Origin of the sequence: Zobellella iuensis, from assembly GCF_016746085.1 — a bacterium.
GTDB lineage: Bacteria > Pseudomonadota > Gammaproteobacteria > Enterobacterales > Aeromonadaceae > Oceanimonas > Oceanimonas iuensis.
Genome location: NZ_JAERTZ010000028.1, coordinates 1 through 56,027 on the forward strand (window position 1 = coordinate 1; position 56,027 = coordinate 56,027).

The window sequence follows — 56,027 nt, forward strand, 5'->3', positions numbered from 1 at the left end:
CTTGCAGGTCGAGAACGAGAATTTCATCAGGCAGAAAATTGCTCCTGCATTTTCTGCATGCCCGCCCTCCCTGGCGGTCAGCTTTTCCGGATACCAGTTTATGCCTGGCGGCGATAGCGTTGTGGTCCCACCTGACCCCATGCCGAACTCAGAAGTGAAACGCACCCGCGCCGATGATAGTGTGGCAGCTGCCATGTGAAAGTAGGTCACTGCCAGGCACCCAATTAGTTACTGACTAAGACGCTTTTGCGGAGCGGTAGTTCAGTTGGTTAGAATACCGGCCTGTCACGCCGGGGGTCGCGGGTTCGAGCCCCGTCCGCTCCGCCATTACACAAAACCCCAGCAGAGATGCTGGGGTTTTTTCGTATGGGCTGCGCTACTCTTCACAATCCCGGGATGGCTGCCGGGGTTTTGCGACCATATCAAATTTCTGCCGACAGGCCGGGGAGCAAACATCCCCGGGCCAATCAGTCCCAGAACTCCCTTCCTTCGAAATTTTCCGACATGGTCTGGCTTTGATATCAATAACGCCGTGCACAGCCGTTATAAAATTCCGTACAATGCCTGCCTTATTACAAGGGGGGCTTATGCCGATTCAATGCAATAAACTGATCCTATGGAACCTGCTGGCGGTGGCTGTTTTCGCCAGTTGGTACTGGTTGCCGGGTCATGGTTTCTGGTTCCATATCGACAGTGCGGTTTTTTATTATTTCAATGACAAGCTGGGCGAAAGTCAGGCCTGGGTCAATGTCGTGGCCGTTGCCAATAACAGGGCATTCGATGGCGTCGCCCTGCTGGCCATGGGACTGGTGTATTACAGCTATTACCGGAAAGCGGGGGCGGAGCAAAGGCGACAGCTGCTGATTATCGGCTTTCTGATGTTGTTGACCGCCGTGGGGCTGAACCAGTTGGGTCGAGCCATCCCCGTCGACCGACCCAGCCCGACCCTGACCTTCGACAACATTCACCGGCTGACCGAGCTGGCCGGCTTCAAGACCAAGGACTCTTCCGGCGACAGTTTTCCCGGTGATCATGGCCTGATGCTGATGATCTACACCGCCTTTGTCTGGCGCTATCTGTCCTGGAAGGCGGGCCTCTGGGGCTGCCTGTTCGTGGTGGTGTTTTCCGCCCCCAGGGTGATGGGTGGTGCCCACTGGTGGACCGATATCTATGTCGGTGCCTTGGCGGTGGCGGCCTTCGGCCTGGCCTGGCTGCTGCAGACCGGCCTGATGGATGCGGCCATCGCCTGGCTGGACCGAAAACTCCCCCGCCTCAAGCGCGCCTGAACTACTGCTGTTGAAACAGGGCCGGGATCTGGCGGATGAGCCAGCTCTTGGCCTTGCCCATGGCATCCCGCCGCCAGGCCAGCACCACGTCCGTGGTTTCCCGGCAACTGGTCGAGACTTCCTTCAACTCGCCCTTTTCCAGCATGTCGCCCAGCCAGGACAGGGGGACCGACGAGATCCCGAGCCCGGCCTTGACCGCGGTGATCTTGTCCTGCATGGTGCTGACGGTCAGCCGAGACTGCTTGTCGAACAGGCGGAAGGTCAGCGGTGGCTTGAAACGGGCGGTGTCGGCGACGGCGATGGCCCGGTAGCGGCTGAGCACTTCCTCGGTCAGTGGACCGGTTTCCTGATGAATGGGGTGATCCGGATGGGCCACATAGACGAAGGTTTCCTGATAGAGAAACTGGGTCTTGATGCCCGGGCTCATCACCGCGTCTTCGCGCAGGGGAGTGATGGCCAGATCGGCACGGCCGGTTTCCAGGGCTTCCCAGGTACCGGCCAGTACCTCGTGGGCCAGTTTGATGTCGGTCTCGGTCTGGCGGGAGAGGGCATCCAGCACCGGAAACAGCCGCTCGCTGGGCATGATGGCGTCCACGGCCAGGGTGATGCGGGTTTCCCAGCCCCGCTCCAGGGCCCGGGCATCCTCCACCAATTGGGTGGCGGCATGCAGCAACTGGCGGCCGCGCTCCAGCAGCAGCCGGCCTACCGGGGTGAACTGGGTTTTATGGCCGGATCTATCGAACAGCGCCAGATCCAGCTCGTCTTCCAGCTTCTGGATGGTGTAACTGAGCGCGGAGGGAACCTTGCCCAGCTCGTCGGCGGCGGCGGCAAAGCTGCCCCGGCGCTCGATGGCATCCAGCACCCGCAGGGCCTCCAGGGTCAGGGCTTTTTCTCTAGACATAACTCGTTATCAGGCAATTGAGATTCGTCCACAATAACGCAGCCGCCTGGCGGTTGCACCCATCCGCCGCTAAAACCAGCCCAGCCCCTTCAACAGGGCGGCCCCCAGGCTGGTACTCAGCAGGGAGCCGAGCGTGGTGACGGCGATAATGTTGGCTGCCAGCACGGCGTTGCCCCCCATGGCACGTACCATGACATAGCTGGCGGCGGCGGTGGGGGAGGCGTTGATCAGAAACAGCATGGTCAGCTCGGCCCCACGAAAACCGACCAGGTAACCGCCCAGGGTGATCAGGCCGGGAATGGCCAGCAACCGCAGCAATGCTACGGGGGGAAGCAGGCCGGTTTCTTCCTGTCCCCGCTTCAGGCTCAGGGTGGCCCCGGTGCAGAGCAGTGCCACCGGTAGTGTCATCTGGGCCAGATAGTGGCCGGTTTTCATCAGTACTGCCGGCACCTGCCAGTCACTGGCGGCGAAGGGCAGGGCCGCGACTATGCCGATAATCAGCGGATTTTTGGCGATGTCCTTGAGGATTTTGCCCGGTTGCAGGCCTTTGTCCTGACTCAGGCTGCGGTTCAGGGTAACCACCGCCAGGATATTGAAGAGGATGGTGAGGCAGGCCACATACATGGCGACGGACGCCACCCCTTGGGAGCCGTAGGCGTTGTTGACATAGGCCAGGCCGATAATGCCCATGTTGGCGCGAAAGGCACCCTGCACCAGTATGCCGCGCAGCCGTTTGTCGGGTGTCAGGCGGCTGGCCAGCAGCTCCAGCAGCACAAAGGCCACCAGGGTGGCGCCGATGCCGTAGAGGATAAGCGAAGGGCTGGCCATCTGGCTGAAGTCGGTCTGGGCGATGCTGGTGAACAGCAGCATGGGCAGGGCGACATTGAATACCAGCTTACTGGCACCGTCGATAAAGCCTTCGTTCATCATCTGGGTGCGGCGCAGGCCGATGCCGAGCAGCAGCATCAGGCAGATGGGGCCGGTAATGGAAAGGGAAAACAGCAGACTGTTGATTAGCTCGTTCATGGATATCGGAATTGGCAGGGGGAATTCAAGCATGCCGTGAGCAGGGGAACAGAGCAATAGCTCAGTGTGCTGGCGGCAGTCTATAAATGGAAAAAGGCGCCATGATGCGCCTTTTTCCATTTATGACTGATAATCGCCCGCCCGCTCCGGCTGGTAGTCGACGGCGGTGATGGTGACCTGCAGCGTCTTGCCGTTGGGTCCGGGCCATTCGATGCTCTGGCCAACGGCCAACCCCAGCAAGGCGCTGCCGATGGGGGCCAGTACCGAAATTTTATCCTTGGCGCCGTCCATATCGCGCGGATAGGACAGGGTCTTGGTAAAGGTGTCATTCGTGTTATCCATGGTGAACCGTATGGTGGAGTTCATGGTCACGATATTGTCCGGTACTGCGTTCGGTTCGACCACATGGGCGCGATCCAGTTCGTCTTCCAACCGTCTCAGGGCCGGAGAGTCGGGCTGGTTTTCGAGCAGGGCTTCAAGCCGGGCCAGATCCAGGGTGGAAATAGTAATAGGCGGCAACTGGGCCATATCAACCTCCATAAAAAAGCAGGCAACGCCAAAAGCGCTGCCTGAACCGATGCTTAAGATATACCCCAAGCCGGTTACTTAAGCCAGCCTTGTAGTTAGCAATTTGTTGGGAACGGCACGAAATTGCCATCCATCGGTTAATTTTGCTGGCGACTTTGCGTTAAATCAAAAAAGCCCTGTGCTTTGTAGGGCAAACTGCCCGCCAGATATCCTACATACCTCGAAAGAAATAAGGACAGAGCATGAAAAAACTTTCCCTGCTGGTTGCCGCTGCATTAATGGTCCCTGTCGCCCATGCCCACCAGGCCGGTGATATCCTGGTACGGGGCGGTGCCGCCACCGTCAGCCCCAACAGCAGTGGTGATGATGTTTTGAATACCGGCCACCTCGATGCCGATACCAACACTCAGCTCGGTCTGACCCTGTCCTATATGCTCACCGATAACTGGGGTGTTGAGCTGCTGGCTGCCACTCCGTTCTCTCATTCCGTCAGTACCGCCGGGCTGGGTGAGGTCGCCAAGATAAAACACCTGCCGCCGACCCTGATGGGTCAGTATTATTTCGGCAATGCCCAGAGCAAGCTACGTCCCTACGTCGGTGCCGGTATCAACTACACGACGTTCTTTGATGAAAAAGGCCGTGGTGCCCTGGACGGGACCAGTGTAAAGCTCGACGATTCCTGGGGCCTGGCGGTTCAGGCCGGCTTGGATGTGAAGGTTGCTGAAAACTGGTTTGTCAATGCGTCCGCCTGGTATATCGATATCGATACCGATGTGGAAACTGCGGTCGGAACCTTTAAAACCGATATCGATCCCATGGTGCTGATGGTGGGCGTGGGTTACCGTTTCTAGTTGTTTTGCAATGTGGGTTGAGAGGTTTTAAACCTCGGCAGTGTTTGGGCAGACTAAGTCTGCCCTTTTTTTATGGCTGGAAAAGATCAGGCGATGGCGGCGGGCAGTGCCACCTGCTCTTTCACCTTGTCGACGATATAGCCGCCGATGGGAATGGCGGAGGTGGCCGCCGGCGAGGGGGCGTTGCAGACGTTGATGGTGCGCTTGGTGTTGACGAACAGGAAGTCGTCCACCAGCCGGCCGTCCTTCGACACCGCCTGGGCGCGGATGCCGGCCGGGTAGGGCAGCAGATCGCTCACCTGCAGGCCGGGGCAGTACTTGCGCACCAGCTCCAGGTAGCCGGCCTTGTTGAGCGAGTTCTTCATTTCCATCAGCCCCGGCTTCAGGTTTTTCAGCAGTACCTTGAGGATGCCCGGATAGGTGAACATCTCCAGAGTGTCTTTCAGGGAGATGTCGCTCTTGTTGTAGCCCTCCCGCTTGAACGCCAGTACCGCATTGGGGCCCACGGTGACGGTGCCGTCGATCATCCGGGTCAGGTGCACCCCGAGGAAGGGCATGTCGGGATCCGGGATGGGGTAGATCAGGTGGTTCACTATCTGGTTGTGTTCGGGCTTGAGCAGGTAGTATTCACCGCGGAAGGGGCAGATCTTGAACTCGGGCTCGACGCCTAGCATGCGCACCACCCGATCCGCCATCAGGCCGGAGCAGGATACCAGGTACTTGCCCTGGAACTCGCCCTGGCTGGTTTGCACCACCACCCGGGTGGTTTCCTCCTGCAGTCCGGTCACCTCGGCGTGGTAGCGGATCTCTCCGCCCAGACGCTCGAATTCCCGCCCCATGGCGGCGGTCACCTGCTTGTAGTTGACGATGCCGCTGGAGGGGACGAAGATGCCGCCCAGGCCGGTGATATTGGGCTCGCGTTCCTTCAGCTCGGCGGCATTCAGCCAGTAGCGCTCCAGGCCGTTGGCTTCGCTCCTGTCCCACAGCGCCTTCATCCGCTCCATTTCCAGTTCGTTGGTGGCTACCAGCAGCTTGCCGCATTCGTCATAGGGAATGGCGTGCTCCTGGCAGAATGCCTTGGTGGCGATATTGCCCTCCAGGCAGAATTTGGCCTTGAGGCTGCCCGGGGTATAGTAGACCCCGGCGTGGATCACGCCGCTGTTGTGGCCGGTCTGGTGTTGGGCCGGGCCGGATTCCTTCTCCAGCAACAGCATCCTGCTGTCCGGATAGGCTTTTTTCAGCTGCCAGGCGGTCGACATGCCGACGATGCCGCCGCCGATAATGATGAAATCAAACACTGCTCTGTTCACCTGTATGTTAGAGAGGCGAAAGCCGGAGTCTGGCCCCGGCGTCTCTTGTTCTTATGACTTAAAGGTGCCGCGCCCGGCGATGCCCTGTCAAAGTCTTTAGCCCTGGTTGGGGTTTTTCAGGGTCTTGGCGTGGGTAAAGTAGCCACGTTGGCGCATCAGCTCCCGGCGCAGGCCTTCATGGGCGATGAATTTGTCACGGCCATGCAGCCAGAAGTGGTTGTTGATCAGCAGGAAGGAGCCGGTGGGCACTCGCACCGACAGTTTGCGGGCGCTGCGCTCCAGGGCCTCGGACAGATCCGCCAGCCAGACCCCTTCCTCGAAGTTCTTAGGCTGCACGAACTGGTCGATATAGGCCATGATCGGCTGGCCGCTGCAGTCGGTGTCGAACACCGCGTGGTACACGTCCTTGGTGGTGTTCTTGCTGGGCGGCGCCGCCCAGCGCATCACCCGGCGGGCCATGGGGTTGGCGTAGAAGCGCTCCAGGTGCTCCCAGTCGTCCAGGTGCAGCAGCAGGGAGTTGCCGCCTTCCATGTTCTGCTCGTCGATCTTCAGCATCAGCACATAATCGGTGTCCTGCTCGACGAAGGTACCGTCGTTGTGCAGCTCCATCACCCGGTGGGCCTGACGCAGGTAGCTGTCGGAGTTGTCCTGGTTCTGCACCACGAAACGGGCGTAGTACTGGCCGCTCATGGCATCGTAGTTGGAGCGGCCGAACAGGTGGGCCACGGCGGTGGTGAACTTGACCATGTCTTCCGCCTGCGCAACCTGGTCCAGCCCTTCCGGGGTGATCAGCAGGGCGCCGGTGTCGCGATCCACCAGGGTATTGACCAGCAGGGGCTGCAGCGCCTGACCACAGAGGTCGTTCAGCAGCTTGGCCACGCGAAAGCGCAGGAAGGACTTGTACTCCAGCGCCTGTACCGGCCATTCGGCGGTGGCGTCGAGGAAGGCCTTGACGGTCTGCGCATCGAAGCGCAGTTCCAGCAGGCGCTCGGACTGGGCGGAAGGGGCCAGGCTGAAGCCCTGGTATTTGTGATTGACGAAATCGGCGGTGGCAACGTTGGACATGATGGCTTCCTTGTTATTTCACGTGGTGTAGGTCAAAGCGGCTTAATGTCGCCGTATATTTAAAATGTCGACATTTTTGATTTTTGTCAATAAATGGTGCTGATTTTATGATCACCGTTGCAATTTCGTTATAATGGCGGGACGAAACTATGCAGGAACTGAGCATGAACAACCTCGATGCACCCCGGGAGAACCTGGCGCGGACGGCCTACCAGCAACTGAAGCAGGACATCATCCGCAGTCACTTCGGCCCCGGCGAAAAGCTGCTGATGAGCACCCTCAAGAACCGCTACGGCCTGGGCGTGAGCCCGTTGCGGGAGGCGCTGTCGCAACTGGTGTCGGAACGGCTGGTCACCGCCGAGAGCCAGCGCGGCTTTCGGGTCAGCCCCATGTCGGTGGCGGAACTGAAGGATATCTACGACGCCCGCGGCCAGCTCGAGGGGCTGGTGGTGGAGCTGGCCATGGCCCGGGGCGACGATCTCTGGGAGGCGGGGGTGGTGGCGGCCCACCATGCCCTGGCCAAGGTGACCCACCTCGAATCGGTGGAGGAGCAGCTCAACCAGTGGGACAGCCGCCACCAGGCCTTTCACAACGCTGTGGCCGCCGGCTGCCGTTCACCCCAGTTGTTGGTGGTGCGCCAGACCCTGATGGATCAGGCGGCCCGTTATCGCTACCTGTGGCTGAAGCGTACCGTGTTCAGCGAGCAGGCGCTGGCGGAAAAGCAGCGGGAGCACCAGGCCCTGCTCGAAGCCATACTGGCGCGCAAGCCCCAGGCTGTGGCCATGATGCGCGAACACCTGCACAGCCCCATCGCCATCATCACCCAGGTGCTGGCCGAACAGGGCGTGCGCTGAGTTTTTCGGGATCGGGCTGCCCGATCCCGCCTTTTCCTGTCTGACCTTATCCTCGCTTCTCATCGCCTTGCTGCAGTCATAAAGCCCGCCAAAAAGGACCTCGATCTTCCATATATGCTTTTAAGTGATAATAAAGTAGTTCTTATCACTTTTTTAAAAGAAGCCCTTGTATCTAGAAGTTTAGCCGTGTAACTATAAAGCCATTCGGACGTCTAAACGTCTTTATAGCCGAAGAGAGCACGGAGATAACAATAATGGCTTTGTCACACAACCTGGGGTTTCCCCGCATCGGTAACCGCCGCCAACTGAAGTTCGCCCTCGAGTCCTACTGGAAAGGCCAGTCCGACGCCGGCGAACTCGACACCATAGCCCGGCAGACCCGCAAGGCGGTACGCCAGTACCAGCAGGGCCTGGATCTGCAGCCGGCGGGCGATTTTTCCTTCTACGACCAGGTGCTGGACACCAGCGCCCTGCTGGGAGTCATTCCCGCCCGTTTTGGCCAGGACGACAAGGAGCCGGTAAGCCTGGACACCTATTTCCGCGTGGCTCGCGGCCGGGCGCCGACCGGTGAAGACACCTTCGCCAGCGAGATGACCAAGTGGTTCGACACCAACTACCATTACCTGGTACCGGAAATCACCGCCGATCAGGCCTTCCGTCTGGCCAGCACCAAGCTGTTCGATGAAGTGCAGGAAGCCAGGGAAGAGGGCATTGCCGTCAAGCCGGTGCTGCTGGGGCCGGTGACCTGGTTGTACCTGGCCAAGGTCAAGGGCGAGGAATTCGACCGCCTGAGTCTGCTGCCCCGCCTGCTGGACGCCTACCGGCAGATACTGGCCAAGCTGGCCGCCCAGGGCGTGGAATGGCTGCAGATCGACGAGCCGCTGCTGGTGCTGGATCTGGCCCCCGAGTGGCAGCAGGCGGTGACCCAAGCCTACGCCGAACTGGCCCAGGCCGAGCTCAAGCTGCTGCTGACCACCTACTTCGCCCCCCTGGCCGACAACCTGGCGCTGGTCAGTGCTCTGCCGGTGGCCGGCCTGCACGTGGACGCGGTGCTGGGCGACAGCCTCGACACCATCGCCGCCGCCTGGCCCCAGGGCAAGGTGCTGTCGGTCGGTATCGTCAACGGCCGCAACGTCTGGGCCAACGATCTGCGCGCCTCGCTGAATAAGCTCAAGCCCCTGGCCGAGCGCTACGGTGACAAGCTGTGGATAGCGCCCTCTTGTTCGCTGCTACACTCGCCGGTGGATCTGGACTCGGAAGACCAGCTCGATCAGGAGCTGACATCCTGGCTGGCCTTCGCCGCCCAGAAGGTGCAGGAAGTGATCATCCTGACCCGGGGCATCAACCAGGGCGAGCAAGCCATCGCCGCCGAGCTGGCCGCCTCCGACGCCAGAGTGGCGTCACGCCAGACCTCCAGGCGCATCCACAACGAGGCGGTCAAGGCGCGGGTGGCGGCCATCAAGGCCGGTGACGACCGGCGCGGCGCGCCCTACGCGGAGCGGGCCAGGGCGCAGGCGGCCAGGCTGCAACTGCCGCTGTTCCCCACCACCACCATCGGCTCCTTCCCCCAGACCGCCGACATCCGTGGCCTGCGCCGGGATCACAAGGCGGGCAGCCTCGACGAGCAGGCCTACGAAGCAGGCATCCAGCAGCATATCCGCCAGGCCATCGACGAACAGCAAGCCCTGGGACTGGACGTGTTCGTGCACGGCGAGGCCGAGCGCAACGACATGGTGGAATATTTCGGCGAACTGCTGGAAGGCTTTGCCTTCACCCGCTTCGGCTGGGTGCAGAGCTACGGCTCCCGCTGCGTCAAGCCGCCCATCATCTTCGGTGACGTCTGGCGCGCCAAGCCGATGACCGTGAGCTGGACCCGGTACGCCCAGAGCCTGACCGACAAGCCGGTCAAGGGCATGCTCACCGGCCCGGTGACCATTTTGTCCTGGTCCTTCCCGCGGGAAGACGAGAGCGACCTCAACTCCGCCTACCAGATAGCCCTGGCCCTGCGTGACGAGGTGGCGGATCTGGAGGCGGCCGGGGTCGGCATCATCCAGATCGACGAGCCGGCGTTCCGCGAACTGATGCCGCTGCGCAAGGCACCCCAGGCGGCCTACCTGGCCTGGGCCGAGAAGGCCTTCCGCCTGAGCGCCGCTGTGGTGGAGAACACTACTCAGATCCACACCCACATGTGTTATTCTGAGTTCAACGAAATCATCGAATCCATCGCCCGCCTGGATGCGGACGTGATCACCATCGAAACCTCCCGCTCCGACATGGAGTTGCTGGATGTGTTCCGGGACTTCGCCTATCCCAACGAGATAGGCCCGGGGGTGTACGACATTCACTCACCGCGCATTCCGTCGGTGCAGGAGATGGTCAAACTGATTGAAAAAGCCGTGGAGCGTCTGCCCAAAGAGCGTATCTGGGTCAACCCCGACTGCGGTCTCAAGACCCGCAACTGGGAGGAAACCCGTGCCGCCCTGGCCAACATGGTGGCGGCCTCCGAGGCGCTGCGCCGGGCTTACGCCGAGACCCGGGTATAAAGGAATCGTTTTAATTTAAGTTGTTAGGAGATAAACATGGCTTTTCACAGCGCGCGTCATGTCGAGGCGCTCAACCAATCGCTGGCCGAACTGAACGGCGATATCAATGTGTCATTCGAGTTCTTTCCGCCCAACAGCGAGCAGATGGAGCAGACCCTGTGGCACTCCATAGAGCGGTTGAAGACGCTGGCGCCCAAGTTTGTCTCCGTGACTTACGGCGCCAACTCCGGCACCCGGGATCGCACCCACAAGGTGATCAAGGACATCCAGGACAAGACCGGCCTGGTGGCCGCACCGCACCTGACCTGTATCGATGCCAGCCGGGATGAACTGCGCGGCATCGCCCGGGACTACTGGAACAACGGCATTCGCCAGATAGTGGCGCTGCGCGGCGATCTGCCCCAGGGCGTGGAGAAGCCGGACATGTACGCCGTCGATCTGGTGAGCCTGCTGAAGGAAGAGGCCGACTTCGACATTTCGGTGGCTGCCTACCCCGAGGTGCACCCGGAGGCGAAAAGTGCCCAGGCCGATCTGCTCAGCCTGAAGCGCAAGGTCGACGCCGGCGCCAACCGGGCCATCACCCAGTTCTTCTTCGACGTCGAGTCCTACCTGCGGTTTCGCGATCGCTGCGTGACCATCGGCATCGACGTGGAGATAGTGCCGGGCATACTGCCGGTGTCCAACTACCAGACCCTGCTCAAGTTTGCCGGTTTCTCCAACGTCAAGATCCCGGGCTGGATGCACCAGCGTTACCAGGGGCTGGAGGACGATCAGAACACCCGCAACCTGGTGGGCGCCAGCATCGCCATGGATCAGGTGCGGGTACTGAGCCGGGAAGGGGTGAAGGATTTCCACTTCTACACCCTGAACCGCTCCGAGCTGACCTACGCCATCTGCCACACCCTGGGCGTGCGACCCCAGGCGGCCAAGTAATCACCCACCGATGAACAAAGCCCCCGCCGGTTTTTGCCGGCGGGGGCTTTTTATTGGTTGTGCCTCAGCCGCCCCTGAACCTCAGCAACCGCAGGGCGTTGAGGGTAACCAGGGCGGTGGCGCCGGTGTCGGCCAGCACCGCCAGCCAGAGTCCGGTGAGGCCGGTCAGGCTGGTGACCAGGAAGATGGCCTTGAGCCCTAGCGCCAGGGTGACGTTCTGACGAATATTGGCGTGGGTGGCGCGGGACAACCGGATGGCGTCCGCCAGCCCGGTCAGTCGGTTGTGGCCGAGGGCGACGTCGGCGCTGTCCAGGGCCACGTCGGTGCCCTGGCCCATGGCGATGCCCACGCTGGCCCGGCGCAGGGCCGGGGCGTCGTTGATGCCGTCCCCCACCATGGCCAGGCTGCGGGTCCGGCCGAGCCGTTCCACTTCCGCCAGCTTGTCCTCCGGTTTCAATCCGGCCCGGTAGCCGATGCCGAGCTCGCCGGCGATGCGAGCCGCCGCCTGTTCGTGATCCCCGGTCAGCATCAGGCAGTCGACGTTCAGGGCCCGTAGCGCGGCGATGCCGTCTTCGGCATCGTCCCGTAGCCGGTCGTTCAGGGCGAACAGGGCCAGCACTTTTTGCTCCAGCGCCAGCGCCACCAGGGTATGGCCGCCGGCCCGCAGCGACTCCAGCTCCCGGCGTTGGGCCGGGGTGAGCCAGGCGTCCGGCAGCCGGGTTGGGCTGCACAGCCGTACCCTTTGCTCCTGCCAGCGGCCTTGGATGCCGGCCCCGGCCAGGGTGCGCTTGTCGTCGACGAGGGCGGGGGCCAGTTCCTCCGCTTCGGCGGCGGCCACCAGGGCCTTGGCCAGGGGGTGGTGGGAGCCCGCTTCCAGACCGGCGGCCAGGGCCAGGACCTGGCTGCGATCCGCGGGCGGATAGACCTTCAGCTCGCTCAGGGCCGGCCGGCCCAGGGTCAGGGTGCCGGTCTTGTCGAAGGCCAGGGTGTCGACCCGGCCGAGCTGCTCCAGGGCGGCACCGCCCTTGATCAGCACCCCCAGGCGGGTGGCGGCGGCGAGGGCCGAGGCCACCGCCGCCGGTGTGCTGATCACCAGGGCGCAGGGGCAGCCGATCAGCAGCAGCGCCAGGCCCCGGTAGATCCAGGTCTGCCAGTCGGCGCCGAACGCCAGGGGCGGCAGCAGCATCACCAGCAGGGCGGCCAGCATCATGGCCGGGGTATACCAGCGGCTGAAGCGCTCGATAAAGCGGGCGATGGGTGCCCGGTTGGCCTCGGCCTGCTCCATCAGGTGCAGGATGCGATCCACGGTGTTGTGGCCCGGCGCCGAGGTCACCTGGAGTTGCACCGGCACGTCCACCACCAGGCTGCCGGCGGCCAGCCGTTCACCCCGGCGGCGTTCCACCGGCAGCGACTCGCCGGTGACGGCGCTCTCGTCGAAGGCGGCGAGCGGGGTCAGCAGCTGGCCGTCCGCCGGCAGCCGCCCCCCCGGGTGCACCTCGATGCGATCCCCCGGCGCCAGTTCGGCGGCGTCCACTTCCACCGGACCATCGGCGGTGAGCCGCCGGGCCTGTTCCGGCACCAGGGCCATCAGCGCCTTCACCCCCTTGCGGGCCCGGCTGGCGGCCAGGCTCTCCAGTTTTTCTCCCACCATAAACAACAGCAGCACCATGGCCGCCTCGGCGGTCTCACCCAGGAAGAGAGCACCGGTGGCGGCCACCGTCATCAGGGTCTCGATGGAGAAGGGGGAGCCGCTGCGGGCCAGGCGCCAGGCCTGGCGGGCGATGGGCACCAGCCCCCAGAGGGTGGCCAGAGTAAAGAGCGCCTGACCCAGCGCCGGCGCCAGCAGGCCGGCCAGGGCCGCGGCCAGCATCAATGCCAGCAGGGTCAGGATGTCCAGCTGGCTGCGCCACCAGGGAGTCGGAGTCGGGAGGGGGGCCTTGGATTCCGTCAGGGGGGTAAAGCCGGCGGCGGTGATGGCTTGCTCCACGGTGGCGGGGGCGGCCTCCGGGGCCAGCCGCACCTGCAATCGCTCGGTGGCGAAGCGCACCTCGGCGCTCAGCACCCCGGGCAGGCGGCGCACCGCGGTTTCTATCTTGGCGGCGCAGCTGGGGCAGTCCATACCGCCGATGCGCCAGTGATGGGTACTTTCCCGCCTGTCGTCCTCCTCGTCGGGTGGCGGGCCGTCCGGCCCTTGTGCAGTCTCGGCGGCGGCCGGGACCGCGCCGCAGGGGGCCGGTTCGCTACGGGGGGCGCAGCCCGCATCGTGGCGATGTCCGGCGGCATTTTCCTTGGAATGATGGTGGTGACAGCAGTGTCCCATGGTGATCTCCTGATGGTGGCTTTTACCCGTCATGCGGTTCAGTCAAGGCGTCTCGGGGCAGGCCGCCGCCACGCCAACACGCAGCAGAAAGTGTCGCCCTCACTTCTTGCCTGCTGCGAACTTCCCCCGGAAGTTCGGTCAGGCAAAAAGCTCGGGACTAGCGAGCAAGCTCGCCCCTGTATGCTCGGCGATGGCAATAAAGGGAAACCACCGTATCATCGCTTCGCGATGCTGGCGGCGGTGCTAGGCGCTTCGCGCCCCCTGCCATCGACGGTTGGCTTAGGCGGTGGCCAGCCCCTCTTGGCAGACAAGCACCGGGCTTTTACCCGAAGTTTAAACCCTGGAGATACCTCCAGAGTCAATAGCCGGCAGTACGGCGCGGGCATGGTCGATCAGCCGGCGCGACAGCAGCTTGTGCACCCCCCGCTCCAGCAGCCAGCGGTGCCAGTACAGGGGCTGGATCAGGCGGCCTTGCGGGTGCAGTTCGAGCAGCCGAGCGGCCGCCAGATCCTCGGCGATCATCAGCCGGGGGATCAGGCAGTAGGCGGCACCGGCCCGGGCGATGGCCACGAAGGCCTCGGAAGAGCGCACCGCGTGGCAGGGATAGCTGCCGGCGGTCAGGCCGAAGTGGCGCGCTATATAGCGCTCGTGCATGTCGTCCCTCTGGTCGAAGGCCACCGCCGGCGCCCGGCGCAGGGCGTCCTGGGTCAGGCCGTCGGCAAAGTAGCGCGCCCGGAAGCCGGGGGTGGCCACCAGCAGGTAGTCCATCTGGCCCAGGGGATCGCAGCGGCAGCCGGGCAGGGGGTCGGCACTGATGCTGATGGCGCCGAAGGCTTCACCGCTCCTGAGCCGGTCCAGGGTGCGGGACTCGTCCTCGATCAGCAGGTTGAGCTCGATGGGATGGCCGTGCAACAGGGGAGTGAGCGCCGGGATCAGCCAGGTGGCCAGGCTGTCGGCGTTGGTGGCGATGGTCACCCCCAGGGGTTTTTGCGGTGCGTCCGGCAGCAGATCCGCCATTACGGCGCTTTCCAGCTGGCTGACCTGGCGGTAATGGGCCAGCAGCCGGCGGCCCGCTTCGGTGGGGCGCGGCGGTTGGCCGCGCACCAGCAGGGGCTGGGCCAGGCGCTGCTCCAGCTGCTTGATGCGCTGGGATACCGCCGACTGGGTCAGGTGCAGCTGGCGCGCGGCACCCTCGAAGCTTTGTTCGCTCACCACCTGGTCGAGGGCGGCCAGCAGTTTATAGTCCAGTGTGTTCATTAAATTTTCTTATCAGGCTCAATTTTTATTAGTTTTACTTAATTCTAGGGGCGCTCTAGTCTGGCCGCCAGTCGGTAAAGCGAAACGGAGCGAGATCATGTACTGGTTACCCTGGATACAAGGCTTCACCCTGGGGGCGGGGTTGATCATTCCCATCGGCGCGCAGAACGCCTTCGTGCTCAATCAGGGCATACGGCGCCAGCACCACCTGCTGGTGGCGGCCATCTGCGGCCTGTTCGACGTGCTGCTGATAAGCCTGGGGGTGTTCGGCGGCGGTGCCGCCCTGCAGGCCCACGGCCTGCTGTACTGGGGCATCAGCCTGGCGGGCATGGCCTTTTTGCTGTTGTACGGCGCCCATTGCTGGCGCCGGGTGTTCCGCCACGGGCAGCAACTGGCGCTGGATGGCCGGGAGCGGGGGCTGAGGGCGGTGCTTATCGGCGTGCTGGCGGTGACCCTGCTCAATCCCCAGGTCTATATCGAGACGGTGATGATACTGGGATCTGTGGGCGGGGGCTTCGCCGAGGAGCACAAGTGGGCCTTCGCCCTGGGTTGCATCAGCGCTTCGCTGATCTGGTTCTTCACCCTGGCGTTGGCGGCGGCGCGGATGAGCACCTGGCTCGGCCGGCCTGTGGTGCAGAAGGTGATGGACGCCGCCATCGGCACCCTGATGTGGCTGCTGGCCGGCAAGTTGGCGCTGGGGTTGATGGCCGCCGGGGCGCCGCTATAACAACTCCGCCAGCCGGGTTTGTTGCGCCAGCCGGGCCCGGTGGATATCCAGGGTGAGCTGTTCCACCAGGGTATCCACCTCGGCCGGGGCCATAAAGCCCTGGCTGAAGCCGGGGCTGACCGGATCCAGGTGGCGGCGGGACGCCAGCACCAGGTGGGCGATCAGCTCCCGCACCGGCTCTATGCCCACCGCCACCCGGATGCTGGTGGAGTGGATACCGGCGGCGGCCAGGGCGGCCGCGTCCAGTTCCGAGTGGGAGGTCAGGGCCGGGCAGAGTACCAGGGTGTTGGTCTGGCCCAGGCTCACCATATGGCCGAAGGCCGGCTCCAGGGCGTCGAAGAAGCGCACGAAGGCGTCCCGGGGCAGGCTGGCGCCTTCCAGATCGAAGGTGAACAGGGGGCAGGGCAGGCCATACCGGAGCAGGCGCTGGCGCAGGGGCGCGTTGGGGTGCTGGTCCAGGGCGTGGGAGACGACCCGAAGATCCGGGTGGGCGGCGAGAAAGCGGGCCAGCACCAGGGTGTTGATGCCCTTGGCCAGCATGCGCAGCTCCAGGGTCTTGAGCCCGGTCAGCACCTCGTAGGCCTTGTCCGCATCGAGGAAGGCGCCCTTGATGTAGTAGCACTGCCAGAACAGGGTCTGCTGCCAGCCCGGCTCGCCCTTGGGCAGGAACATCAGCGGCTGGGGGCCGATGACGGCGCCGGCGGTGGTGCTGCCGGTGCCGGCCATGTCCTTGGTGCAGGAGTGCACCACGAAGTCGGGGCGCTCCGCCGACTCCGCCTGCTGCAGGGGGCGGAACAGCACCGGGGTGGCCAGGGTGGCGTCCAGCATCACCTGGGCGCCGGCCTGGTGGGCCAGGCGGCAGATACCGGGCACGTCCAGCACCAGGCCGTGGGGGTTGCAGGGCGACTCCAGATACACGCGCAACCGGGCTCCCGCCGCCAGCGCCTCGTGGTGCTCCGCCCGCACCCGGTCGAGGGCCTGGCGGAAATCCCGGGCCTCGGTACCGTCGATCCATTCCAGCCGGATGCCGAGCTTCTCCGGCCGGGCGTAGTAGTCCTGCAGCAACTGGTGCACGCCGCCGTAGAGGTTGCGGCTGGCCAGCAGGATGTCGCCCCGCTCCAGCAGGGTGCCGAGCAGGGCGTCGATGGCCGCCATGCCGGAGTTGAAGGTCAGGGCCAGGTAGTCGGCGCTGTCGGGGCCGGCCTCCAGCTCCACCAGGGTGTTGGCCAGGGCCAGGGCGGTGGGGTTGAGCAGCCGGCTGTAGATGGGGTGGGTGCTCTCCCGGCCGTGGAAGGCGTCGTCTATCCATTCGGTGCAGGCGTAGACATAGGTGGCGGTGCGCACTATGGGCGGGTTGGCGCCGAACAGCATGGGCACCCGGTCGAACAGGGGGTAGGCGCCCTTGGCCAGGCGGGAGGCCTGCTCCAGCCCTAGGCCGCGCCACTGGGCGCGGAAGGGCGCCTGCAGGTTGTCCAGCACCTTGGCCAGCTGGAAGGCGAGGAACTTCTTGGCGTTGAAGCGGCTGATGCGCTCCTCCGCCGGCAGGCTGTCCAGGCTGTCCCGGGTCGTCTGCCAGAGGGCGTGGATGTCCTGGTTGGTACGATAGAGGTTGAGCGCCGCCCCGGCCAGATGCCGGCCGAAGGGGCTGGCGGGATCGATGCCGAAGTGGCGCAACTGCTCCCGGACCAGGGCGTCTTCGTTGTCGCCCTGGTGGCTGTGGCGCAGGGGCGAGAGTTCCGGATTGACATCCATGTAGGCTCCTTGACGAGGGCGGGACCAGCAAGGTTAAGCATAGGTGAAGAACGCCGGGCCGCACCTGGCGGCGGCCGAGAGTCACAGCAGGGGGGCGCCGAGGTAGGCGGCGCGGGAGGCGACCCGGAACCACCAGGGTTTGTCGGCGACTTCGTCCCCGGTCATCCGGCGCGAGCGGGCAAAGTCCCGTTCGAACATGGCGGCCATCTGATCGGCGAAGCCCTCGTCCATTACCCAGGAGGTGACCTCGAAGTTCAGGCGGAAGGATCTGTTGTCGAAGTTGACGGTGCCCACGGCCGAGGCCTGGCGGTCGATCAGCATGGTCTTGGCGTGCAGAAAGCCTTCCTGGTAGCGGTGGATCTGCACCCCGGCCTCGAGCAGGGGGGCGACGAAGGCATAGGCGGCGAAATAGGTGAGGATGTTGTCCGGCCGCTCGGGGATCAGCACCCGCACGTCCACCCCGCGCAGGGCGGCCAGCTTGAGGGCGGCCAGCACCCCTTCGTCGGGTACGAAATAGGGGCTGCTGACCCAGAGCCGCTCGCGGGCGGAGCCGATGGCGTGCTGCACCATCAGGCTGGCGGTCTCGAAGCGGTCCGCCGGTCCGCTCGGCAGGGTCAGGATGGGGATGTCGGCGCCGGCGGCGGGCACCGGTTGCCAGTTGAAGGTGAGGATTTCGCCCGTGGCCCAGTGCCAGTCTTCCACGAAGGACAGCTGCAGGCAGAGGGTGGCCGGGCCTTCCATCTTCAGGTGGGTGTCGCGCCAGGCGCCGACGCGGGCATCCCGGCCCAGGTATTCGTCGCCCACGTTGAGGCCGCCGACCCAGCCGAAGCGGCCGTCGGTGACCACTATCTTGCGGTGATTGCGGAAGTTGAGCTGGAAGCGGTTGCCCGTGCCCCGGGTGGAATGGAAGCGCCGCACCTGTACCCCGGCGGTGCTCAGTTCGGCCAGGTAGCCGCCGTTGAGCCGGTAGCTGCCGATCTCGTCGTAGAGAAAATACACCTCCAGGCCCTGGCGGGCCTTGTCGATCAGGGCCTGTTGCAGGGTCCGGCCCAGCTCGTCGTCGCGCACTATGTAAAACTGCACCAGCACGTAGCGCTCGGCGGCCCTGATGCCCTCCAGTATGCTGGCGAAGGTGGCGTCGCCGTCGATCAGCAGCTCCACCTCGTTGCCGCCCACCATGGGCATCTTGGCCAGTTGCTCCATGGTCCTGACCTGGCTCCCCCCGGGCGAGGGCTGCACATGGAACGGCGTCACCAGCGACATCTTGTCGTCCAGCACCCGGTACAGCTGGTTGTCGTCCTCGCGCCGTCCTATCACATAGCCCTGGAACTTGCTGCGGCCGAACACCCAGTAGGCGGGCACCGCCACCACCGGCAGGGTGTTGAGGGAGACTATCCAGGCCACGGCGCCGGGGGCGGTGCGGGTGGACATCAGGGCATCGAGGGAGGAAACGATGCCCAGCAACTGGGCGAGAAAGAGCACCATGACCAGCAGGCGGCGCCGGGTCGAACGGCGGGGTGGCATGGGCGTAAGCGGTTCCGGCATGGGCGTGGCTGGCTGGGGATTCTGAGGGAACTGTAGCACAGGGGGCGGTGGCGGCGGCACTCCTGATTGTCGCGTGCACAGGGGCCGCCCGGGGCGGCCCCCTGGCTCAGGCGTCCAGGGCCTGGGCCAGGTCGGCGATGATGTCGTCGCTGTGCTCTATGCCGATGGACAGGCGGATCATCTCCGGCCGCACGCCCGCCTGCACCAGTTCGTCCGGGGTCAGCTGGCGGTGGGTGGTGGAGGCCGGGTGGCAGGCCAGGGACTTGGCGTCGCCGATATTGACCAGCCGCTTGACCAGCTTGAGGGCGTCGTAGCAACGCACGCCCGCCTCATAGCCGCCCTTGAGCCCGAAGGAGAGGATGGCCGAGGGCTTGCCGCCCATAAAACGCTGGGCCAGCTCGAAGTCCGGGTGCTCCGGCAGGCCCGCGTAGTTGACCCAGGCCACCGCCGGGTGCTGTTGCAGAAAGGCCGCCACCTTGAAGGTGTTGTCCACATGGCGCTCCATGCGCAGGGGCAGGGTCTCCAGCCCCTGCAGCAGCAGGAAGGCGTTGAGCGGCGCCAGGGCGCTGCCGGTGTTGCGCAGCGGCACGGTGCGGGCGCGGGCGATAAAGGCCGCCGGCCCGAAGGCCTCGGTATAGACCACGCCATGGTAGGCGGGCTCGGGGGTGTTCAGCTGGGGGAAGCGTTGCTTGTGCTCGGCCCAGGGGAAGCGGCCGCTGTCCACTATGATGCCGCCCAGGGAGTTGCCGTGGCCGCCGATATATTTGGTGAGCGAATGCACCACTATGTCGGCGCCGAACTCGATGGGCTTGCACAGTATGGGGGTGGCGACGGTATTGTCGACGATAAGCGGCACGCCCCGGGCGTGGGCCGCGTCGGCCAGGCCCCGGATGTCGGCGATGTTGCCCGCCGGGTTGCCGATGCTCTCGCAGTACACCGTCTTGGTGTTGTCGTCGATGAGTTTGGCGATGGCGGCGGGGCTGGCGTCCTCGGCGAAGCGTACTTCTATGCCGAGGCTCGGCAGCATATGGGCGAACAGGGTATAGGTGCCGCCGTAGAGCTGGGGGGTGGAGACGATGTTGTCGCCGCTCTGGGCCAGGGTGAGGATGGCGTAATGGATGGCGGCGCTGCCCGCCGACACCACCAGGCCGGCGATGCCGCCTTCCAGGGCCGCCACCCGCTGCTCCAGCACGTCGTTGGTGGGGTTCATGATGCGGGTATAGATGTTGCCCGGCACCTCCAGGTTGAACAGGTCGGCGCCGTGCTGGGCGCTGTCGAATTCGTAGGCCACGGTCTGGTAGATGGGGGTGGCCACCGCCTTGGTGGTGGGATCCGTGCTGTAGCCGTGGTGGATGGCCAGGGTTTCGTCTCTCATGAGGGTCCTTTCCTTGTGCTCGATTGAAGCCTCACTCTAGGCAGTTTCACCCTGGCTGTAAAGCCGTCAGCGGGGCAGGGTCACGGTCGCCAGCAGGCCGCCCCGGGGGTGGTTGGCCAGGCACAGTTCGCCGCCGTGCTGGTGGATCAGGGTGCGGGCTATGGCCAGACCCAGGCCGACGCTGCCGTCCTCCAGGTTGCGGGCGCTGTCCAGCCGGATAAAGGGTTTGAACACCTCTTCCAGCTGCTCTGCGGGGATGCCGGGGCCGAAGTCGCGGATCTGGATGCGGATGGCGTCCCTGTCGTCCCGCAGCCGAACTTCCACCTTGCCGCCGTATTTGACCCCGTTTTCCAGCAGGTTCTGCAGGGCCCGGCGCAGGGCGGTGGGACGGCAGCGGTAGATGATGGGAGACGGCTCTTCCAGGCTGACGTCGTGGCCGTTGTCCTGCAGGTCGTCGCACAGGCTTTCCAGCAGGCTCGGCAGATCCAGATCCCGTACCGGCTCGGCCAGGCCGTCCTCCCGGGCGAACTGCAGGGTGGCGGCCAGCATCTGCTCCATCTGGCGCAGGCCGTCCTGCAGCTTCTGCTTGTCCTCCCCCTCGGGCAGGAATTCGCTGCGCAGCAACAGGGTGGTGATGGGGGTGCGCAGATCGTGGGAGATGGCCGCCAGCATGCGGGTGCGGTCGGACACGAAGCGATCCAGCCGGTCCTGCATACGGTTGAAGGCGGACAGGGTGTCGCGGATCTCCCGGGGGCCGGTCTCGGCGATGGGCTCGGCCTTGTCGCCCCGGCCCAGCCGCTCGGCCTGGCGGGCCAGCTCCTTCAGGGGCCGGGTGGTACGCTGCAGCAGCCAGATCATCAGGCCGGCGAGCAGGGCGGCGAGCAGCACCAGGGACAGTATCGCCTTGGCGGACCACTCGGGCGTCTCCCGGTCGACCAGGGAGGTGAACACCAGCCAGCGACCATCGGCCAGCTCGATGGCACCGTAAAGGCGGATGTCGTGCCGGGGCGGGTGGCGGTGGGGCCTTTGCGCCCGTGGCGGCCAGTCGGGTCGGCCGTCGCTGGTCTCTGCGCTGATATGGATGCCGAGGCCGGCGGGATAGCCGAGCTTGTTGCGCACGATCCGCTCGAAGTGGCCGCTGCGTTCACCGGCGCCGGGCGGGGCGCCATTGAGGGTGAGCAGCAGGGTCTCGCTGCTGCTGGCGCGCAGTATTTCCTGGTGCAGCCCGGGCGGCGACTGGTTGAGCAGCCGGGTGACTGCGATCAGCCGCTGCAGGGTGAAGCGGCTGTTGACCAGGCCCAGCGCCTCTTCCCGCTCCACCCGGTAGATCTGCACCCCGACCAGCTGGATCAGCACCAGGGCGAACAGGGCCACCAGTATCACCTGGCCGGCGAGGCTGCCGAGCCAGTAGCGCAGGCGTTTAATCCCCATGGCGGATCTCGGCCACCAGCATGTAGCCACCGCCCCAGATGGTCTTGATAAGCTGCGGGTTCTTGGAGTCGGGCTCCAGCTTGCGCCGCAGCCGGCTGACCAGGGTGTCGATGGCCCGGTCGAAGGCCTGGGCTTCCCGGCCCCGGGCCAGATCCAGCAACTGATCCCGGCTCAGCACCCGGTTGGGGTGGTGGATAAAGACCCGCAGCAGGTCGAACTCGGCGGTGCTCAGGCTGATGGTCACCCCCTTGTCGTCCACCAGCTCCCGCCGGGCCAGGTCCAGGGTCCAGTGATTGAAGAGGATCTTCTTCGGCTCCTCTTCCCCGGCCGGCTGGCCCGGCTCCGGGTTGCGGCGCAGCACCGCCTTGATGCGGGCCAGCAGCTCGCGCGGATTGAAGGGCTTGGGCAGGTAGTCGTCGGCGCCCATTTCCAGGCCGACGATGCGATCCGTATCCTCGCCCATGGCGGTGAGCATGATGATGGGCACATTGTTGCCCCGGCCGCGCAGCTCCCGGCAAAGGGTCAGGCCGTCGTCGCCGGGCAGCATCAGATCGAGGATGATAAGGTCGGCGCCGTGGCGCTCCAGATACTGGCGCATCTCCCGCCCGTCCCGCGCCCCGTGCACCTGGTAGCCGTGCTGCTCCAGGAAGCGTTTCAGCAAATCGCGGATTTCACCGTGGTCGTCCACCACCAGCAACTGCCTGCCTTTGTTCATCTTCTTTCCCCTTGCCTTGACCCCGCCAGTATAAGCCCCTTCGAAGGGGAAATGATGTCAAAGTATGTCAGCGGGCAAGGGCGTCACACTTTGCTACAAAAAAGGCCGGCGGCGACACAGTTTGCTGACAGCGGGCTGTTTTACTTGGTGGCGACATCATCGTATCCAAGAGGAAATCGACCATGAAAATCCGACACAGTGCCCTGCTTCTTGCCGCCAGCCTGCTCGCCGCGCCGGCCCTGGTCAGCGCCGCCGAGACCGCACCCGAAGGCCAGCCGGGCTGGCACAAAGGGCAGATGAAGGAAGACTGCGGCCCGCGGGGCATGAAGGAAGGCCGCCCCGGCAAGCACCAGGGGCGGCACCAGGGGGAGCGGATGATGGATCCGGCCCGTTTCGAACAGCGCCTGTCCGAGCGCCTGGAAAAGCTGGACAGCCCCGAACTCAAGGCCCAGTTTATCGCCAGCCACCAGGCGCGGCTGGCGGCCATGGAGCAGCAGATGCTGCTGCACAAGCTGATGGCGGAAAGCAAGGCGCAAGCCATCGAGGACGCGGATCTCAAGGCCGCCACCCTGGAGAAGATCGCCGCCGACAGCAAGCTCAAGCAGCAGCGGCTCAAGCTGATGCAGGATGCCCTGAACAAGCTGCAGGAGTGAGGCCTGTTGCCTCCTTCCCAATGCCGTCTGATGGTAGCGCCAGCAAGCATCGCTGGTGCTCTGGGGGAGGACAAAGAGTGCTGCTCAGCCGACCTTCTGTTTCAGGGATGAAACAGAGAGCGTACATGGATGTATTCATAGCGTGTCGGCGGAGCAGTGCGCTTTGGCCGAGAACAACAGATTTCAAACAGGTTCTCAGGGAGTGACATCCCGGTCGATCGGCTGTTGCAGCGAGATCAGGGTCTCGGTGGACTGGATCTCGTCGATAGGCTGCAGCCGGCTGATCAGCACCCGCTGCAGTTCGTCGATGGAGCGGGTCATCACCTTGATGAAGATGTTGTAATGGCCCGTGGTGTAGTAGGCCTCCACCACTTCCTCCAGCTGTTCCAGCTTGGCCAGCGCCTGGGGGTAATCCCGGGCGCTTTTCAGGATGATGCCGATAAAACAGCAGACGTCGTAGCCCAGCTTCTTGGGATTAACCTGCACCCGGGTACCTTCGATGATGCCCGCCTGCTTCATTTTTTCCACCCGCACGTGAATGGTGCCTGGGCTGACCTCGAAGCGTTTGGCCAGCTCCGCGTAGGGCACCCGGGCGTTGTCCATCAGCGCCATCAGGATGGATTTGTCCAGATTGTCGATCCGGTAATGAAAGTCGCCTTTTTCCATGGAATTATGATTATCCTGCAGTTTTGGCCGCGTTTTTTGATGAATGTAGATTAAAAACGGAGATTTTTCTACATGATATTGAATTCCTGAGTCGACTCCCTGATTATCCTGCAAAACCAATCAGCAAGCCTAGGTGGAATGAGATGAAGCAAGCCTATATTGAACGCCAACGCCAGATCCGTTTCGTGAAGGAGTATTTCTCCGGTCAACTGGCCCAGCAGCTGAATCTGCTGGAGGTGCAGGCCCCGATTCTCAGCCGCCTCGGCGACGGTATGCAGGACAACCTGTCCGGCTCCGAAAAAGCGGTACAGGTGAAGGTGAAGGCCATCCCCGCAGCGACCTTCGAGGTGGTGCACTCCCTGGCCAAATGGAAGCGCCACACCCTGGGCCGGTTCGGCTTCGGGCCGGGCGAGGGCATCTACACCCACATGAAGGCGCTGCGCCCGGATGAAGACCGGCTGAGTCCCATCCATTCCGTCTACGTGGACCAGTGGGACTGGGAACAGGTGATGACCGTCGAAGACCGCCATGGGGATTTCCTGGCCGCGACCGTCAACCGTATCTACGCCGCCATCAAACGTACCGAGCAGGCTGCCGCCGCCGAATTCGGCTTCACACCCTTCCTGCCGGAGCATATCCAGGTGCTGCACGCGGAAGAGTTGCTGGCCCGCTATCCGGAGCTGGACGCCAAGGGACGGGAGCGGGCCATCGCCAAGGAGCTGGGAGCGGTGTTCCTGGTGGGCATCGGCGGCAAGCTGAGCCACGGCGAGATCCACGATGTGCGTGCCCCGGACTACGACGACTGGTCCAGCCCGGGCAAGGACGGCCTGGCCGGCCTGAACGGCGATATCCTGGTGTGGAACCCGGTGCTGGAGGATGCCTTCGAGATTTCCTCCATGGGCATCCGCGTGGATCGGGAGGCCCTGCGCCGCCAGCTGGCCCTGACCGGCCATGAAGACAGGGCCGGCCAGGAATGGCACCAGGCGCTGCTGGCGGGAGAGCTGCCCCAGACCATAGGCGGCGGCATCGGCCAGTCGCGGCTGGCCATGCTGTTGCTGCAGCTCGGCCATATCGGCCAGGTGCAGTGCGGGGTCTGGCCGGCGGAGCTGAGCGAGTCGGTCGACGGCCTGCTCTGATCCTTTGCCTTTTCGGCTGTTTTCTCAACAAGAAGGGCGCCTCGGCGCCCTTTGTGCTTGCTGCCGGCTCAGTAGGTGGCCTGGCAGGTTTTCAGCTGGTTATTGAGGAAACTCATCACCTGGTGGCGGGTCACTATGCCGATGACTTTCTTGCCTTCGACCACCGGATAGAGCTTGGGTTTGGCGCCACCCATGGTGCGGGCCAGTTCGAATACATCGGTATCCGAGGTGACCGTCAGCGGTTCGGTGCGCATCAGGTCGCTGACCTTGGATCGGCTGTCACAGTGGTAGTTGGCGTTGATCAGGGTGGGGATGCAGTCCTGCTCCGACAGGAAACCGATAATGTGCCGCTGGGGGGTCACCACCGGCAGGCCGCTCAGGCCGGATTCCAGCATTCGGTCCAGCGCCTCGGAAATTGACATGTCCGCTGTCAGCATGGGCAGGCTCTGCCGCATGATTTGGTTTACTGTTGCCATGGCCATTCTCCTTAAGTACTTGATAAGCCGAGTGTGGCATCCTTTTTATCGCTGATCCAATCGGTGCTGTCCGGATGATTGATAGCCTCCGCCTCGGCTCCTACCAGCATAGCGTATTTTAGTGGCGGGATAATGGCGGCAATGACTGGAAAAGGACTGCTCGAAACGACTGTATTAAAAAGGAGACAATATAACTATTTGTTTATATTGATAATTTTCTTATTGATAAGAAATGTGTCTCTTTATGGAGACAATTACTGGGGAAAGAATAGCTCGATGATTTACTAAGTTTATGAATATAAATGATTTTATCTTTTTGGCCCCAAACTTGCCTGTGACCGGATGTCTGATACTGCCGCCCCCGCGGCATGAGAGTGTGTCGGACGTGCAAGGATGCACATTCTGTAGTTTTTTAATACCGGTCGTTTCCCGACCGGTTTTTTTTATCTGGCGCGGCGGCGCTTTTGTTATCCTGTATCCCTCTGTGGTCGACGAGTATGTGGATGATGTCAAAAGCGGTCAGGGGCTTTGCCCCCCGTTCCCTGCTGAGGTTGGTGCTGATTGCCTTTACCCTGGTGCTGTTGCCGCTGATCCTGCTGGTGATCCAGAACAGCCGTAGCCTGGAGCAGGTGATACTGCTGGCTCAGGACGGCATCGAGAGCGCGGTGGTGGATACCCGGCGCGCATCGGACATGAATGATCTGGCACTGGATATGGAACGGACCATTCGCCGCTATGCGGTACTGGAGAACCCTGAACTGCGGCTGTCCTATCTGCGCCTGCTGGAGCGCTATCGGCAGGAGCTGGAGAACCTGCTGAAGGTGATAGAGGCGGGGCCGCTGGCCGACGAACTGCAGCAACAGCTGATCTACCTGGTGGATCTGGCCCAGGCCAGTGGCGAGCAGATCCGCGAGCAGGTGGTGGTGTTCGATGCCTTCAACCAGGCGACATTGGCGTTGGACAAGCTGACCCGGGAGCAGATCGACGTACGTATCCAGCAGGTCCGGGCACACGTGATTCAGGTGCGCCAGCAGCTGTGGGCGCTGAGTGCGGCCCTGGGAGGCGCCAGCCTGCTGCTGGTGTTGCTCTTCACCTACCTGATTATCCGCCCGGTGCGCCAGCTGGAAAGCCGTATCCTGAGCCTGGGGGCGGGCATCGAGCCGGACGAGCGGCCGATACGGGGGCCGGCCGAACTGGTGGAACTGGGGGAGCGGTTGCAGTGGCTGCACCAGCGGCTGCGGGAGCTGGAAGCACAGAAGCTGCAGTTCCTGCGCCATCTCTCCCATGAGCTGAAAACCCCCTTGGCCAGCCTGCGGGAAGGGGCCGATCTGCTCGCGGAAAAGGTCACCGGGCCGCTCACCCCCGAACAGGAAGAGATCTGCGAGCTGCTGGTGCACAACAGTTATCGCCTGCAGGGGTTGATCGAACAACTGCTCGATTACAACAGGGTGCAGCAGGTACAGGTATACCAGGAGGCCGTGGCCGTGCGGCCGCTGCTGGAGCAGAGCCTGGAGGCTCATCGGCTGACCATTGAAAGCAAGGCGCTGCGGGTCAACCTGGATCTGGATGAAGCCCCTCCACTGGCGGACGGCCACCGGCTCAAGCTGGTGTTGGATAATCTGATCTCCAATGCGGTAAATTACGGGGATGTCGGTGGCCTGATCCGGATTGAAGCCAAGGCGCTGACCCAGGGGTATTACCTGAGTGTCGCCAATAGCGGACAGCCCATACCCGAGCAGGACCGAGAGCGGATTTTCGAGCCCTTTGTGCAGGGCAGCCAGGAGCGCAAGGGGGTGTTGAAAGGGTCCGGCATTGGTTTGAGTATTGCGCGGGAGGCCGCCGTCAGCATGGGAGGGCGGTTGACGCTGAATGCATCGGTGGCCGATCTGGTCTGTTTTGAACTCTCTCTGCCCAAGAGTACGGATAGATAAAGGAATCATAAATGACTAGAGTATGGCTGTGTGGTGCCTTGGTGCTGAGCCTGGCCGGGTGTTCGTTGCCCTATTCGCTGCCGCATCAGCGGCAACCCGAGCCGGTCTGGAGCCCGGCCGCCAGCGATGACGAACTGCATGACTGGCTGCAACTGGCCGCTAGCGTCATGCAGAGTAGCGATGCCGAGCGGCAGCGGCAGATCCAGGCGCTGCATCGGGCCACGGGCGAAGATGAACTCAGGCTGGCACTGTGGCTCAGTCATCCGCGGGCGAACGCCGGCCAGCGCCAGCAGGCGCAACAGCTGCTCCGGCAACGGCTGCCGGGGGTCAATACCCGGTTGCAGCAGTTTTTCTCGGTCTATCAGGGTTATAACCAGGAACTGCTGAGCCTGAATCGGCAGCTGGGTGAACGGCAGCAGCAGGTCAACAGCCTGACACAGAAGCTCAACGAACTGGCCACCATCGATGAGCAGATTAATGAACGCAGATACCAAGAGTCGGCGCAATGAAGCGTAAAGCCAAGATACTGCTGGTTGACGATGATGCCAGCCTGCTGAAACTGCTGGGGCTGCGGCTCAAGAGCGAAGGCTTCGTGGTCAATACCGCCACTTCCGGTGCCGAAGCGCTGGAAGTGCTGGAGCGGGACAGGCCCGATCTGGTATTGAGTGACCTCAAGATGGATGGCATGGATGGCCTGGCGCTGTTCGATCGCATCCAGCGTAGCCATGTGGGGCTTCCGGTGGTGATCATGACCGCCCATGGCTCCATCACCGATGCGGTCACCGCCACCCGTTCCGGGGTGTTCGGTTTCCTGACCAAGCCCATCGACAAGGAAGCCCTGCGCAAGACCATCAACGAGGCGTTGTCGGTGTCGTTGCCGGCCGATGACGACGAATGGCAGCACAGCATCCTGACCCGCAGCCCGGTGATGGCGTCGGTGCTGGAGCAGGCCCGGCGCATAGCGCCGCTGGATATCAGTGTGCTGATCACCGGCCCTTCCGGCGCCGGCAAGGAACTGATGGCCAAGGCGCTGCACGATGCCAGCCCGCGCCGGGACTATCCCTTTATCGCCCTCAACTGCGGGGCCCTGCCCGAGCAGTTGCTGGAGTCGGAACTGTTCGGCCACGTCAAGGGTGCCTTTACCGGCGCCATTTCCGATCATCCCGGCATCTTCCTGGCCGCCCAGGGCGGCACCCTGTTCCTGGATGAAGTCGGAGACATGCCGCCTTCGTTGCAGGTCAAGCTGTTGCGGGCCCTGGAGCAGCAGGAGGTCAGGCCGCTCGGCAGCACCCGCAATCTCAAGACCGACGTGCGCATTCTTTCCGCCACCAACCGGGATCTGGTTACCGCCATGGAGCAGGGGCAGTTCCGGGAAGATTTGTTCTACCGTCTGAATGTGGTGAACCTGCGGATGCCGTCCCTGCAGGAGCGACCGGAAGACATCCCCCTGCTGGCCCGGCACTGTCTGGAACAGATTAAACAGCGCCATGCCACCCAGGTGACCGGTTTTTCGCCCGATGCGCTGGCGATGCTGGCGGCGGCGAGCTGGCCAGGCAATGTCCGGCAACTGCTCAATGTCGTGGAGCATGCGGTGGCACTGGCATCGGCTCCGGTCATCGGGTCCCAGGCGATCGAGAATATTCTGGCGGGCAACAGCGATCATTTTCCCACCTTTAATGAAGCCCGGGCGGAATTCGAACGGGTGTACCTCAACAAGGTGCTGCGCATGACCGACGGCAATGTGACCCAGGCGGCGGCGCTGGCCGGGCGCAACCGCACCGACTTCTACAAGCTGCTCAATCGCCACGGCATCGAGGCCGGGGCCTATAAAGACAAGAGTGACTGACGAAAGTTTTCCGCACTTGTGGCGCTCCTTGTAGACAACCCTATGGTCATGACGGAGCCCGAATGCGGATTAACATCAAGCAAAAATCAGCGCTGAGCGAAAACCGGGTCACCCCGGAGGCGGTCTACAAGCGGCGTCGGCAGATCCTGCAGGGGCTGGGACTGGGGTTGGGCGCGGCGGCGTTGAGCGGCCCCGCCAGCGCCAGCCTGCTCGGCAACCTGCTGGGCGGCAAGCAAGACGCGGGGAGGCAGGCCGAGCCCCTGGCGTTCGAGCGGCCCGCCGCCCACAGGCCGGATTTGCCGCTCACCGCCGAGCAAGTCGCCACCAGTTACAACAACTTCTATGAATTCGGTACCGACAAGTCGGATCCGGCGCGCCATGCCCGGGACTTCAAGACCCGGCCCTGGACCCTGTCCATCGGGGGAGAAGTGGCCAGGCCCCAGACCCTGGATGTCTGGGCCTGGATGGAAAAACAGCGACTGGAAGAGCGGATTTACCGGCATCGCTGCGTGGAGGCCTGGTCCATGGTCATTCCCTGGCTGGGGGTGCCCCTGGCCGGGATCATCCAGGCCGCCGAACCCACCTCCAAGGCCAGATACGTGGCTTTCGAGACCCTCTACGATCCCGAGCAGATGCGTGGCCAGGCTTCCCGCTTCCTGGGGGGCGGCATCGATTATCCTTACGTGGAAGGATTGCGCCTGGACGAGGCCATGCATCCCCTGACCCTGCTGACGGTGGGCATGTACGGCAAGACGCTGCCGCCCCAGAACGGTGCCCCGGTGCGGCTGGTGGTACCCTGGAAATACGGCTTCAAGGGCATCAAGTCCATCGTCCGCATCACCCTGACCGAACAGGAGCCCCCCACCACCTGGAACCGGCTGGCGGCCCATGAATACGGCTTTTACGCCAACGTCAACCCGAGCGTGGATCACCCGCGCTGGAGCCAGGCCAGTGAACGCGTCATCGGAGAAGGGGGGCTGTTCGGCAGCCAGCGCCAGCCGACCCTGATGTTCAACGGCTACGAAGAGGAGGTGGCCTCGCTCTATCGGGGCATGGATCTGAGGGCCTTCTACTGATGAGGCTGACGGCCAGGGGTCTGTTCCGGGTGAAGGCGGCGCTGCACGGGGCCGCCTTCCTGCCCTTGTTGTGGCTGCTGTGGGCGCTGCCCGCCGGCCGCTTCAGCGCCGACCCGGTGCCCGAACTGCTGCAGTACCTGGGCGACTGGGCCCTGCGCCTGCTGTTGCTGACCCTGTGCGTCTCGCCCCTGGCCAAGGGGCTGAAGGCGGCTTGGCTGATCCGGGTGCGGCGGCCGCTGGGGCTCTGGTGCTTCGCCTATGCCAGCCTGCACCTGCTGGTGTGGCTGGTGCTGGATCTGCAACTGGCCTGGGGGCAAATCGGCGCCGAGATCCTGGATCGCGGCTTTATCACCCTGGGCGCGGTGGCCTGGCTTATCCTGCTGCTGCTGGCGATCACCTCCACCCAGGGCTGGCAGCGGCGACTGGGGCGGCACTGGCAGCAGTTGCACAACGGCGTCTATCTGGTGGCCTTGCTGGTGCCGGTGCATTTCTGGTGGGCGGTCAAGTCCGGCTGGATGGAGCCGGCCCTCTACCTCGGGCTCAGCCTGGCGCTGCTGTGGTGGCGGCGGGACAAGCTGGGCCGCTGGTGGCAACGGGCTTACCAGGGCCGGCGGCTTTAGGCTACACTGGCGGCTGTTTCTATCCAGCACCGGAGTATCGAATGGACGACCAGTTGTGGGCATTGTGTTTTCTCGACGAGGGCGTGGCCCTGTCGGTGATCAGCCGCAAGGAGACCCGTTGCCAGTGGCTGTCCGGTGAGGAGCAGGCCCGTCACTATGTGCTGCACGACTATCTGCAGCATGTGGCCGAATTGGGGGAGCTGGATGACGCCCAGACCGCGGTGGCCCGGGAGCGTTTCGAACTGCTGATGGAACAGTACCCGGATCCCGAAACCCTGGTGGAATATCTCAACGATCTCACCGCGGGCCTGACCCGTATCGTCTGGTTCGGCCCGCTGTACGCCCTGGCCGAGGACTACGGCGACTTCGCCCTGGCCCTGCGCGCCCATTACTGGGACGAGTACGGCGAGGGCGAGGAGGATCCGGCCACGCCGGTACCGGAGGACGACTGGTCCTACCTGGTCGAGGCCATGGACGACTTCCTGCTGCAGGGCGACTATTGATGCCGGTCCCTTTCTGCTGTTAACCTGTGTTTCCATACAGTAACCTGGCTCCGCCATGATCCTCTATATCGCCGAAAAGCCCAGCCTGGGCCGGGCCCTGGCCGAGGTGCTGCCCAAACCGCACCACAAAGGGGACGGCTTTATCCGCCTGGGCAACGGCGACGTGGTGAGCTGGTGCATCGGCCATCTGCTGGAGCAGGCCCAGCCCGACGCCTATGATCCCGCTTTCAAGCAGTGGCGGTTGGAGCATTTGCCCATCATCCCGCGGGAATGGAAGCTTGAGGTCAAGGCCAAGACCCGCGGCCAGCTGGCGGTGCTGAAAAAGCTGCTGAAGCAGGCGGACGGCATCGTCCATGTGGGGGATCCGGACCGGGAAGGGCAACTGCTGGTGGACGAGGTGATCCGTTACTGCGGGGTGCCCGCGGCCAGGCGGGAGGCGGTACAGCGCTGTCTGATCAGCGATCTCAATCCCAACGCGGTGAAAAAGGCCCTGGCTGCGCTTCGCCCCAACCGGGAGTTCGTGCCCCTGTCGGTATCGGCCCTGGCCCGCGCCCGGGCCGACTGGCTCTACGGCATCAACATGAGCCGGCTCTGCACCATCCAGGGGCGGAGCCAGGGCTATCAGGGAGTGCTGTCGGTGGGCCGGGTACAGACCCCGGTACTGGGGCTGGTGGTGCGCCGGGACCGGGAGATAGACGCCTTCGAGCCCAGATCCTACTACGAGGTGCTGGCCCTGCTGCAGACCGACAGCGGCGCGCGCTTCAAGGCCAAGTGGCAACCGAGCGAGGCCTGCCAGCCCTGGCAGGACGAAGAGGGCAGGGTGCTGTCCCGGGCCCTGGCGGAAAACGTGATCCGGCGCATCGCCGGCCAGCCGGGGCGGGTGCTCCGGGCCGAGCGGCAGCGCCAGCGGCAGGCGCCGCCGTTGCCCTACAACCTCTCGGCCCTGCAGATCGACGCCGCCCGCCGCTTTGGGCTCAGCGCCAAGCAGGTGCTCGATGTCTGCCAGGCCCTGTACGAACGGCACAAGCTTATCACCTATCCCCGCTCCGACTGCCGCTACCTGCCGGAGGAGCACTTCTCCCAGGCCGGCGCCGTAACCGGGGCCCTGACCCGGATCTGCCCCGAACTGGCCCCGGCCCTGGCGGCGGCGGATCTGTCCCGGCGCGGCAAGGCCTGGGACGACAAGCGGGTAGAGGCCCACCACGCCATCATTCCCACCGCCCGGGCCATGGATGGGGAGCGGCTGTCCGCGACCGAACGCCACATCTATTATCTGGTCGCCCGTCAGTACCTGGCCCAGTTCTATCCGCACTGGGAATACGACGACCGGCGGCTGGAGATCGACATCGCCGGCGGTCGCTTCCTGGCCCGCGCCCGCCAGCAGGTGCAACCGGGTTGGAAGACACTCTTCGCCCAGCCGGACCAGCGCGAGCCGGAGGAGGATCCCGAACTGCAGCCTGCCCTGCCCGAACTGCGGCAGGGCGATGAGCTGCTGTGCCTGGAGGGCGAACTGCTCGACAAGCTGACCCAGCCGCCCCGTTACTTCACCGACGCCACCCTGCTGTCGGCCATGACCCACATCGCCCGCTACGTCACCGACCCCGGGCTCAAGAAGATACTGCGCGACACCGACGGTCTGGGCACCGAGGCGACCCGGGCCGGCATTATCGAGCTGCTGTTCACCCGTGACTTCCTGCGCCGGGAAGGCAGGCAGATCCGCGCCACCGAGGCGGGCCGGCAGTTGATCGCCAGCCTGCCCGCGGTGGCCACCACCCCGGACATGACCGCCCGCTGGGAGGCGGCGCTGGATGCCATCAGCCGCAAAGAAGGCAGCTACCAGGCCTTCATGACCGAATTGGAGCAGTTGCTGCCCTCCTTGATGCAGCAGCTTGATCCGGCCTCATTGCGCGCTCTGCCCACCGGACCCCGGGGAGGGCGCAAGCCCAAGGGGCGCAGCAGGGGAGGCCGGGGGCAGAGGGCCAGTAAGAGGCTTCCGGCCTGAGCCCCGGCATCCGTTCCCGCTTCTGCTGCTATGCTTAGGCTTTGAGCCGCACCGATAGTCCCTCTCGGTACACAGGTGGAGCATGGATAAGAAACGACTGTTGCACCTCTTCTTCGCCATCCTGCTTGGGGGCTGCAGCCTGACGGAGGAGACCCAGCTGCAGCAGGCGCACAGCTCCGAGCGGCAGGGGGGGGACGCCCAGGCGTTTCAGCGTTACCTCCGGGCGGCACAGATCAATGCCTCTCCCAGCGCCCAGTTTGCCCTCGCCGATATGTATCTCGAGGGCAGGGGGACCGCTCGGGATATGGAGCGGGCGATCACCTGGTACAGCCGGGCGGCCAATGCCTCGGATCCGGTATGGAGCCCCCAGGCCCACCTCCGGCTGGGGGCCATCTATCAAGGCGAGCATGGAGAGCGCTACCAGCACCTACAAAAAGCCCAGGAGCACTACAGGGCTTGCGCCGAGCAGGGCGTGGCGGAATGCTCCCGCGAACTGGAGCGCCTGGCGCAGTTCCCTGCTCTGGCCATCATTGCCGCTCAGGCCGGCAGCCCGAGCGAAGGACATCGTATTGCGACCGGAATCACCGAACGCGGAGCCATAACGCCGCCGGGGCCGGTCGTCGCAGCATCCCCCTCTGCCGGTACCTCGGCGGAGGTCTTGTCGCAGCAGGCGATAGCGCTTTACGCACGGCATGAACCCAGCGTCTACAAGATAACGGTTTATGAACAGCTTGCCGGAGATCTGAAGCCCCTTAGCCTGGGGTCGGCGATTGCCATCGACAGCTTCCGGGCCATTACCAACTACCACCTGGTGGCTGCCGGCGGTATCCCCGTCAGCATCAATAGCGAGGGGGAATTTATCCGGGAAAGTGACGTGCTGATATGGCGGGTAGCCAGAACGGATCCCCGGCGGGATCTCGCCTTGCTGGAGTTGGTTGACCCCCACCAGGAGCTTAACTTTACCAATACCATGAAACCATACGACAGTGTGCAGGTCGGGGAGAGGGTCTTTGCCATAGGTGCGCCGGCGGGATTTGACAAAACCTTGACCGAAGGCATCGTCTCGGCCCTGAGAAGAGAGCGGGGGGTGCGGCTGATCCAGACCACGGCACCGGTGACCTATGGCTCGTCAGGTGGCGCGCTCTTCGACGCCCAAGGCAGGTTGATCGGCATCACCACCAAGGGCGTGCAGGCGGGAGGCCACTTCAACTTCGCCATCGCGGCGGACGAGGTGCAGGCCTTTCTCGCGGAGTAGAAAGGCCTAAAACCGAAGCTGGCCGTCCCAGTCCCGGTGGTTGAACACCTGACCCCGGGCGCGCACCCGTTCCAGGGCGTCGAGATCCAGCCGGGCCAGCACCCAGCCGGGCTGGTCGGCCCGGCCCATGGCCAGCACGCCGTCGGCGGGGTAGCCGTAATCCACCGGGGTGTAGACGGCGGCCCGGCCGGTGTTGACGTCGACCGCCTCCGACCAGGGTGCCAGCCCTATGGTGGGGGACTGGGCCACGAAACACTGGTTTTCCAGGGCCCGGGCCTGGCTGCCGATCCTGACCCGGTTGAAGCCGGCTTCGGTATCGGTGCAGCTGGGCACCAGGATCAGCCGGGCGCCGGCCTCCACCTGCCGGCGCACGATGAGCGGGAATTCGCTGTCGTAGCAGACGGCGACCCCCACCTTGCCGAAGGCGGTGTCCAGTACCTTGATGGTTTCGCCCGGATCTATGTTCCACTGCTCCCGTTCGAAGCGGGTCATCTGCAGCTTGTCCTGCCAGTCGTGGCTGCCGTCCGGGCGGAACAGATGGGCGCGGTTGACATAGCGGCCGTCTGCTCGCCGCACCGGAAAGGTGCCGGCCAGGATGTGCAGGCCATGGCGCCGGGCCCGGCGGGAAAAATAGCCGAGAAAGTCGGGCAGCAGGGTCTGCATGGCCTCCAACTGGCGCTGCAGGGAACGGTAGACGCCTTCCTCGAACAGGGAGGCCAGCTCCATGGCGAAGTATTCCGGCAGCAGCAGGAAGTTGGCGCCCTGGTCGAGGGCGTCTTCCAGCAGCCGATCCAGTTTTTGTTCGAAACGCGCCCAACTGCCGAGGAAGTCGATGGGATACTGGGCGCAGGCCAGGGTGAGGGCGGGGGTCATGACTAGGCCTCCAGGGTCTTGAGATAGAACTGCATGGCTTTATCGGTTTCTTCCGCCCGGTCGCTGTCCTTCCAGCGGAACCGGGTGTCCAGCCCGGCGACGGGGTGATAGCCGAAACGGGCCCATACCTTGGTGAGGGGGCGGTAACCGGCCGGCTTCAGGGGGTGGTCGTCGGGGCGCACCACGGCGCAGAAGGCGGCCCGGGTAAAGCCCAGGTGCTTGGCATGGGCTTCCCGCCCCTCGAAGAAGGAGCGGTACAGGCCCCTGCCTCTGTAGTCCGGCAGCAGCACCGACTCGGCGCAGTAGAAGATATCCGCCACCGCCATCCCCCGGGCCAGGAAGGGGGCCTGGAACTCGTCCACCTCCCGGGCCAGGGGCAGGCCGGTGGAGGCGCCCACCACCTCGTCGCCGTCCAGGGCCAGCAGGCAGAGGCTGTCCTCGCACTGCAGATAGGGGGCGAGATAGGCCATCTCGTATTCCGGGCTGCCGTCGTAGAGGTAGGGGTAGTCCCGGAACACCCGGATGCGCAATTCGGCCAGGGCGTCGAGCCAGGGGGCCAGCTCGGCTCCCCTGGCTGCCAGGATACGGAGGGGGCTGTTCATCCGCCGACCTGGGCTATCCAGTCGTTCAGGTTGTAGTAGTTGCTGATCCGCGCCACCTTGTCGCTCCGGATCTCGAAGAAGGCGCCGGCCGGCAGCCGGTAACGCTGGCCGCAGGCCTCGGGCAGTCCCTCATCCGTGTTCAGGTATTCTCCCAGCACCACGAATTCGGCGGCGGCCCGGCCGCCGTCCTCGCTGACCATGATCTGGATATCGGTCAGTTGTTCCCGGTAGTGGCGGTTCATGCGCGCCATGAAACCGGCGAAGGCGGCCTTGCCGGTTTCCCGCCCGCCCTGGTTGATGTCGTGGATCACCTCGTCGCTCAGCAGGCCGAGGAAGGCCTCCATGTCGCCGTTGTTGAATGCCAGGTAATAATCGCGGATCAGTTGGGTGCTCTGCTGCTTGCTCATCATGCTCCAGCCTCGGTTGACGAAAGGGCTTTCGATTTCAGGTCAAAACGGCGGCGGGATCAAGACGGCGTTGCCCGACAGCGGGTAAATCACTTTTACTCCTGGGTAAAGACGGCACGGAAGAATGGCCGGTTAACCCGGATGCCCTCTTGAGGTACACTGGAGCCGCCTTATATTCAGGATATTTCATCATGTCGACGAGCCCGGTGTCCCTGCTTCCGTTCAATACCTTCGGCCTTGCCCAGAGCGCCCGTACCCTGTTGGTACTGGAGCGGCGCAGCCAGTTGCCCGAACTGTGGCGGTCATTGCGGGAAGAGTTTCCCCTCTTCGTGGGGGAGGGCTCCAACCTGTTGTTCACCGCCCCCTTCGAGGGCACCGTGCTGGTCAACCGCTTGCAGGGCATCACCGTGACCGATGCCGGCGATGCCTGGCTGGTGCGGGTCGACGGCGGGGAGAGCTGGCACGGGCTGGTGTGCCATACCCTGGAGCGGGACATGCCGGGACTGGAAAACCTGGCCCTGATCCCGGGCACCGTCGGCGCCGCCCCCATCCAGAACATCGGCGCCTACGGGGTGGAGCTGGCGCAGTTCTGCGAGTCGGTGGAAAGCTTCGACTGGGACAGCGGCGAGATCCGTCACTGGCCGGCGGCCGACTGCGCCTTCGGCTACCGGGACAGCGTGTTCAAGCACGGCGCCCGTCGACACCTGATCCTGAGCCTGACCCTGCGCCTGCCCAAGGCCTGGCGGCCGGTGCTGGGCTATGGCCCCCTGGCGGCACTGGGGGCGGCGGCCAGCCCTCGGCAAATCTTCGAGCAGGTGTGCGCCACCCGTCGTGCCAAGCTGCCGGATCCCGGGGTGCTGGGCAATGCCGGCAGTTTCTTCAAGAACCCCAAGGTGGGCGAGGCCCAGGTCGAGGCGCTCAAGTTGGCCTGGCCCGACTTGCCGGTCTATGCCGCCGAGCCCGGTCTGGTCAAGCTGGCCGCCGGCTGGCTGATCGAGCAGGCCGGGCTCAAGGGCAGCCGCCAGGGCGGGGCCGGGGTACACGAGCGCCAGGCCCTGGTGCTGGTCAACCTGGGCGGCGCCACCGCCGAGGATATCGTCCGGCTGGCGGCCCAGGTGCGGGAACGGGTGGAGCAGCAATTCGGGGTGCGCCTCGAGCCCGAGGTGCGCATGATGGGACCCCGGGGCGAAACCAACCTGGACGAGGTGCTGGCATGTTTGAGCTGACGCCGCTGCGGGAAAGCCTGCTGCGGATGCTGGCCGACGGCCAGTTTCATTCCGGTGAACAGTTGGGGGAAGCCCTCTCGGTCAGCCGGGCGGCGGTGAGCAAGCACGTACAGGCGCTGAAGGGCCTGGGGCTGGATGTGTACAGCGTGAGCGGCAAGGGCTACCGGCTGGCGGTGCCGCTGCAACTGCTGGATGAAACCCTGCTGTGCCAGGCCCTGGCCCCGAGTCGGGTCGAGGTGGTGCCGGTGATAGGCTCCACCAACCAGTACTGGCTGGAGTCCATCCCCCAACTGGCGAAGGGGGACCTCTGCCTGGCCGAATGCCAGACCGCGGGCCGCGGCCGACGGGGCCGGCATTGGGTGTCCCCCTTCGGTGGCCAGCTGATCCTGAGCCTGTACTGGCGGCTGGAGCAGGGCATGGCGGCGGCCATGGGACTCAGCCTGGTGGTGGGCATCGCCGTGGTCGAGGCGCTGGCGGAACAGGGCTTCGACGGGGTGCAGTTGAAATGGCCCAACGATCTCTACCTGAACGGCCGCAAGCTGGCGGGCATACTGGTGGAGATGTCCGGTACCGCCGGTGGTCCCTGCCACCTGGTGATCGGCATGGGGCTCAACCTGCTGTTGCCCAAGTCTGAGCAGGAGCGCATCGATCAGCCCTGGGCCGAGCTGGCCGATCTGGGTGAGATTGCGGATCGCAACGCCCTGGTGGTGGCCCTGGTCGGCTATTTGCATCGCTATCTGGCGCTGTTCGAGCGGGAAGGCATCGCCGCCTTTCGCGAGCAGTGGAACCGGCTCGACTACTTCAACGGCAAGCCGGTGCGGGTGCTGATGGGGGAGCAGGAGATACATGGCAGGGCCCGGGGCATCGACGACCAGGGCGCCCTGCTGCTGGAGCTGGACACGGGGGAGGTCAGGCATTTCCTCGGTGGGGAAATATCGTTGCGCCCCCAAGACCGGGATTAGGGATTAGGGATTGTATGGTCCCAAGTCCCAAGTCACTTCTTCAGCCAGACCTGCTCCACCTCATGCTGCTTGCCCTTGGTGAGGATCAGTTCGGCCCTGTCCTTGGTCGGCAGTATATTCTGCTTCAGGTTCTTGTAGTTGATTTCCTGCCAGATACGGCTGGCAACGGTGACCGCTTCCTCTTCACTGAGCTGGGCGTAGTGGTGGAAGTAGGACTCGGGATCGGTGAAGGCGCCGGAGCGCAGCTTGAGGAAGCGTTCCACATACCAGGTTTTCAACAGCCGCTCGTCCGCATCCACGAAAATGGAGAAATCGACGAAATCGGAGACGAAGACCCGATGCGGTTCGTGAGGGTAATCCATGCCGCTCTGCAGCACATTCAGTCCCTCGATGATAACGATGTCCGGCTGCTCTACCACCGCTTCCTGATCCGGCACTATGTTGTATACCAGGTGGGAATAGACCGGCGCCGTGACCCTGGGTTTGCCCGACTTGATGTCGGACACGAATTGTACCAGGCGACGGATATCGTAGGACTGGGGAAAGCCCTTCTTGCGCATCAGGCCGCGTTGTTCCAGCACCTGGTTGGGGTAGAGAAAGCCGTCGGTGGTCACCAGGGCGACCCGCGGATGCTGGGGCCAGCGCTCCAGCAGGGCCTGCAGAATACGGGCCGTGGTGCTCTTGCCTACCGCCACAGAGCCGGCGATGCTGATCACATAAGGTACATGATGGGGATCTTTGCCGAGAAACTGATCCAGCACCCGGTTGCGCCTTTGTTTGGCCTTGATATAGAGGTTGAGCAGCCGGGAAAGGGGCAGATAGATATCCCTTACCTCGGCCAGGGACACCTTGTCGTTGATCCCCTGCAGGCGCTTGAGTTCCGCCTCGCTCAGCGGCAGTTGCACGGCATCGCGCAATTCTGACCAGGTTTCGCGGGAAAAGGCCAGATAGGGGGAATTGTTATCTATCTTCATCGGAATGTCCTGTGAGTCGCCCGGCGACGATACACCATGGTGTGGTGATGAACAAGGCGACATTAGGCGGCGCCCTCGGCTGTACCGAGGGGGAGGCAGCCGGACGAGAAGAGGCGTCTGGGGAAGGGAAGACCGGTGTCGCCGGTTTTTTGATGGTTTTTTGCGCGCTTGGTGCGGATGAAATGAAAAACTTGCGCCAAGGTGTTGCATCAGGCCGCCGGCTTGCCCTAGAATTCGCCTCGCTCGTGTGCCGGCATAGCTCAGTTGGTAGAGCAACTGACTTGTAATCAGTAGGTCGAGGGTTCGACTCCTTCTGCCGGCACCATTAAAATCTGGAGGGGTTCCCGAGTGGCCAAAGGGATCAGACTGTAAATCTGACGGCTCCGCCTTCACTGGTTCGAATCCAGTCCCCTCCACCAGTTTCCAGTGTTCGTCTTCGGCGAGTACTGAAAAAAGCGGTTTGAGGTAGTTTTAAGTAAAGAAAATCGCGGGCATCGTATAATGGCTATTACCTCAGCCTTCCAAGCTGATGATGCGGGTTCGATTCCCGCTGCCCGCTCCAGTGCTGATATGGCTCAGTTGGTAGAGCGCACCCTTGGTAAGGGTGAGGTCCCCAGTTCGAATCTGGGTATCAGCACCACTTCTTTGCGCAAACACCCTCAGACCTTTTTTGTTATATACTTCCTACTTGCGACTCGCGTGGTATAGCTCACCACCCAACCAGTTAGAGGGACGAGCATGTCTAAAGAAAAATTTGAACGTAAAAAACCGCACGTTAACGTCGGCACCATCGGCCACGTTGACCACGGTAAAACGACCCTGACCGCTGCCATCACCAACGTCCTGGCCAAGAAGTTTGGTGGCTCTGCCCGCGCGTTCGACCAGATCGACAACGCTCCGGAAGAAAAAGCCCGCGGTATCACCATCGCCGCCTCTCACGTTGAGTACGACACCGAAATCCGTCACTACGCTCACGTTGACTGCCCTGGCCACGCCGACTATGTGAAAAACATGATCACCGGTGCCGCCCAGATGGATGGCGCCATCCTGGTTGTTGCCGCCACCGACGGCCCCATGCCGCAAACCCGTGAGCACATCCTGCTGGCCCGCCAGGTAGGCGTACCTTACATCGTTGTGTTCATGAACAAGTGCGACATGGTTGACGATGAAGAGCTGCTCGAGCTGGTCGAAATGGAAGTGCGCGAGCTGCTGTCCGAGTACGACTTCCCGGGCGACGACATTCCGGTTATCCAGGGTTCTGCCCTGAAAGGCCTGGAAGGCGATGCTCAGTGGGAAGAAAAAATCCTGGAACTGGCCAACGCCCTGGATACCTACATCCCCGAGCCCGAGCGTGCCATCGACGGTGCCTTCCTGATGCCGATCGAAGACGTGTTCTCCATCCAGGGTCGTGGTACCGTGGTCACCGGTCGTGTTGAGCGCGGTATCGTGAAAGTGGGTGAAGAAGTGGAAATCGTGGGTATCAAGGATACCACCAAGACCACTTGTACCGGCGTTGAAATGTTCCGCAAACTGCTGGACGAAGGCCGTGCCGGTGAGAACGTGGGCGTACTGCTGCGTGGCACCAAGCGTGAAGACGTTGAGCGTGGTCAGGTTCTGGCCAAGCCCGGTACCATCAAACCGCACACCAAGTTCGAGTCCGAAGTATACGTGCTGTCCAAGGAAGAAGGCGGTCGTCACACCCCGTTCTTCAAAGGCTACCGTCCCCAGTTCTACTTCCGTACCACCGACGTGACCGGTACCATCGAATTGCCGGAAGGCGTTGAAATGGTTATGCCTGGCGACAACATCAAGATGGTGGTCAACCTGATTGCTCCCATCGCGATGGAAGACGGTCTGCGCTTCGCCATCCGTGAAGGCGGCCGCACCGTTGGTGCCGGCGTGGTAGCCAAAATCATCGAGTAATAGCGCTTACAATCGCATCTGAAAGCCCCTATAATAGGGGCTTTCTTGTATTAGGGGCGTAGTTCCAATTGGTAGAACGGCGGTCTCCAAAACCGACGGTTGGGGGTTCGAGTCCCTCCGCCCCTGCCACTTACCTCGCCGACAGCGGGGTTTTCGCGTCTGTGACAGACTCAAGTTTTTAGACAGGTAGCTTATGAGTGCAAACACCGAGAGCCAGGGCGGGAGCAAAGATACCCTGCTATGGGGCCTGGTTTTCATTATTTTGATCGCGGCCGTGGTCGCCAATTATCTCTATAGTGATCTGGCGGTATTTATTCGCGCCACCGGCGTGGTCGTGGCTGCGGGCATTGCCGGCTTGCTGGCTTATCAGACCCAGAAGGGCAAGAGCAGCTTCGCCTTTGCCAAGGAATCTCGTCTGGAAATGCGCAAAGTCGTTTGGCCCACCCGTCAGGAAGCCATCCAGACCACCCTGATCGTATTGGCCGTCACCGCTCTGGTTGGCCTTTTTCTGTTTTTGCTGGATGGCCTGCTGGTATGGTTGGTTAATCTGGTTACCGGAGTATAAGGATAAGCCATGTCAGAACAAAGAATGCGTTGGTATGTGGTCCAGGCGTTTTCCGGATATGAAGGTCGCGTCGCCAAGTCCCTGCGCGAGCATATCAAGATGCACGGCATGGAAGATCAGTTCGGCGAAGTGCTGGTGCCTACCGAAGAAGTGGTGGAAATGCGTGCGGGCCAGAAACGCAAGAGCGAGCGCAAGTTTTTCCCCGGTTATGTGCTGGTGCAGATGCAGATGAACGACGGCACCTGGCACCTGGTGCGCAGCATTCCCCGGGTAATGGGCTTTATCGGCGGCACCCCCGAGCGTCCGGCGCCCATTTCCGACAAAGAAGCCGATGCCATCCTCAACCGTCTGCAGGACGCGGTGGACAAGCCCAAACCCAAGACCCTGTTCGAGCCGGGCGAGGTGGTGCGGGTGACCGAAGGGCCTTTCGCCGACTTCAACGGCGTGGTGGAAGAAGTGGATTACGAGAAGAGCCGGGTCAAGGTCTCCGTGCTGATCTTCGGCCGCTCCACCCCGGTGGAGCTGGAATTCGGCCAGGTGGAAAAATCCTGAGCGAAATTCATCCATAAAACTTGCGGGGGGCGGCAAATAAAACTACAATTTGCCGCCCTTTTACGTTGGGGAGCCGTTAGAGGAGTATTGCTCCGAGGCGCTAACACCCATTTTTGAGGTAATTTTCAATGGCTAAAAAAGTACAAGCCTACATCAAGCTGCAGGTAGCGGCTGGTGCAGCTAACCCGAGCCCGCCCGTTGGTCCTGCCCTGGGTCAGCACGGCGTGAACATCATGGAATTCTGTAAGGCGTTCAACGCCCGTACCGAAAGCCTGGAAAAAGGCGCGCCGACTCCGGTCGTAATCACCGTATACAGTGACCGCTCCTTCACTTTCGAAACCAAGACTCCGCCCGCCTCCTTCCTGCTGAAGAAAGCCGCTGGCGTCAAGTCCGGTTCCGGCAAGCCCAACAAAGAGAAAGTGGGTACCGTGACCCGTGCTCAGTTGGAAGAAATCGCCAAGACCAAAACGCCGGACATGACCGGTGCTGACGTTGACGCCCGCGTGCGTTGCCTCGAAGGTTCTGCCCGTTCCATGGGCCTGGTAGTGGAGGGCTAAGATCATGGCAAAACTGACTAAGCGTATGCGTACTATCCGTGAGCGTGTCAACGCCACCAAAGAGTACGAAATCAACGAAGCCATCACTCTGCTGAAAGAGCTGGCCACCGCCAAGTTCGTGGAAAGCATCGACGTGGCCGTCAACCTGGGCATCGATGCCCGTAAATCCGACCAGAACGTGCGTGGCGCCACCGTGCTGCCCCACGGTACCGGTCGTGACGTGCGTGTTGCCGTGTTCGCCCAAGGCGCCAACGCCGACGCCGCCAAGGCTGCCGGTGCCGACCTGGTCGGTATGGACGACCTGGCCGAGCAGGTGAAGAAAGGCGAAATGAACTTCGACGTGGTCATCGCTTCTCCCGATGCCATGCGTGTTGTGGGTCAACTGGGCCAGATCCTGGGTCCGCGCGGCCTGATGCCGAACCCGAAAGTGGGTACCGTTACCCCGAACGTGGCCGAAGCCGTGCAGAATGCCAAGGCGGGTCAGGTTCGCTACCGTAACGACAAGAACGGTATCATCCACACCACCATCGGCAAGGTCGATTTCGACAACGACAAGCTGAAAGGCAACCTGGAGTCCCTGCTGGCTGCGCTCAAGCGTGCCAAGCCGGCTTCTTCCAAAGGCCAGTTCATCAAGAAAGTCAGCCTGTCCACCACCATGGGCGCCGGCGTTTCTATTGAACAGTCCAGCCTGGATGTTGCTTAATTAAGCATTTACAAGGCGCAAGGTTTCTCGTAGAATTTTGCGCCTTGTTATTTGGTTGGGGGCTTCGACTCCCGTCCAAGACCGCTGGAGCCTTAGGGCTTAATTTTCCAGCGTAGATGGTGCCGGGACCCAGTTAGAAAGCATTCCTTTCTTCTGGAATCTGCCACCTTGGTGCCTCGGTTAACGAGGCGTGTGTTTAATCTGGGAATTGTCCCAGGTGGAATCCAGGAGTTTAGCCAATGGCATTAAGACTCGACGACAAAAAAGCAATTGTTGCTGAAGTCAACGAAGCTGCCAAGGGCGCCCTGTCTGCAGTCGTTGCCGATTCTCGCGGCGTGACTGTAGCTGCCATGACCACCCTGCGCAAGCAAGCCCGTGAAAACGGTATCTACCTCAAGGTAGTCCGTAATACCCTGGCTCGCCTGGCTGTGGAAGAGACCAACTACGAGTGCCTGAAAGAGGTGTTTGTTGGTCCTACCCTGATCGCGTTTTCCAACGAACACCCGGGCGCTGCCGCTCGTCTGTTCAAGGATTTTGCCAAAGAGCAAAGCGCGTTCGAGGTGAAAGGTCTGGCTTACGAGGGCGAGTTCATCCCCGCGGCCCAAATTGACCGCCTCGCCAAGCTGCCGACTTACGACGAAGCAATTGCGAAGCTGATGGCGACCATGAAAGAAGCCTCTGCTGGCAAGCTGGTACGTACTTTTGCTGCCCTGCGCGACAAGAAAGAAGCCGAAGCCGCTTAAGCCGCTTCTGGTTGCTTGATTACCGTCTACTTCAGAACATTAGGAATTTGAGTCATGTCTATCACTAAAGACCAAATCATCGAAGCCGTTGCAGAAATGTCTGTAATGCAAGTTGTTGAACTGATCGAAGCCATGGAAGAGAAGTTCGGCGTTTCTGCTGCCGCTGCCGTTGCCGTTGCCGGCGAAGCCGCTGCTGCCGTAGAAGAGCAGACCGAATTCGACGTCATGCTGACCGCTGCCGGTGCCAACAAAGTTGCCGTTATCAAAGCCGTTCGTGGCGCTACCGGCCTGGGCCTGAAAGAAGCCAAGGCTCTGGTTGAAGCTGCTCCTACCGCTGTTAAAGAGCAACTGAGCAAAGGCGAAGCCGAAGCACTGAAAAAAGAACTCGAAGAAGCCGGTGCTTCTGTTGAGCTCAAATAAGCTAGACTATAGCTTAGCGGCCTGAGCAATCGGGCTAGGGCTGGTGAATCTTTATTCACCGGCCCTTTTGCGCTGTGGGATGAGGGGAATTTTCACATCGTTTGCGCCCCTTGTTGTACCAGCCACCGGGTGTTGTCGAGAGGCCCGGTCTGACAAAAAACGGTGTTTTTAGAGCTGTCCCATTTGGACAGAGTGGGTCACTTATCAGCGAGCTGAGGAACCCTATGGTTTACTCTTACACAGAGAAAAAACGCATTCGTAAGGACTTCGGTAAGCGTGACCAGGTCTTGGACACGCCTTACCTGCTGTCAATCCAGCTTGACTCCTTCAAACAGTTTATTGAAGCGGATCCTCAAGGCGAGTACGGTCTGGAAGCGGCTTTCCGCAGCGTTTTCCCTATCACTAGCTATTCTGGCTCTGCCGAACTGCAGTATGTCAGTTTCCGCCTGGGTGAGCCCGTGTTTGACGTGCAAGAATGTCAAATCCGCGGCGTGACCTACTCGGCGCCGTTGCGCGTCAAGCTGCGTATGGTGCTGTACGACAGAGAAGCGGCTGCCGGCACTGTCAAGGACATCAAAGAGCAAGAAGTCTACATGGGCGAAATCCCGCTCATGACTGAAAACGGTACCTTCGTGATCAACGGTACCGAGCGGGTAATCGTCTCCCAGCTGCATCGCAGCCCGGGTGTGTTTTTCGATCACGATCGCGGCAAGACCCACTCCTCAGGTAAGGTCCTGTATAACGCCCGCGTGATCCCCTACCGTGGTTCCTGGCTCGATTTTGAGTTCGATCCCAAAGACAACCTCTTTGTGCGTATCGACCGTCGTCGCAAGCTGCCGGCGTCCATTATCCTGCGTGCCCTCGACTTCACTACCGAAGACATGCTCGCCACCTTCTTCGACACCACCAGGTTCGAAGTGGCCGATGGCAAGCTGATGATGGAGCTCAAGCCCGAGCGCCTGCGTGGTGAAACCGCGTCTTTCGACATCGTGGTCGATGGCGAAACCGTGGTGGAAACCGGTCGTCGCATTACCGCCCGCCATATCCGTCAACTGGAGAAGGCCGGCGTAGAACAAATTGAAGTGCCGGTGGAATATGCCGTCGGCAAGGTATCGGCCAAGGATTACATCAACGCCGATACCGGCGAAGTGATCGTCGCCGCCAACAGCGAACTGAGTCTGGAAAACCTGGCCAACCTGTCTGTGGCCGGCTTCAAGCAGTTCGAGACCCTGTTCACCAACGAGCTGGATCACGGCGCCTACATGTCCGAGACCCTGCGTATCGATTCCGCCAGCACCCGCCTCGAGGCGCTGGTGGAAATCTATCGCATGATGCGTCCCGGCGAGCCGCCCACCCGTGAAGCGGCCGAAACCCTGTTCGAGAACCTGTTCTTCTCCGAAGATCGCTACGATCTGTCCACCGTGGGCCGGATGAAGTTCAACCGCCGCCTGTTCCGCGAGGAGCTGAACGGTCCGGGTACCCTGACCAAGTCCGATATCGTCGACGTGATGAAGCAGCTGATCGCCATCCGTAACGGTAACGACGAGGTGGACGATATCGACCACCTGGGTAACCGCCGTATCCGTTCCGTCGGCGAAATGGCCGAGAACCAGTTCCGCGTGGGCCTGGTACGGGTCGAGCGGGCGGTGAAAGAGCGCCTGTCCCTGGGTGATCTCGACACCCTGATGCCCCAGGACCTGATCAACGCCAAGCCGATTTCCGCCGCGGTGAAGGAGTTCTTCGGTTCCAGCCAGCTGTCCCAGTTTATGGACCAGAACAACCCGCTGTCGGAAGTGACCCACAAGCGCCGTATCTCGGCCCTGGGCCCGGGCGGTCTGACCCGTGAGCGTGCCGGCTTCGAAGTGCGTGACGTACACCCGACCCACTACGGCCGTCTGTGCCCCATCGAGACCCCTGAAGGCCCGAACATCGGTCTGATCAACTCCCTGGCGTGCTATTCCCGCACCAACGAGTACGGTTTCCTCGAGACCCCGTACCGCAAGGTGATCGACGGCAAGATCACCGACGAGGTGGATTACCTGTCCGCCATCGAGGAAGGTCATTTCGTGATCGCCCAGGCCAATGCCGCCACCGACGAGGAAGGTCGTCTGCTGGATGAGCTGGTGCCGTCCCGTCACAAGGGCGAAGCCACCTACATGAATGCCGATCAGGTCCAGTACATGGACGTGAGCCCGCAGCAGATCGTCTCGGTTGCCGCCTCGCTGATCCCCTTCCTCGAACACGATGACGCCAACCGGGCCCTGATGGGCTCGAACATGCAACGTCAGGCGGTGCCGACCCTGAAGGCGGACAAGCCGCTGGTGGGTACCGGTATCGAACGTGCCGTGGCGGTGGACTCCGGTGTGACCGTGGTGGCCAAGCGTGGGGGTGTGGTCGATTACGTCGATGCTTCCCGCATCGTGGTCAAGGTCAACGAGGAAGAGATGCTGCCGGGCGAAGCCGGTATCGACATCTACAACCTGACCAAGTACACCCGTTCCAACCAGAACACCTGTATCAACCAGCGTCCTTGCGTGATGTCGGGCGAACGGGTGCTGGGCGGCGACGTACTGGCCGACGGCCCGTCCACCGACCTGGGTGAACTGGCGCTGGGTCAGAACCTGCGCGTGGCCTTCATGCCCTGGAACGGTTACAACTTCGAAGACTCCATCCTGCTGAGTGAGCGGCTGGTGCAGGAAGATCGCCTGACCACCATTCACATTCAGGAGCTGTCCTGTATTTCCCGTGACACCAAGCTGGGCCCGGAAGAGATCACCGCCGATATCCCCAACGTGGGTGAAGCCGCGCTGAGCAAGCTGGACGAGTCCGGTATCGTCTATGTGGGGGCGGAAGTGAAGCCCGGCGATATCCTGGTCGGTAAGGTCACCCCCAAGGGTGAAAGCCAGCTGACGCCGGAAGAGAAGCTGCTGCGTGCCATCTTCGGTGAGAAGGCGTCCGACGTGAAGGATTCTTCCCTGCGGGTACCCAACTCCGTGTACGGCACCGTCATCGACGTGCAGGTCTTCACTCGCGACGGTGTGGAGAAGGACAAGCGCGCCCAGGACATCGAGCACATGCAGCTCAAGCAGGCCAAGAAGGATCTGACCGAAGAGTTCAGCATCCTGGAAGAGGGCATCTTTGCCCGCGCCCGTTCCGTGCTGATCGCCGCCGGTCTGAGCGCCGACAAGGTCGACAAGATTGCCCGTGCCAAGCTGCTGGAGCAGGCGGTGGACGACGAAGGCAAGCAGATCGAGCTGGAGCAGATCGCCGAGCAGTATGCCGAGCTGAAGGCCGACTTCGACAAGAAGTTTGAAAACAAGCGCCGCAAGATCACCCAGGGTGATGATCTGGCCCCGGGCGTGCTGAAGATAGTCAAGGTCTACCTGGCGGTGAAGCGTCGTATCCAGCCCGGTGACAAGATGGCCGGTCGTCACGGTAACAAGGGGGTTATCTCCACCATTGTTCCCATCGAAGACATGCCCCATGACGAATACGGCACCCCGGTCGATATCGTGCTCAACCCGCTGGGCGTACCCTCGCGGATGAACATCGGTCAGATCCTTGAAACCCATATGGGCCTTGCTGCCAAGGGCATCGGCGAGAAAATCGACCGCATGATCAAGGAGCAGCAGGAACTGGCCCGTCTGCGCGAATTCATCCAGGAAGTCTACAACCTGGGTGAGGGCGTGCGGCAGAAAGTGGACCTGTCCACCTTCTCCGATGCGGAAGTCAAGGTGCTGGCCGAAAACCTGCGCAAAGGGATGCCGATTGCCACGCCGGCGTTTGACGGTGCCCGCGAGCACGAGATCAAGCGCCTGCTGAAGCTGGCGGATCTGCCCGAGTCGGGCCAGATCACCCTGTATGACGGTCGTACCGGTAACACCTTCGAGCGTCCGGTCACCGTGGGTTACATGTACATGCTGAAGTTGAACCACCTGGTGGACGACAAGATGCATGCCCGTTCTACCGGTTCCTACAGTCTGGTTACCCAGCAGCCGCTGGGCGGTAAAGCCCAGTTCGGTGGTCAGCGTTTCGGGGAGATGGAAGTGTGGGCGCTGGAAGCTTACGGCGCCGCCTATACCCTGCAGGAAATGCTGACCGTCAAGTCGGACGATGTCAACGGCCGGACCAAGATGTACAAGAACATCGTGGACGGCGATCACCGCATGGAGCCGGGCATGCCCGAGTCCTTCAATGTACTGTTGAAGGAAATCCGCTCCCTCGGTATCAACATCGAGCTGGAAGAAAGTTAAGGCGACAGACTGCCTCGGAAATAATGGCGCCCCCTTTTCCTTTGGGAAGGGGGAGCGCCCAGGTAGAACTCCTCACAGGAGACTAACGTGAAAGACTTGCTTAAGTTTTTGAAAGCGCAGAGTAAGACTGAAGAGTTTGACGGTATCAAAATCGGTCTGGCCTCGCCGGACATGATCCGCTCTTGGTCCTATGGCGAAGTCAAAAAGCCTGAGACCATCAACTACCGTACCTTCAAGCCGGAGCGTGACGGCCTTTTCTGCGCCCGGATCTTCGGTCCGGTCAAGGACTATGAGTGTCTGTGTGGCAAGTACAAGCGCCTCAAGCACCGCGGTGTGATCTGCGAGAAGTGCGGCGTTGAAGTTACCCAGACCAAGGTGCGCCGTGAGCGCATGGGACATATCGAGCTGGCCAGCCCGGTTGCCCATATCTGGTTTTTGAAATCCCTGCCGAGCCGTATCGGCCTGCTGCTGGACATGACCCTGCGCGACATCGAGCGGGTGCTGTATTTCGAATCCTTCGTGGTGATCGAGCCGGGCATGACCAATCTGGAGCGCGGCCAGATGCTGTCTGAAGAACAGTACCTGGATGCGCTGGAAGAATGGGGCGACGAATTCGACGCCAAGATGGGCGCCGAGGCGGTGTTGTCTTTGCTGCGTGCCATCGATCTGGAAGGCGAAATCAACACCATGCGCGAGGAGCTGGATCAGACCAACTCCGAGACCAAACGCAAGAAGATCACCAAGCGCCTCAAGCTGATGGAAGCCTTCCACTTCTCCGGCAACAAGCCCGAGTGGATGGTGATGACGGTACTGCCCGTGCTGCCGCCGGATCTGCGTCCGCTGGTTCCGCTCGACGGCGGCCGCTTCGCGACTTCGGATCTGAACGATCTGTATCGCCGGGTGATCAACCGCAACAACCGTCTGAAGCGCCTGCTGGACCTGGCCGCGCCCGATATCATAGTGCGCAACGAAAAGCGGATGCTGCAGGAGTCTGTTGACGCCCTGCTGGATAACGGTCGTCGCGGCCGCGCCATCACCGGTTCCAACAAGCGTCCGCTCAAGTCCCTGGCCGACATGATCAAGGGTAAGCAGGGTCGTTTCCGGCAGAACCTGCTGGGCAAGCGGGTCGACTACTCCGGCCGTTCGGTGATCACCGTGGGTCCGACCCTGCGCCTGCACCAGTGCGGTCTGCCCAAGAAGATGGCGCTGGAGCTGTTCAAGCCCTTCATCTACGGCAAGCTGGAAGCCCGTGGCCTGGCCACCACCATCAAGGCGGCCAAGAAGATGGTGGAACGCGAGGAGGCCGTGGTCTGGGATATCCTGGACGACGTCATCCGCGAGCACCCGGTGCTGCTGAACCGGGCGCCGACCCTGCACCGTCTGGGTATCCAGGCGTTCGAGCCGGTACTGATCGAAGGCAAGGCCATCCAGCTGCACCCCCTGGTGTGTGCGGCCTACAACGCCGACTTCGACGGTGACCAGATGGCGGTACACGTACCCCTGACCCTGGAAGCCCAGCTCGAAGCCCGTGCGCTGATGATGTCCACCAACAACATACTGTCACCGGCCAACGGCGAACCCATCATAGTCCCGTCCCAGGACGTGGTGCTGGGTCTGTATTACATGACCCGTGACAAGATCAATGCCAAGGGTGAAGGCATGCTTCTGACCAGCGCGAAAGAGGCCGAAAAGGTCTATCGTGCCGGCCATGCCGAGCTGCACGCCCGGGTCAAGGTACGGATCACCGACTTCGAGAAGATGGAAGACGGCAGCCTGGTGAAAACCACCGCTATCCGTGACACCACCATAGGCCGCGCCATCCTGTCCCTGATCGTGCCCAAGGGGCTGCCCTTCGGCATGGTCGACCAGGCCATGGGCAAGAAGCAGATCTCCAAGCTGCTGAACGGCTGTTACCGTCGTCTGGGCCTGAAGGACTCCGTCATCTTCGCCGACCAGCTGATGTACACCGGTTTCCATTACGCCACCCTGTCCGGCGTATCGGTCGGCATCAACGACATGGTGATCCCGGACGCCAAGAAAGACATCATCGACGAAGCCGAAGCGGAAGTGACCGAGATCCAAGAGCAGTTCCAGTCAGGTCTGGTTACCGCCGGTGAGCGTTACAACAAGGTTATCGATATCTGGGCCAGCGCCAACGAGCGGGTGTCCAAGGCGATGATGGATAACCTGTCGAAAGACACAGTGATCAACCGCGATGGCGAGGAAGAGCTGCAGGCTTCGTTCAACAGCATCTTCATGATGGCCGATTCCGGTGCCCGGGGTAGTGCGGCGCAGATCCGTCAGCTCGCCGGTATGCGGGGCCTGATGGCCAAGCCGGACGGCTCCATCATCGAAACGCCGATCATCGCCAACTTCCGCGAAGGTCTGAACGTACTGCAGTACTTCATCTCTACCCACGGCGCCCGTAAGGGTCTGGCGGATACGGCACTGAAGACCGCCAACTCCGGTTACCTGACCCGCCGTCTGGTGGACGTAGCCCAGGATCTGGTGATCACCACCGACGACTGTGGCACCCACGAAGGTCTGTGGATGACGCCGCTGATCGAAGGCGGTGACGTGGTCGAGCCCCTGCGTGAGCGGGTGCTGGGTCGCGTGGTGGCCGAAGATGTGATCAAGCCGGGCACCGAAGGCGAAGTGCTGGTGGCCCGTAACACCCTGCTCGACGAGAAGTGGTGTGACGAGCTGGAAGGCAACTCCGTCGACCGGGTCAAGGTCCGTTCCGTCATTACCTGTGACAACGACCACGGTGTCTGCGCCCACTGTTACGGTCGCGATCTGGCCCGTGGCCACCTGGTCAACCAGGGCGAGGCGGTCGGTGTTATCGCCGCCCAGTCCATCGGTGAGCCGGGTACCCAGCTGACCATGCGTACCTTCCACATCGGTGGTGCGGCATCGCGGGCGGCGGCCGAGAGCAGTATCCAGGTGAAAAACACCGGTACCGTCAAGCTGCAGAACGCCAAGTTCGTCACCAACGCCGACGGCAAGACGGTGATCGTGTCCCGTTCTTCCGAACTGACCATCATCGACGACATGGGGCAGACCCGGGAAAACCACAAGCTGCCTTACGGCGCCCTGCTGGAAAAGGCCGACGGCGAAACCGTGCAGGCCGGCCAGATTGTGGCCAACTGGGATCCGCATACCCACCCCATCGTGACCGAGGTAGCGGGCCGCATCAAGTTCATCGACATGATCGACGGCGTGACCATCAGCCGTCAGACCGACGAACTGACCGGTCTGTCCAGCATAGTGGTGATGGACGTGAACGAGCGTCCCAGTGCCGGTAAGGAACTGCGTCCGACCGTGAAACTGGTGGACGATGCCGGCAAGGATGTGTTCATCCCCGGCACCGATCTGGCGGCCCTGTACTTCCTGCCCGGTCGCGCCATCGTCAGCCTGGAAGACGGCGCCCAGCTCAACGTGGGTGACGCCCTGGCGCGTATCCCGCAGGAGTCCGGTGGTACCAAGGACATCACCGGTGGTCTGCCGCGGGTTGCCGACCTGTTCGAAGCCCGTCAGCCGAAAGAGCCGGCCATCCTGGCCGAGGTGTCCGGTACCATTTCCTTCGGGAAAGAGACCAAGGGCAAGCGCCGTCTGGTCATTACCCCGCTGGAAGGGGGCGAGGCCTACGAAGAGATGATCCCGAAATGGCGTCACCTCAACGTGTTCGAAGGTGAAAAGGTCGAAACCGGCGAAGTGCTGGCCGACGGCCCGGAATCTCCCCACGATATCCTGCGTCTGCGCGGTATCAGCCCGGTGGCGAACTATATCGTCAACGAGGTGCAGGAGGTTTACCGTCTGCAGGGCGTTAAGATCAACGACAAGCACATCGAGACCATAGTGCGTCAGATGCTGCGTCGTGCCGAGATCATGAACGCTGGCGACTCCGACTTTATCGAAGGCGAACAGGCCGAAGTGGTGCGCATCCGTCAGGCCAACCGTGCACTGGAGGCCGAGGGCAAGCAACCGATCAGCTATCGTCATGTGCTGATGGGGATCACCAAGGCGTCCTTGAGCACCGAATCCTTCATCTCGGCGGCGTCCTTCCAGGAAACCACCCGGGTGCTGACCGAGGCGGCGGTGTCCGGCAAGGTCGACGACCTGCGCGGTCTGAAGGAGAACGTGATCGTGGGCCGTCTGGTACCGGCCGGTACCGGTTTTGCCTACCATCAGGGCCGCCAGGCCAAACGTCAGCCGGAGCAGCCGGTACAGATTTCGGCGGATGAAGCCGAACAAAGTCTGGCCGACCTGCTCAATGCGGCCGGCAACGAAGAATAAGTTATCTCGACTCGCTGATAAGACAAGGGCTCCCGCAAGGGGGCCCTTTTTTATGGCTGCTTATCCATCGGGATCCTGTCTGACCCGAGCCAGCAGGCTGCCGATGCGCTGACGGGCGTCGAAACTGGCCAGGGCCTGCTGAAAGTAATCGATTTCCCGGCTTATGGTCCGGTGGATCCGCTCCTGCTGGGGAGCCTTCAGCAGGGCTTTGCTGTGGAGCAGGGCCTGGGCGGGCTTGGCCGCCAGCCGACGGGCGGCTGCTTCGAGCCGGGGCTGCAATTCGGCGGCCGGCAGCACCTGGTTGGCCAGCCCCCAGTCGCAGGCGGTAGCGGCATCCAGCGCATCGCCCAGCAGCAACAGCTGGCAGGCGCGCACATGGCCGATACGCTGGGGCAGCAGCAGGCTGGAGGCAAACTCCGGCACCAGGCCCAGATCGATAAAAGGAAAGCGCAGTCGGGCGTTGTCGCCGAGATAGACCAGGTCCATATGCAGCAGCAGGGTGGCGCCGATGCCTACCGCATGGCCCTGCACCGCGGCCAGCAGTGGCTTGGGACAGTCGGCGAGGGCGTGCAGCAGGCTGATGATGGGGTGGTCGGAACCGAGTTCGGGATTGTCGAGAAAATCCGCCAGATCGTTGCCTGCGCAAAAGTCCGCCCCCTGGGCGCTCAGTACTATGACCTGAACCGTCTCGTCCCGGATCGCGGTCTGCAGCTGGTTATTGAGCTCCCGGTACATGTCCATATTCAGGGCGTTACGTTTTTCCGGGCGGTTAATGGAGAGATGGCAGATCCCTGCCATCTCCCGGCTCACCAATAAGGTCATGGCCATTCCTTATGCGATGGGTCATGGTTTAAAGCTTGCCGCTGGGATAAGCTTTGTGCTCTTTTCTGCACAAGGAAAACACAGATGAAAAAAGTCGGATACCTTTTTGCTCTGGTTTTGTTAACCGGCCCCAGTTGGGCACAGGTAATCGTCAGCGAGGGCTATGTGCGGGCGACCCCGCCCATGGGGCCCAATACCGCCGCCTTTATGCAGCTGGAGAACGGCGGCGACCGGGATCTGGCGCTGGTGAGCGCGGCTTCGCCCCAGGCGGAGAAGGTGGAGCTGCACACCGTGCTGGAGCAGGACGGGGTGATGCGGATGCGGGAAGTGGAGCGGATAGCGGTGCCGGCCGGTGACGCGGTCAGCCTGCAGCCGGGCGGCCTGCACATCATGTTGCTGGGGGTGAAACAGCCGCTGGCGGCGGGGGATGAGGTCAGCCTGGAGCTGCGCTGGGACAACGGCGACACCGAGCAGTTGCTCCTGCCGGTGAAGGATATCCGCACCCAATCCCAGGCGGCTCATGGACATGACCATCATCATTAAGGGGGCGAGCCGGCAAGCCAAGGCTTGTTATTACCCGATGATATAAAAAATCATCTTTTATTCTTTATTGTTGTCCGTTGACCTGGCATAAGCTATCCCTTATCTGGAAAAGTGGAAGTCAATGTCATGCTTTTAAAGGAACTCGCGGCGGCAGCCAGCCCGCTCAATGAACAACAAGTCCATAAGCTCACTCAGGTGGCTGCCGAGCTGAGTGCCACCCAGCTGGCCTGGGTCAGCGGTTATTTCTACGGTATCAGCCAGCAGGCCCAGGGCCTGCCGGTGGCCACCCCCGCGGCGGCGGCCCAGCCGGCCGGCAAGGTGACCATCCTCTATGCGTCCCAGACCGGCAACGCCAAGGGCGTGGCCGAGGCGCTCAAGGCCCAGGCCGACGCCGCCGGGGTCGCGGCGGAGCTGTTCAACGTGGCCGACTACAAGGTCAAGCAGCTCAAGAAAGAGACCCATGTGTTGATCGTCACCAGCACCAACGGCGAGGGCGAGCCGCCCGATGACGCCATCGAGTTCCACAAGCAGCTCAAGGGCGGCAAGGTGGGCAAGCTCGAGGGCCTGCATTACGGCGTACTGGCCCTGGGCGACTCCTCCTACGAGTTTTTCTGCCAGACCGGCAAGGACTTCGACGACTACCTGGCCAAGGCCGGCGCCACCCGCCTGCTGGAGCGCATCGACTGCGACGTGGACTACGAAGGCGCCGCCGAGGGCTGGAACAAATCGGCCGTGGGCCTGCTGAAGGACGCGCTGCAGGTGGAGGCGGCCAACCATGCCGCTCCCGTGGTCAGCCTGACCCATGGCGCCGCCAGCCTCTACAGCAAGAAGCACCCCTTCGCCGCCGAGCTGGTCACCAACCAGAAGATCACCGGCCGGGACTCCGACAAGGACATCCGTCATATCGAGATCTCCCTGGAAGGCTCCGATCTCCGCTACCGGCCCGGTGACGCCCTGGGCGTCTGGTTCAGCAACGACGAGGCCCTGGTGGATGCCCTGCTGGCCCAGCTGGGCGTGGCCGCC

At 62.6% G+C, this 56,027-nt stretch carries 48 protein-coding genes, 6 tRNA genes and 1 rRNA gene (1 of these 55 running past the window's edge); 36 read left to right on the top strand and 19 right to left on the bottom strand.

The window, feature by feature from the left end; genetic code table 11:
* Positions 1 to 103 precede the first annotated feature (103 nt).
* The 3 genes from rrf (at position 104) to JKV55_RS16515 (ending at position 1,286) form a co-directional block, all read left to right on the top strand.
* Positions 104 to 218 (top strand): 5S ribosomal RNA (gene rrf / locus JKV55_RS16505).
* A gap of 32 nt (positions 219 to 250) precedes the next feature.
* A tRNA-Asp gene (locus tag JKV55_RS16510) sits at positions 251 to 327 on the top strand.
* A gap of 260 nt (positions 328 to 587) precedes the next feature.
* The gene (locus JKV55_RS16515) at positions 588 to 1,286 is read left to right on the top strand and encodes a phosphatase PAP2 family protein (RefSeq protein ID WP_202087916.1); all 699 of its coding nucleotides are present in this window, start codon (positions 588 to 590) and stop codon (positions 1,284 to 1,286) included.
* A gap of 1 nt (position 1,287) precedes the next feature.
* Here JKV55_RS16515 and JKV55_RS16520 read toward each other — a convergent pair whose 3' ends face one another.
* The 3 genes from JKV55_RS16520 to rnk all read right to left on the bottom strand — a co-directional run bounded on the left by JKV55_RS16520 (position 1,288) and on the right by rnk (position 3,741).
* A complete protein-coding gene (locus JKV55_RS16520; RefSeq protein WP_202087917.1) occupies positions 1,288 to 2,187 on the bottom strand; it encodes a LysR family transcriptional regulator in 900 nt (299 codons plus the stop codon).
* Between the two features lie 69 nt (positions 2,188 to 2,256).
* Positions 2,257 to 3,213, bottom strand: a complete 957-nt coding sequence (locus JKV55_RS16525; protein WP_202087918.1) for an AEC family transporter — start codon at positions 3,211 to 3,213, stop codon at positions 2,257 to 2,259.
* A 120-nt stretch (positions 3,214 to 3,333) separates the two neighbouring features.
* Complete coding sequence (gene rnk, locus JKV55_RS16530) at positions 3,334 to 3,741, bottom strand: nucleoside diphosphate kinase regulator (protein WP_202087919.1); 408 nt, start codon at positions 3,739 to 3,741, stop codon at positions 3,334 to 3,336.
* Between the two features lie 242 nt (positions 3,742 to 3,983).
* Between rnk and JKV55_RS16535 the strand changes: the two genes are divergently transcribed.
* Positions 3,984 to 4,592 (top strand): OmpW family outer membrane protein, encoded by a 609-nt coding sequence (locus tag JKV55_RS16535; protein ID WP_202087920.1) that lies wholly within the window; start codon positions 3,984 to 3,986, stop codon positions 4,590 to 4,592.
* A gap of 86 nt (positions 4,593 to 4,678) precedes the next feature.
* On the opposite strand, the gene lhgD is transcribed toward JKV55_RS16535, so the two are convergent.
* Both lhgD and glaH read right to left on the bottom strand, forming a co-directional pair.
* Complete coding sequence (gene lhgD, locus JKV55_RS16540; protein WP_202087921.1) at positions 4,679 to 5,890, bottom strand: L-2-hydroxyglutarate dehydrogenase; 1,212 nt, start codon at positions 5,888 to 5,890, stop codon at positions 4,679 to 4,681.
* Positions 5,891 to 5,998: 108 nt separating this feature from the next.
* Positions 5,999 to 6,967, bottom strand: coding sequence for a glutarate dioxygenase GlaH (glaH, locus tag JKV55_RS16545; RefSeq protein WP_202087922.1), 969 nt, complete (start codon positions 6,965 to 6,967; stop codon positions 5,999 to 6,001).
* Positions 6,968 to 7,131: 164 nt separating this feature from the next.
* Between glaH and csiR the strand changes: the two genes are divergently transcribed.
* The 3 genes from csiR (at position 7,132) to metF (ending at position 11,297) form a co-directional block, all read left to right on the top strand.
* On the top strand, positions 7,132 to 7,821 hold the full coding sequence (gene csiR, locus JKV55_RS16550; protein WP_202087923.1) for a DNA-binding transcriptional regulator CsiR: 690 nt from the start codon (positions 7,132 to 7,134) through the stop codon (positions 7,819 to 7,821).
* Positions 7,822 to 8,075: 254 nt separating this feature from the next.
* Positions 8,076 to 10,364 (top strand): 5-methyltetrahydropteroyltriglutamate--homocysteine S-methyltransferase, encoded by a 2,289-nt coding sequence (gene metE, locus JKV55_RS16555; RefSeq protein ID WP_237332951.1) that lies wholly within the window; start codon positions 8,076 to 8,078, stop codon positions 10,362 to 10,364.
* Positions 10,365 to 10,400: 36 nt separating this feature from the next.
* Entirely contained in the window at positions 10,401 to 11,297 is an 897-nt protein-coding gene (gene metF / locus JKV55_RS16560; protein ID WP_202087924.1) for a methylenetetrahydrofolate reductase, read from the top strand.
* 64 nt (positions 11,298 to 11,361) lie between these two features.
* Here the strand turns inward: metF and JKV55_RS16565 are convergent, their stop codons facing one another.
* Both JKV55_RS16565 and JKV55_RS16570 read right to left on the bottom strand, forming a co-directional pair.
* Entirely contained in the window at positions 11,362 to 13,650 is a 2,289-nt protein-coding gene (locus tag JKV55_RS16565; RefSeq protein WP_202087925.1) for a zinc/cadmium/mercury/lead-transporting ATPase, read from the bottom strand.
* 300 nt (positions 13,651 to 13,950) lie between these two features.
* A complete protein-coding gene (locus tag JKV55_RS16570) occupies positions 13,951 to 14,874 on the bottom strand; it encodes a LysR family transcriptional regulator ArgP (protein WP_202087926.1) in 924 nt (307 codons plus the stop codon).
* 97 nt (positions 14,875 to 14,971) lie between these two features.
* On the opposite strand from JKV55_RS16570, the gene JKV55_RS16575 reads away from it, so the two are divergent.
* The gene (locus JKV55_RS16575) at positions 14,972 to 15,601 is read left to right on the top strand and encodes a LysE/ArgO family amino acid transporter (RefSeq protein ID WP_202087927.1); all 630 of its coding nucleotides are present in this window, start codon (positions 14,972 to 14,974) and stop codon (positions 15,599 to 15,601) included.
* On the opposite strand, the gene JKV55_RS16580 is transcribed toward JKV55_RS16575, so the two are convergent.
* From JKV55_RS16580 to JKV55_RS16600, 5 genes are all read right to left on the bottom strand, one after another.
* Positions 15,596 to 17,353, bottom strand: coding sequence for a trans-sulfuration enzyme family protein (locus tag JKV55_RS16580; RefSeq protein WP_202087928.1), 1,758 nt, complete (start codon positions 17,351 to 17,353; stop codon positions 15,596 to 15,598). The two genes, JKV55_RS16575 and JKV55_RS16580, sit on opposite strands and share 6 nt — an antisense overlap.
* Positions 17,354 to 17,434: 81 nt before the next feature.
* A complete protein-coding gene (gene cls, locus JKV55_RS16585; protein WP_202087929.1) occupies positions 17,435 to 18,877 on the bottom strand; it encodes a cardiolipin synthase in 1,443 nt (480 codons plus the stop codon).
* A gap of 127 nt (positions 18,878 to 19,004) precedes the next feature.
* Positions 19,005 to 20,273: an O-acetylhomoserine aminocarboxypropyltransferase/cysteine synthase family protein gene (locus tag JKV55_RS16590; RefSeq protein WP_202087930.1), complete on the bottom strand. Its 1,269-nt coding sequence runs from the start codon at positions 20,271 to 20,273 to the stop codon at positions 19,005 to 19,007.
* A 66-nt stretch (positions 20,274 to 20,339) separates the two neighbouring features.
* Entirely contained in the window at positions 20,340 to 21,704 is a 1,365-nt protein-coding gene (locus JKV55_RS16595; protein WP_202087931.1) for an ATP-binding protein, read from the bottom strand.
* Positions 21,694 to 22,419 carry a response regulator gene (locus tag JKV55_RS16600; protein WP_202087932.1) on the bottom strand — a complete coding sequence of 242 codons (726 nt, stop codon included), beginning with the start codon at positions 22,417 to 22,419 and terminating at the stop codon, positions 21,694 to 21,696. Before JKV55_RS16600 ends, JKV55_RS16595 begins: the two co-directional genes overlap by 11 nt.
* A gap of 182 nt (positions 22,420 to 22,601) precedes the next feature.
* On the opposite strand from JKV55_RS16600, the gene JKV55_RS16605 reads away from it, so the two are divergent.
* The gene (locus tag JKV55_RS16605) at positions 22,602 to 23,072 is read left to right on the top strand and encodes a hypothetical protein (protein WP_202087933.1); all 471 of its coding nucleotides are present in this window, start codon (positions 22,602 to 22,604) and stop codon (positions 23,070 to 23,072) included.
* A 195-nt stretch (positions 23,073 to 23,267) separates the two neighbouring features.
* Here JKV55_RS16605 and asnC read toward each other — a convergent pair whose 3' ends face one another.
* The gene (gene asnC / locus JKV55_RS16610) at positions 23,268 to 23,738 is read right to left on the bottom strand and encodes a transcriptional regulator AsnC (RefSeq protein WP_202087934.1); all 471 of its coding nucleotides are present in this window, start codon (positions 23,736 to 23,738) and stop codon (positions 23,268 to 23,270) included.
* Between the two features lie 143 nt (positions 23,739 to 23,881).
* Between asnC and asnA the strand changes: the two genes are divergently transcribed.
* On the top strand, positions 23,882 to 24,874 hold the full coding sequence (gene asnA, locus JKV55_RS16615) for an aspartate--ammonia ligase (RefSeq protein ID WP_202087935.1): 993 nt from the start codon (positions 23,882 to 23,884) through the stop codon (positions 24,872 to 24,874).
* 68 nt (positions 24,875 to 24,942) lie between these two features.
* Here asnA and JKV55_RS16620 read toward each other — a convergent pair whose 3' ends face one another.
* Positions 24,943 to 25,350 carry a CBS domain-containing protein gene (locus tag JKV55_RS16620; RefSeq protein ID WP_202087936.1) on the bottom strand — a complete coding sequence of 136 codons (408 nt, stop codon included), beginning with the start codon at positions 25,348 to 25,350 and terminating at the stop codon, positions 24,943 to 24,945.
* Positions 25,351 to 25,856: 506 nt separating this feature from the next.
* On the opposite strand from JKV55_RS16620, the gene JKV55_RS16625 reads away from it, so the two are divergent.
* From JKV55_RS16625 to JKV55_RS16660, 8 genes are all read left to right on the top strand, one after another.
* Positions 25,857 to 27,281 carry a sensor histidine kinase gene (locus JKV55_RS16625; protein ID WP_202088065.1) on the top strand — a complete coding sequence of 475 codons (1,425 nt, stop codon included), beginning with the start codon at positions 25,857 to 25,859 and terminating at the stop codon, positions 27,279 to 27,281.
* A gap of 11 nt (positions 27,282 to 27,292) precedes the next feature.
* Positions 27,293 to 27,790 carry a hypothetical protein gene (locus JKV55_RS16630; RefSeq protein WP_202087937.1) on the top strand — a complete coding sequence of 166 codons (498 nt, stop codon included), beginning with the start codon at positions 27,293 to 27,295 and terminating at the stop codon, positions 27,788 to 27,790.
* Positions 27,787 to 29,127 carry a sigma 54-interacting transcriptional regulator gene (locus JKV55_RS16635; RefSeq protein ID WP_202087938.1) on the top strand — a complete coding sequence of 447 codons (1,341 nt, stop codon included), beginning with the start codon at positions 27,787 to 27,789 and terminating at the stop codon, positions 29,125 to 29,127. Before JKV55_RS16630 ends, JKV55_RS16635 begins: the two co-directional genes overlap by 4 nt.
* 62 nt (positions 29,128 to 29,189) lie before the next feature.
* Positions 29,190 to 30,203, top strand: coding sequence for a protein-methionine-sulfoxide reductase catalytic subunit MsrP (gene msrP / locus JKV55_RS16640; RefSeq protein WP_237332952.1), 1,014 nt, complete (start codon positions 29,190 to 29,192; stop codon positions 30,201 to 30,203).
* Entirely contained in the window at positions 30,203 to 30,823 is a 621-nt protein-coding gene (msrQ, locus tag JKV55_RS16645; RefSeq protein WP_202087939.1) for a protein-methionine-sulfoxide reductase heme-binding subunit MsrQ, read from the top strand. The genes msrP and msrQ overlap by 1 nt, the downstream gene beginning before the upstream one ends.
* A 41-nt stretch (positions 30,824 to 30,864) precedes the next feature.
* Positions 30,865 to 31,326, top strand: coding sequence for a hypothetical protein (locus JKV55_RS16650; protein WP_202087940.1), 462 nt, complete (start codon positions 30,865 to 30,867; stop codon positions 31,324 to 31,326).
* Between the two features lie 55 nt (positions 31,327 to 31,381).
* The gene (locus JKV55_RS16655; protein ID WP_202087942.1) at positions 31,382 to 33,328 is read left to right on the top strand and encodes a DNA topoisomerase III; all 1,947 of its coding nucleotides are present in this window, start codon (positions 31,382 to 31,384) and stop codon (positions 33,326 to 33,328) included.
* An 82-nt stretch (positions 33,329 to 33,410) separates the two neighbouring features.
* Positions 33,411 to 34,583, top strand: a complete 1,173-nt coding sequence (locus JKV55_RS16660; RefSeq protein ID WP_237332953.1) for a trypsin-like peptidase domain-containing protein — start codon at positions 33,411 to 33,413, stop codon at positions 34,581 to 34,583.
* 6 nt (positions 34,584 to 34,589) lie between these two features.
* Here JKV55_RS16660 and JKV55_RS16665 read toward each other — a convergent pair whose 3' ends face one another.
* The 3 genes from JKV55_RS16665 to JKV55_RS16675 are packed head-to-tail and all read right to left on the bottom strand — an operon-like array spanning position 34,590 to position 36,468.
* Positions 34,590 to 35,456 carry a carbon-nitrogen hydrolase family protein gene (locus JKV55_RS16665; RefSeq protein ID WP_202087944.1) on the bottom strand — a complete coding sequence of 289 codons (867 nt, stop codon included), beginning with the start codon at positions 35,454 to 35,456 and terminating at the stop codon, positions 34,590 to 34,592.
* Between the two features lie 2 nt (positions 35,457 to 35,458).
* Positions 35,459 to 36,058, bottom strand: a complete 600-nt coding sequence (locus JKV55_RS16670) for a GNAT family N-acetyltransferase (protein ID WP_202087946.1) — start codon at positions 36,056 to 36,058, stop codon at positions 35,459 to 35,461.
* Positions 36,055 to 36,468, bottom strand: coding sequence for a ketosteroid isomerase-related protein (locus JKV55_RS16675; RefSeq protein WP_237332954.1), 414 nt, complete (start codon positions 36,466 to 36,468; stop codon positions 36,055 to 36,057). The genes JKV55_RS16670 and JKV55_RS16675 overlap by 4 nt, the downstream gene beginning before the upstream one ends.
* Before the next feature lie 188 nt (positions 36,469 to 36,656).
* Here JKV55_RS16675 and murB point away from each other — a divergent pair, with 188 nt between their 5' ends.
* Together murB and birA are read left to right on the top strand one after the other, a co-directional pair.
* Positions 36,657 to 37,691, top strand: coding sequence for a UDP-N-acetylmuramate dehydrogenase (gene murB / locus JKV55_RS16680; protein ID WP_202087953.1), 1,035 nt, complete (start codon positions 36,657 to 36,659; stop codon positions 37,689 to 37,691).
* Positions 37,679 to 38,653: a bifunctional biotin--[acetyl-CoA-carboxylase] ligase/biotin operon repressor BirA gene (gene birA / locus JKV55_RS16685; protein WP_202087955.1), complete on the top strand. Its 975-nt coding sequence runs from the start codon at positions 37,679 to 37,681 to the stop codon at positions 38,651 to 38,653. The genes murB and birA overlap by 13 nt, the downstream gene beginning before the upstream one ends.
* A 32-nt stretch (positions 38,654 to 38,685) precedes the next feature.
* Here the strand turns inward: birA and coaA are convergent, their stop codons facing one another.
* Positions 38,686 to 39,627 (bottom strand): type I pantothenate kinase, encoded by a 942-nt coding sequence (gene coaA, locus JKV55_RS16690; RefSeq protein WP_202087957.1) that lies wholly within the window; start codon positions 39,625 to 39,627, stop codon positions 38,686 to 38,688.
* A 249-nt stretch (positions 39,628 to 39,876) separates the two neighbouring features.
* Here coaA and JKV55_RS16695 point away from each other — a divergent pair.
* The 14 genes from JKV55_RS16695 (at position 39,877) to rpoC (ending at position 53,639) form a co-directional block, all read left to right on the top strand.
* Positions 39,877 to 39,952 (top strand) — tRNA-Thr (locus JKV55_RS16695).
* Between the two features lie 9 nt (positions 39,953 to 39,961).
* A tRNA-Tyr gene (locus JKV55_RS16700) sits at positions 39,962 to 40,046 on the top strand.
* A gap of 68 nt (positions 40,047 to 40,114) precedes the next feature.
* Positions 40,115 to 40,189 (top strand) — tRNA-Gly (locus JKV55_RS16705).
* Positions 40,190 to 40,191: 2 nt separating this feature from the next.
* A tRNA-Thr gene (locus tag JKV55_RS16710) sits at positions 40,192 to 40,267 on the top strand.
* A gap of 98 nt (positions 40,268 to 40,365) precedes the next feature.
* Positions 40,366 to 41,550, top strand: a complete 1,185-nt coding sequence (tuf, locus tag JKV55_RS16715; protein WP_202087959.1) for an elongation factor Tu — start codon at positions 40,366 to 40,368, stop codon at positions 41,548 to 41,550.
* Positions 41,551 to 41,602: 52 nt separating this feature from the next.
* Positions 41,603 to 41,679 (top strand) — tRNA-Trp (locus JKV55_RS16720).
* A 64-nt stretch (positions 41,680 to 41,743) separates the two neighbouring features.
* A complete protein-coding gene (secE, locus tag JKV55_RS16725; RefSeq protein ID WP_202087960.1) occupies positions 41,744 to 42,115 on the top strand; it encodes a preprotein translocase subunit SecE in 372 nt (123 codons plus the stop codon).
* Positions 42,116 to 42,124: 9 nt separating this feature from the next.
* The gene (gene nusG, locus JKV55_RS16730; RefSeq protein WP_202087962.1) at positions 42,125 to 42,667 is read left to right on the top strand and encodes a transcription termination/antitermination protein NusG; all 543 of its coding nucleotides are present in this window, start codon (positions 42,125 to 42,127) and stop codon (positions 42,665 to 42,667) included.
* 128 nt (positions 42,668 to 42,795) lie between these two features.
* Positions 42,796 to 43,224, top strand: coding sequence for a 50S ribosomal protein L11 (gene rplK, locus JKV55_RS16735; RefSeq protein WP_202087968.1), 429 nt, complete (start codon positions 42,796 to 42,798; stop codon positions 43,222 to 43,224).
* A gap of 4 nt (positions 43,225 to 43,228) precedes the next feature.
* A complete protein-coding gene (gene rplA, locus JKV55_RS16740; RefSeq protein ID WP_202087970.1) occupies positions 43,229 to 43,927 on the top strand; it encodes a 50S ribosomal protein L1 in 699 nt (232 codons plus the stop codon).
* Between the two features lie 239 nt (positions 43,928 to 44,166).
* Complete coding sequence (gene rplJ, locus JKV55_RS16745) at positions 44,167 to 44,670, top strand: 50S ribosomal protein L10 (RefSeq protein ID WP_202087972.1); 504 nt, start codon at positions 44,167 to 44,169, stop codon at positions 44,668 to 44,670.
* A gap of 54 nt (positions 44,671 to 44,724) precedes the next feature.
* The gene (rplL, locus tag JKV55_RS16750; protein WP_202087974.1) at positions 44,725 to 45,090 is read left to right on the top strand and encodes a 50S ribosomal protein L7/L12; all 366 of its coding nucleotides are present in this window, start codon (positions 44,725 to 44,727) and stop codon (positions 45,088 to 45,090) included.
* Positions 45,091 to 45,314: 224 nt separating this feature from the next.
* Entirely contained in the window at positions 45,315 to 49,343 is a 4,029-nt protein-coding gene (gene rpoB / locus JKV55_RS16755; RefSeq protein ID WP_202087976.1) for a DNA-directed RNA polymerase subunit beta, read from the top strand.
* An 87-nt stretch (positions 49,344 to 49,430) separates the two neighbouring features.
* Complete coding sequence (gene rpoC / locus JKV55_RS16760) at positions 49,431 to 53,639, top strand: DNA-directed RNA polymerase subunit beta' (protein ID WP_202087978.1); 4,209 nt, start codon at positions 49,431 to 49,433, stop codon at positions 53,637 to 53,639.
* A 60-nt stretch (positions 53,640 to 53,699) separates the two neighbouring features.
* Here the strand turns inward: rpoC and JKV55_RS16765 are convergent, their stop codons facing one another.
* Positions 53,700 to 54,467: an enoyl-CoA hydratase-related protein gene (locus JKV55_RS16765; RefSeq protein WP_202087980.1), complete on the bottom strand. Its 768-nt coding sequence runs from the start codon at positions 54,465 to 54,467 to the stop codon at positions 53,700 to 53,702.
* Positions 54,468 to 54,545: 78 nt separating this feature from the next.
* On the opposite strand from JKV55_RS16765, the gene JKV55_RS16770 reads away from it, so the two are divergent.
* Together JKV55_RS16770 and JKV55_RS16775 are read left to right on the top strand one after the other, a co-directional pair.
* Positions 54,546 to 55,004 carry a copper chaperone PCu(A)C gene (locus JKV55_RS16770; protein WP_202087982.1) on the top strand — a complete coding sequence of 153 codons (459 nt, stop codon included), beginning with the start codon at positions 54,546 to 54,548 and terminating at the stop codon, positions 55,002 to 55,004.
* Between the two features lie 126 nt (positions 55,005 to 55,130).
* Positions 55,131 to 56,027, top strand: the 5' portion of a protein-coding gene (locus tag JKV55_RS16775; RefSeq protein WP_202087988.1) for an assimilatory sulfite reductase (NADPH) flavoprotein subunit. 906 nt of this gene lie beyond the right edge of the window; only the first 897 of its 1,803 coding nucleotides appear in the window; its start codon is at positions 55,131 to 55,133; the stop codon falls past the right edge of the window.

Excerpts from the sequence above, each read along its gene's own strand:
- JKV55_RS16515 (WP_202087916.1), top strand. The coding sequence starts at position 588 with ATGCCGATTCAATGCAATAAACTGATCCTATGGAACCTGCTGGCGGTG.
- JKV55_RS16520 (WP_202087917.1), bottom strand. The coding sequence starts at position 2,187 with ATGTCTAGAGAAAAAGCCCTGACCCTGGAGGCCCTGCGGGTGCTGGAT.
- JKV55_RS16525 (WP_202087918.1), bottom strand. The coding sequence starts at position 3,213 with ATGAACGAGCTAATCAACAGTCTGCTGTTTTCCCTTTCCATTACCGGC.
- rnk (WP_202087919.1), bottom strand. The coding sequence starts at position 3,741 with ATGGCCCAGTTGCCGCCTATTACTATTTCCACCCTGGATCTGGCCCGG.
- JKV55_RS16535 (WP_202087920.1), top strand. The coding sequence starts at position 3,984 with ATGAAAAAACTTTCCCTGCTGGTTGCCGCTGCATTAATGGTCCCTGTC.
- glaH (WP_202087922.1), bottom strand. The coding sequence starts at position 6,967 with ATGTCCAACGTTGCCACCGCCGATTTCGTCAATCACAAATACCAGGGC.
- csiR (WP_202087923.1), top strand. The coding sequence starts at position 7,132 with ATGAACAACCTCGATGCACCCCGGGAGAACCTGGCGCGGACGGCCTAC.
- metE (WP_237332951.1), top strand. The coding sequence starts at position 8,076 with ATGGCTTTGTCACACAACCTGGGGTTTCCCCGCATCGGTAACCGCCGC.
- metF (WP_202087924.1), top strand. The coding sequence starts at position 10,401 with ATGGCTTTTCACAGCGCGCGTCATGTCGAGGCGCTCAACCAATCGCTG.
- JKV55_RS16565 (WP_202087925.1), bottom strand. The coding sequence starts at position 13,650 with ATGACGGGTAAAAGCCACCATCAGGAGATCACCATGGGACACTGCTGT.
- JKV55_RS16570 (WP_202087926.1), bottom strand. The coding sequence starts at position 14,874 with ATGAACACACTGGACTATAAACTGCTGGCCGCCCTCGACCAGGTGGTG.
- JKV55_RS16575 (WP_202087927.1), top strand. The coding sequence starts at position 14,972 with ATGTACTGGTTACCCTGGATACAAGGCTTCACCCTGGGGGCGGGGTTG.
- JKV55_RS16580 (WP_202087928.1), bottom strand. The coding sequence starts at position 17,353 with ATGGATGTCAATCCGGAACTCTCGCCCCTGCGCCACAGCCACCAGGGC.
- cls (WP_202087929.1), bottom strand. The coding sequence starts at position 18,877 with ATGCCACCCCGCCGTTCGACCCGGCGCCGCCTGCTGGTCATGGTGCTC.
- JKV55_RS16590 (WP_202087930.1), bottom strand. The coding sequence starts at position 20,273 with ATGAGAGACGAAACCCTGGCCATCCACCACGGCTACAGCACGGATCCC.
- JKV55_RS16595 (WP_202087931.1), bottom strand. The coding sequence starts at position 21,704 with ATGGGGATTAAACGCCTGCGCTACTGGCTCGGCAGCCTCGCCGGCCAG.
- JKV55_RS16600 (WP_202087932.1), bottom strand. The coding sequence starts at position 22,419 with ATGAACAAAGGCAGGCAGTTGCTGGTGGTGGACGACCACGGTGAAATC.
- JKV55_RS16605 (WP_202087933.1), top strand. The coding sequence starts at position 22,602 with ATGAAAATCCGACACAGTGCCCTGCTTCTTGCCGCCAGCCTGCTCGCC.
- asnC (WP_202087934.1), bottom strand. The coding sequence starts at position 23,738 with ATGGAAAAAGGCGACTTTCATTACCGGATCGACAATCTGGACAAATCC.
- asnA (WP_202087935.1), top strand. The coding sequence starts at position 23,882 with ATGAAGCAAGCCTATATTGAACGCCAACGCCAGATCCGTTTCGTGAAG.
- JKV55_RS16620 (WP_202087936.1), bottom strand. The coding sequence starts at position 25,350 with ATGGCAACAGTAAACCAAATCATGCGGCAGAGCCTGCCCATGCTGACA.
- JKV55_RS16625 (WP_202088065.1), top strand. The coding sequence starts at position 25,857 with ATGTCAAAAGCGGTCAGGGGCTTTGCCCCCCGTTCCCTGCTGAGGTTG.
- JKV55_RS16630 (WP_202087937.1), top strand. The coding sequence starts at position 27,293 with ATGACTAGAGTATGGCTGTGTGGTGCCTTGGTGCTGAGCCTGGCCGGG.
- JKV55_RS16635 (WP_202087938.1), top strand. The coding sequence starts at position 27,787 with ATGAAGCGTAAAGCCAAGATACTGCTGGTTGACGATGATGCCAGCCTG.
- msrP (WP_237332952.1), top strand. The coding sequence starts at position 29,190 with ATGCGGATTAACATCAAGCAAAAATCAGCGCTGAGCGAAAACCGGGTC.
- msrQ (WP_202087939.1), top strand. The coding sequence starts at position 30,203 with ATGAGGCTGACGGCCAGGGGTCTGTTCCGGGTGAAGGCGGCGCTGCAC.
- JKV55_RS16650 (WP_202087940.1), top strand. The coding sequence starts at position 30,865 with ATGGACGACCAGTTGTGGGCATTGTGTTTTCTCGACGAGGGCGTGGCC.
- JKV55_RS16655 (WP_202087942.1), top strand. The coding sequence starts at position 31,382 with ATGATCCTCTATATCGCCGAAAAGCCCAGCCTGGGCCGGGCCCTGGCC.
- JKV55_RS16660 (WP_237332953.1), top strand. The coding sequence starts at position 33,411 with ATGGATAAGAAACGACTGTTGCACCTCTTCTTCGCCATCCTGCTTGGG.
- JKV55_RS16665 (WP_202087944.1), bottom strand. The coding sequence starts at position 35,456 with ATGACCCCCGCCCTCACCCTGGCCTGCGCCCAGTATCCCATCGACTTC.
- JKV55_RS16670 (WP_202087946.1), bottom strand. The coding sequence starts at position 36,058 with ATGAACAGCCCCCTCCGTATCCTGGCAGCCAGGGGAGCCGAGCTGGCC.
- JKV55_RS16675 (WP_237332954.1), bottom strand. The coding sequence starts at position 36,468 with ATGATGAGCAAGCAGCAGAGCACCCAACTGATCCGCGATTATTACCTG.
- murB (WP_202087953.1), top strand. The coding sequence starts at position 36,657 with ATGTCGACGAGCCCGGTGTCCCTGCTTCCGTTCAATACCTTCGGCCTT.
- birA (WP_202087955.1), top strand. The coding sequence starts at position 37,679 with ATGTTTGAGCTGACGCCGCTGCGGGAAAGCCTGCTGCGGATGCTGGCC.
- coaA (WP_202087957.1), bottom strand. The coding sequence starts at position 39,627 with ATGAAGATAGATAACAATTCCCCCTATCTGGCCTTTTCCCGCGAAACC.
- tuf (WP_202087959.1), top strand. The coding sequence starts at position 40,366 with ATGTCTAAAGAAAAATTTGAACGTAAAAAACCGCACGTTAACGTCGGC.
- secE (WP_202087960.1), top strand. The coding sequence starts at position 41,744 with ATGAGTGCAAACACCGAGAGCCAGGGCGGGAGCAAAGATACCCTGCTA.
- nusG (WP_202087962.1), top strand. The coding sequence starts at position 42,125 with ATGTCAGAACAAAGAATGCGTTGGTATGTGGTCCAGGCGTTTTCCGGA.
- rplK (WP_202087968.1), top strand. The coding sequence starts at position 42,796 with ATGGCTAAAAAAGTACAAGCCTACATCAAGCTGCAGGTAGCGGCTGGT.
- rplA (WP_202087970.1), top strand. The coding sequence starts at position 43,229 with ATGGCAAAACTGACTAAGCGTATGCGTACTATCCGTGAGCGTGTCAAC.
- rplJ (WP_202087972.1), top strand. The coding sequence starts at position 44,167 with ATGGCATTAAGACTCGACGACAAAAAAGCAATTGTTGCTGAAGTCAAC.
- rplL (WP_202087974.1), top strand. The coding sequence starts at position 44,725 with ATGTCTATCACTAAAGACCAAATCATCGAAGCCGTTGCAGAAATGTCT.
- rpoB (WP_202087976.1), top strand. The coding sequence starts at position 45,315 with ATGGTTTACTCTTACACAGAGAAAAAACGCATTCGTAAGGACTTCGGT.
- JKV55_RS16765 (WP_202087980.1), bottom strand. The coding sequence starts at position 54,467 with ATGGCCATGACCTTATTGGTGAGCCGGGAGATGGCAGGGATCTGCCAT.
- JKV55_RS16770 (WP_202087982.1), top strand. The coding sequence starts at position 54,546 with ATGAAAAAAGTCGGATACCTTTTTGCTCTGGTTTTGTTAACCGGCCCC.